The organism is Sporolituus thermophilus DSM 23256 (assembly GCF_900102435.1).
Taxonomy (GTDB): domain Bacteria; phylum Bacillota; class Negativicutes; order Sporomusales; family Thermosinaceae; genus Thermosinus; species Thermosinus thermophilus.
On the sequence record NZ_FNBU01000008.1, the window covers coordinates 65,001 to 115,048 of the forward strand.

The 50,048-nt window shown below is 50.8% G+C and carries 45 protein-coding genes, 1 rRNA gene and 3 other annotated features; of the genes, 33 read left to right on the forward strand and 13 right to left on the reverse strand.

The features are described from left to right. Nucleotides 1-171: 171 nt before the first annotated feature. Together BLQ99_RS06450 and BLQ99_RS06455 are read right to left on the reverse strand one after the other, a co-directional pair. Complete coding sequence (locus BLQ99_RS06450) at nt 172-657, reverse strand: spore coat protein (protein ID WP_093689274.1); 486 nt, start codon at nt 655-657, stop codon at nt 172-174. A 140-nt stretch (nt 658-797) separates the two neighbouring features. Beyond that, nucleotides 798-2,852, reverse strand: a complete 2,055-nt coding sequence (locus BLQ99_RS06455; RefSeq protein WP_216093637.1) for a sigma 54-interacting transcriptional regulator — start codon at nt 2,850-2,852, stop codon at nt 798-800. 108 nt (nt 2,853-2,960) lie between these two features. Between BLQ99_RS06455 and BLQ99_RS06460 the strand changes: the two genes are divergently transcribed. The 4 genes from BLQ99_RS06460 (at nt 2,961) to larA (ending at nt 6,785) form a co-directional block, all read left to right on the forward strand. Continuing rightward, nucleotides 2,961-4,124 (forward strand): UxaA family hydrolase, encoded by a 1,164-nt coding sequence (locus BLQ99_RS06460; protein ID WP_093689276.1) that lies wholly within the window; start codon nt 2,961-2,963, stop codon nt 4,122-4,124. An 18-nt stretch (nt 4,125-4,142) separates the two neighbouring features. After that, nucleotides 4,143-4,436 (forward strand): UxaA family hydrolase, encoded by a 294-nt coding sequence (locus BLQ99_RS06465; RefSeq protein ID WP_093689278.1) that lies wholly within the window; start codon nt 4,143-4,145, stop codon nt 4,434-4,436. An 82-nt stretch (nt 4,437-4,518) separates the two neighbouring features. Then, nucleotides 4,519-5,487 carry a 2-keto-3-deoxygluconate permease gene (locus BLQ99_RS06470; RefSeq protein ID WP_093689280.1) on the forward strand — a complete coding sequence of 323 codons (969 nt, stop codon included), beginning with the start codon at nt 4,519-4,521 and terminating at the stop codon, nt 5,485-5,487. 32 nt (nt 5,488-5,519) lie between these two features. Then, entirely contained in the window at nt 5,520-6,785 is a 1,266-nt protein-coding gene (gene larA / locus BLQ99_RS06475) for a nickel-dependent lactate racemase (RefSeq protein WP_093689282.1), read from the forward strand. A 22-nt stretch (nt 6,786-6,807) separates the two neighbouring features. On the opposite strand, the gene BLQ99_RS06480 is transcribed toward larA, so the two are convergent. The 3 genes from BLQ99_RS06480 to BLQ99_RS06490 all read right to left on the reverse strand — a co-directional run bounded on the left by BLQ99_RS06480 (nt 6,808) and on the right by BLQ99_RS06490 (nt 10,608). Beyond that, nucleotides 6,808-7,881: an AbrB family transcriptional regulator gene (locus tag BLQ99_RS06480; RefSeq protein WP_093689284.1), complete on the reverse strand. Its 1,074-nt coding sequence runs from the start codon at nt 7,879-7,881 to the stop codon at nt 6,808-6,810. A gap of 219 nt (nt 7,882-8,100) precedes the next feature. After that, a complete protein-coding gene (locus tag BLQ99_RS06485) occupies nt 8,101-9,411 on the reverse strand; it encodes a CitMHS family transporter (protein WP_093689286.1) in 1,311 nt (436 codons plus the stop codon). Nucleotides 9,412-9,717: 306 nt separating this feature from the next. Beyond that, nucleotides 9,718-10,608, reverse strand: a complete 891-nt coding sequence (locus BLQ99_RS06490) for a LysR family transcriptional regulator (protein ID WP_245690312.1) — start codon at nt 10,606-10,608, stop codon at nt 9,718-9,720. 230 nt (nt 10,609-10,838) lie between these two features. On the opposite strand from BLQ99_RS06490, the gene citD reads away from it, so the two are divergent. From citD to BLQ99_RS06515, 5 genes are all read left to right on the forward strand, one after another. Next, nucleotides 10,839-11,111 (forward strand): citrate lyase acyl carrier protein, encoded by a 273-nt coding sequence (citD, locus tag BLQ99_RS06495; protein ID WP_093689290.1) that lies wholly within the window; start codon nt 10,839-10,841, stop codon nt 11,109-11,111. A gap of 13 nt (nt 11,112-11,124) precedes the next feature. After that, the gene (locus BLQ99_RS06500) at nt 11,125-11,994 is read left to right on the forward strand and encodes an aldolase/citrate lyase family protein (protein ID WP_093689292.1); all 870 of its coding nucleotides are present in this window, start codon (nt 11,125-11,127) and stop codon (nt 11,992-11,994) included. A 17-nt stretch (nt 11,995-12,011) separates the two neighbouring features. Beyond that, on the forward strand, nt 12,012-13,547 hold the full coding sequence (gene citF / locus BLQ99_RS06505; RefSeq protein ID WP_093689294.1) for a citrate lyase subunit alpha: 1,536 nt from the start codon (nt 12,012-12,014) through the stop codon (nt 13,545-13,547). 296 nt (nt 13,548-13,843) lie between these two features. Continuing rightward, nucleotides 13,844-15,379: a hypothetical protein gene (locus BLQ99_RS06510; protein WP_093689296.1), complete on the forward strand. Its 1,536-nt coding sequence runs from the start codon at nt 13,844-13,846 to the stop codon at nt 15,377-15,379. A 77-nt stretch (nt 15,380-15,456) separates the two neighbouring features. Beyond that, nucleotides 15,457-15,804: a hypothetical protein gene (locus BLQ99_RS06515; protein ID WP_093689298.1), complete on the forward strand. Its 348-nt coding sequence runs from the start codon at nt 15,457-15,459 to the stop codon at nt 15,802-15,804. A 47-nt stretch (nt 15,805-15,851) separates the two neighbouring features. Here BLQ99_RS06515 and BLQ99_RS06520 read toward each other — a convergent pair whose 3' ends face one another. Both BLQ99_RS06520 and nadE read right to left on the reverse strand, forming a co-directional pair. Further along, nucleotides 15,852-16,751 (reverse strand): radical SAM protein, encoded by a 900-nt coding sequence (locus BLQ99_RS06520; protein ID WP_093689300.1) that lies wholly within the window; start codon nt 16,749-16,751, stop codon nt 15,852-15,854. A gap of 3 nt (nt 16,752-16,754) precedes the next feature. Next, the gene (gene nadE, locus BLQ99_RS06525) at nt 16,755-18,662 is read right to left on the reverse strand and encodes an NAD(+) synthase (RefSeq protein WP_171904616.1); all 1,908 of its coding nucleotides are present in this window, start codon (nt 18,660-18,662) and stop codon (nt 16,755-16,757) included. Nucleotides 18,663-18,850: 188 nt separating this feature from the next. Here nadE and BLQ99_RS06530 point away from each other — a divergent pair, with 188 nt between their 5' ends. The 21 genes from BLQ99_RS06530 (at nt 18,851) to pckA (ending at nt 40,320) form a co-directional block, all read left to right on the forward strand. Next, on the forward strand, nt 18,851-19,810 hold the full coding sequence (locus tag BLQ99_RS06530; RefSeq protein ID WP_093689304.1) for a threo-3-hydroxy-L-aspartate ammonia-lyase: 960 nt from the start codon (nt 18,851-18,853) through the stop codon (nt 19,808-19,810). 83 nt (nt 19,811-19,893) lie between these two features. Then, nucleotides 19,894-20,154 (forward strand) — a binding site (T-box leader). 187 nt (nt 20,155-20,341) lie between these two features. Then, nucleotides 20,342-21,370, forward strand: a complete 1,029-nt coding sequence (gene trpD, locus BLQ99_RS06535) for an anthranilate phosphoribosyltransferase (RefSeq protein ID WP_093689306.1) — start codon at nt 20,342-20,344, stop codon at nt 21,368-21,370. An 11-nt stretch (nt 21,371-21,381) separates the two neighbouring features. Beyond that, the gene (locus tag BLQ99_RS06540) at nt 21,382-22,002 is read left to right on the forward strand and encodes a phosphoribosylanthranilate isomerase (RefSeq protein WP_093689308.1); all 621 of its coding nucleotides are present in this window, start codon (nt 21,382-21,384) and stop codon (nt 22,000-22,002) included. Beyond that, nucleotides 21,980-22,774, forward strand: coding sequence for an indole-3-glycerol phosphate synthase TrpC (gene trpC / locus BLQ99_RS06545; protein WP_093689310.1), 795 nt, complete (start codon nt 21,980-21,982; stop codon nt 22,772-22,774). Before BLQ99_RS06540 ends, trpC begins: the two co-directional genes overlap by 23 nt. Further along, nucleotides 22,764-23,957 (forward strand): tryptophan synthase subunit beta, encoded by a 1,194-nt coding sequence (gene trpB, locus BLQ99_RS06550; protein ID WP_093689312.1) that lies wholly within the window; start codon nt 22,764-22,766, stop codon nt 23,955-23,957. Before trpC ends, trpB begins: the two co-directional genes overlap by 11 nt. After that, the gene (gene trpA, locus BLQ99_RS06555) at nt 23,945-24,760 is read left to right on the forward strand and encodes a tryptophan synthase subunit alpha (RefSeq protein ID WP_093689314.1); all 816 of its coding nucleotides are present in this window, start codon (nt 23,945-23,947) and stop codon (nt 24,758-24,760) included. The genes trpB and trpA overlap by 13 nt, the downstream gene beginning before the upstream one ends. Then, a complete protein-coding gene (gene trpE, locus BLQ99_RS06560; RefSeq protein ID WP_093689316.1) occupies nt 24,741-26,228 on the forward strand; it encodes an anthranilate synthase component I in 1,488 nt (495 codons plus the stop codon). Before trpA ends, trpE begins: the two co-directional genes overlap by 20 nt. Further along, nucleotides 26,212-26,781 carry an anthranilate synthase component II gene (locus BLQ99_RS06565; protein ID WP_093689318.1) on the forward strand — a complete coding sequence of 190 codons (570 nt, stop codon included), beginning with the start codon at nt 26,212-26,214 and terminating at the stop codon, nt 26,779-26,781. The genes trpE and BLQ99_RS06565 overlap by 17 nt, the downstream gene beginning before the upstream one ends. Before the next feature lie 61 nt (nt 26,782-26,842). Next, nucleotides 26,843-27,098: a binding site (T-box leader), on the forward strand. A gap of 46 nt (nt 27,099-27,144) precedes the next feature. Beyond that, a complete protein-coding gene (pheA, locus tag BLQ99_RS06570) occupies nt 27,145-28,002 on the forward strand; it encodes a prephenate dehydratase (RefSeq protein ID WP_093689320.1) in 858 nt (285 codons plus the stop codon). A gap of 52 nt (nt 28,003-28,054) precedes the next feature. Beyond that, nucleotides 28,055-28,322: a binding site (T-box leader), on the forward strand. 55 nt (nt 28,323-28,377) lie between these two features. Beyond that, nucleotides 28,378-29,394: a 3-deoxy-7-phosphoheptulonate synthase gene (aroF, locus tag BLQ99_RS06575; protein WP_093689322.1), complete on the forward strand. Its 1,017-nt coding sequence runs from the start codon at nt 28,378-28,380 to the stop codon at nt 29,392-29,394. Beyond that, complete coding sequence (locus BLQ99_RS06580) at nt 29,391-30,326, forward strand: prephenate dehydrogenase (protein WP_093689324.1); 936 nt, start codon at nt 29,391-29,393, stop codon at nt 30,324-30,326. The genes aroF and BLQ99_RS06580 overlap by 4 nt, the downstream gene beginning before the upstream one ends. Next, complete coding sequence (locus tag BLQ99_RS06585; RefSeq protein WP_093689326.1) at nt 30,313-31,341, forward strand: ABC transporter substrate-binding protein; 1,029 nt, start codon at nt 30,313-30,315, stop codon at nt 31,339-31,341. Before BLQ99_RS06580 ends, BLQ99_RS06585 begins: the two co-directional genes overlap by 14 nt. Before the next feature lie 27 nt (nt 31,342-31,368). Continuing rightward, nucleotides 31,369-32,148, forward strand: a complete 780-nt coding sequence (locus BLQ99_RS06590; protein ID WP_093689328.1) for an ABC transporter ATP-binding protein — start codon at nt 31,369-31,371, stop codon at nt 32,146-32,148. A gap of 3 nt (nt 32,149-32,151) precedes the next feature. Further along, nucleotides 32,152-32,943, forward strand: coding sequence for an ABC transporter permease (locus BLQ99_RS06595; protein ID WP_093689330.1), 792 nt, complete (start codon nt 32,152-32,154; stop codon nt 32,941-32,943). A gap of 21 nt (nt 32,944-32,964) precedes the next feature. Next, on the forward strand, nt 32,965-34,302 hold the full coding sequence (gene aroA / locus BLQ99_RS06600) for a 3-phosphoshikimate 1-carboxyvinyltransferase (protein WP_093689332.1): 1,338 nt from the start codon (nt 32,965-32,967) through the stop codon (nt 34,300-34,302). 34 nt (nt 34,303-34,336) lie between these two features. Beyond that, nucleotides 34,337-34,600 carry a CPF_0552 family protein gene (locus BLQ99_RS06605; protein ID WP_093689370.1) on the forward strand — a complete coding sequence of 88 codons (264 nt, stop codon included), beginning with the start codon at nt 34,337-34,339 and terminating at the stop codon, nt 34,598-34,600. 114 nt (nt 34,601-34,714) lie between these two features. Further along, a complete protein-coding gene (locus BLQ99_RS06610) occupies nt 34,715-35,785 on the forward strand; it encodes a DUF362 domain-containing protein (protein WP_093689334.1) in 1,071 nt (356 codons plus the stop codon). A gap of 11 nt (nt 35,786-35,796) precedes the next feature. Next, a complete protein-coding gene (ybaK, locus tag BLQ99_RS06615) occupies nt 35,797-36,267 on the forward strand; it encodes a Cys-tRNA(Pro) deacylase (protein WP_093689336.1) in 471 nt (156 codons plus the stop codon). A gap of 68 nt (nt 36,268-36,335) precedes the next feature. After that, on the forward strand, nt 36,336-37,007 hold the full coding sequence (locus BLQ99_RS06620; protein WP_093689338.1) for a B3/B4 domain-containing protein: 672 nt from the start codon (nt 36,336-36,338) through the stop codon (nt 37,005-37,007). Between the two features lie 29 nt (nt 37,008-37,036). Further along, on the forward strand, nt 37,037-38,527 hold the full coding sequence (gene thrC, locus BLQ99_RS06625; RefSeq protein ID WP_093689340.1) for a threonine synthase: 1,491 nt from the start codon (nt 37,037-37,039) through the stop codon (nt 38,525-38,527). Between the two features lie 230 nt (nt 38,528-38,757). Further along, nucleotides 38,758-40,320 carry a phosphoenolpyruvate carboxykinase (ATP) gene (gene pckA, locus BLQ99_RS06630; RefSeq protein WP_093689342.1) on the forward strand — a complete coding sequence of 521 codons (1,563 nt, stop codon included), beginning with the start codon at nt 38,758-38,760 and terminating at the stop codon, nt 40,318-40,320. A gap of 57 nt (nt 40,321-40,377) precedes the next feature. On the opposite strand, the gene ligD (BLQ99_RS06635) is transcribed toward pckA, so the two are convergent. From ligD (BLQ99_RS06635) to BLQ99_RS06665, 6 genes are all read right to left on the reverse strand, one after another. Further along, nucleotides 40,378-41,298, reverse strand: a complete 921-nt coding sequence (gene ligD, locus BLQ99_RS06635; protein ID WP_093689344.1) for a non-homologous end-joining DNA ligase — start codon at nt 41,296-41,298, stop codon at nt 40,378-40,380. After that, a complete protein-coding gene (gene ku, locus BLQ99_RS06640) occupies nt 41,291-42,118 on the reverse strand; it encodes a non-homologous end joining protein Ku (protein ID WP_093689346.1) in 828 nt (275 codons plus the stop codon). Before ku ends, ligD (BLQ99_RS06635) begins: the two co-directional genes overlap by 8 nt. Before the next feature lie 18 nt (nt 42,119-42,136). Further along, nucleotides 42,137-43,123 (reverse strand): non-homologous end-joining DNA ligase, encoded by a 987-nt coding sequence (gene ligD / locus BLQ99_RS06645; protein WP_093689348.1) that lies wholly within the window; start codon nt 43,121-43,123, stop codon nt 42,137-42,139. Nucleotides 43,124-43,317: 194 nt separating this feature from the next. Next, a complete protein-coding gene (locus tag BLQ99_RS06655; protein ID WP_093689352.1) occupies nt 43,318-43,614 on the reverse strand; it encodes a zinc-ribbon domain containing protein in 297 nt (98 codons plus the stop codon). A 127-nt stretch (nt 43,615-43,741) separates the two neighbouring features. Further along, nucleotides 43,742-45,619 (reverse strand): oligoendopeptidase F, encoded by a 1,878-nt coding sequence (gene pepF / locus BLQ99_RS06660; RefSeq protein ID WP_171904617.1) that lies wholly within the window; start codon nt 45,617-45,619, stop codon nt 43,742-43,744. 132 nt (nt 45,620-45,751) lie between these two features. Then, nucleotides 45,752-46,534 (reverse strand): N-acetylmuramoyl-L-alanine amidase family protein, encoded by a 783-nt coding sequence (locus BLQ99_RS06665; RefSeq protein ID WP_093689354.1) that lies wholly within the window; start codon nt 46,532-46,534, stop codon nt 45,752-45,754. 146 nt (nt 46,535-46,680) lie between these two features. Between BLQ99_RS06665 and BLQ99_RS06670 the strand changes: the two genes are divergently transcribed. The 3 genes from BLQ99_RS06670 to BLQ99_RS15050 form a co-directional block, all read left to right on the forward strand. Continuing rightward, a complete protein-coding gene (locus tag BLQ99_RS06670; protein ID WP_093689356.1) occupies nt 46,681-48,420 on the forward strand; it encodes a B12-binding domain-containing radical SAM protein in 1,740 nt (579 codons plus the stop codon). A gap of 12 nt (nt 48,421-48,432) precedes the next feature. Further along, nucleotides 48,433-49,386, forward strand: a complete 954-nt coding sequence (gene mnmL / locus BLQ99_RS06675) for a tRNA modification radical SAM protein MnmL/YtqA (RefSeq protein WP_093689358.1) — start codon at nt 48,433-48,435, stop codon at nt 49,384-49,386. Between the two features lie 339 nt (nt 49,387-49,725). Continuing rightward, a 16S ribosomal RNA gene (locus BLQ99_RS15050) occupies nt 49,726-50,048 on the forward strand; the annotation flags it as partial.

The window sequence follows — 50,048 nt, forward strand, 5'->3', positions numbered from 1 at the left end:
TCCCAGAACGGGTTTCTTAATAGCCGGAGGCTGGGACCAAATTAAGGAAGTGGAAGTCAAAAGTATCGGTTTGTCCTTTAGGAAGTAAAGTTCTCTAGCTGTAACATAACAGACTTATCAGAAGAAGAGAACCATCGGGAAGGAGGTAGGATTCCCGATGGTTCCTCTTTGTTATTTCACATTATACATACCCTGGCTATTCATGTAGTTGAAAATTCCTTCCCCGTGCTGCTGCTCTTCCTTCTGTATATGGTTTAAGGCTTGCCGGACGCTCGCATCAGTGAATTCAAATATCGCCGTGTTGTAAGCGCCGGAAACATACTTTTCGGTCATTAACATATCGTTACAGAGCATTGCATCGGCTTGACTGGCGGCGGATGAAGCAGTAGGAGACTGCATTTGAGAATTGCCTTGTAGGTTAGATTGTTGCGGCTGCTGGCTTTGTTGTCCTTGGTTCATACTGGGAACATGGCCACTTAAAATCGAGTTGATAGTATTTAAATGTTGCTGCTCTTGCTGTGCGTAAGATTGGAATAACTGCTTCAATCGGGGATCGGTGGCCTGCTGAGCATACTTCTGATACTTTTGAATGCACACTTCTTCATGGGATTTTTGATCTTGCAGCAGCTGCTTTTCCTTTTGGGTCAGTTGTAGCATGAATATGCCCCCCTTTAGTTTTTTATATTTTCCCCCGTCACAACAAAGAACATACATGTATGGAAGATTGAAAGAAAATTCCCAGCATGTCTTAAAAACTCAGTCTGTTCCAGTTAATTGCAGAACCAGTTATTGTGCTTTTATTCTTGCTGGCGCAACAATCTGTCTAAGGTAGCTCTTGTTATGCCTAGCTGCTTTGCTGCCTTGCTCTTGTTTCCGCCACATGTCGCTAAGGCATAAACAGCTAGCTGCCGTTTCATATTTCTAATGTTTTGTGGCAATAAGAACTGTTCTGGTTTTACTGCCGGCATGCCGGTCTTAGCCAATTCCGGAGCGCTATAGCCTGGATTATTGCAATAATCGCTGTTATCGAGAAAGTCGCGCAATATAGCTGATACGTCTTGTGCTTCTTCATATACCAGGCTGATTCTTTCCATAATATTGCGCAATTCCCGGACGTTTCCTGGCCAAGAATATTGCAGCAAAATGTCTTTAGCTGCGGCTGTCAGTTCAATAGGACGCTGACCATACTTATTAGCAAATTCAGCTAAAAAATATTCTGCCAGCGGTATTATGTCTTTCCGTCTCAGACGCAAGGGGGGAATTGACAGACTCAAAACATTTAACCGGTGAAACAGATCCATCCTAAACTGTCCTCGTAAAACCCGCTGTTTTAGCGGCACATTGGTTGCGGCCACTATCCTAATATCTACCGGAAGCCATTTGTCAGCCCCCAGCCGCATAACCTGCCGTTCCTCCAAAACTCGCAGCAGACGGGCTTGCAAGGTAAGTTCCATATCGCCAATTTCGTCCAAAAAGAGGGTGCCCCCATGCGCAAGTTCGATTAGTCCCGGTTTGCCTTCTTTGCGGGCTCCCGTAAAAGCTCCTTCAACATACCCGAAAAGCTCGCTTTCCAAAAGCTGCGTCGGAAGTGCCGAACAGTTAATAGCAACAAACGGGCCCCGGCACCTGCTGCTGGCCTGGTGGATGCTTTGGGCAAACAACTCCTTGCCGCACCCGCTTTCAGCCTCAATCAGCACGGTGCCGTCTGTCCGCGCATAACGTTTGGCTCTTTCGATAACCCGGAGCATCTCCGGATCCCATGCCATAATGTTTTCAAATGAATACTTGGCATATAAACCTTGGGAATACAGCTTTGTACGTATCTTTTGTTCTGTCTGTTGAATGCGTCCAGCTTCCTTAAAAGTTGCTACTACGCCCATAATTTCGCCGTTTATCTCAATGGGAACACGGTTAGTCACTACCATTCCGGAAGGAGTATTTTGCAGTTGTTCGATTTCGGCCTTACCATGCTTTAGGACATCAAGCATCCTGGTATTAGGTATCACCTGTTTGATATTTTTACCAATCACCTGAGTGGTTTTTAGTTTAAAAATACTCTCGGCGCTGGGATTTATGACGGTAATTTTCCCGGTATTGTCTATCGCAATAACTCCATCGTGGATAAAACTTAAAATCGTGCGTAATTGCTCGGCTGACTTTTTCTCCTTGTCCTGGACTTTAATAATTCGCCGGGCTTCCTCGATGGCTTCACAAACAGCTTCATCACCTGACATGATGAGCCTGACCTCGCGAACTTCAAGACGGAGCTTGCTCACAACCAAGGCGTCTCCCACTACTACATCCACAGGTGCTTTCTCCAGTTGCATTTGCAACTGAGCCCGCATGACCTCCCAGTCAGGGCGTTCATTATTTAATGTTAGCATTTCACGTAAAGGTATCCCCAACATCTGGCTTACCGACCTGCAGCCCTCCACAACGTTGCGGTAACCGACGACCCCAATGGTTTTATTTGTACCTATAAACTCGCTGAAAGTCCGTAAAATATCGTAGCCCGTTACCCGCACTTCTACGACAGGAATGCCGATATGATTGCGGATTAAGTTGGCAGTTCCCCCTCTGCTAATGATTACTTGAAACCCTTCATTCAAGGCTTTTTGGGCGCAAACAAGCCCATTTTCCAGCAAACCATAGAATACCGCGACATCAGAATACTTTTCGCCACAGACCTTACGCGCCAATATTGCCAGTTCTGGATACGGTGCAATAAACGCGATTTTGGTCATCCCAATTTCCTCCTGAAATTTGACCTCTGCATTATTTTTGAACATTTTGTACATTTTTTTACAAGTGTTCAAAAATAATGCAGAGTTTTTTTGAAAAATATTCCGCATTTTCTGTTTTGATCCTGCTGGCACGGTTTATGCATATAAACAGTTTAGCGGCAAATTAAGCATTAATTTGCCGCTAAATAATCAATAAAAAAAGGGGGGGTTATCTAAATGAAATTCAATGGATACCGGCGCCCGGACGGAAAGGTAGGGATACGCAACCATGTGCTGGTTATTCCCTCAGTAGTATGTGCTAACCGGGTTGCCCGTGGAATTGCCCAGCAAGTAGCCGGAGCGACGTGGGTGGAACATCAACATGGCTGTACTCAGTTGGGGGCGGACGCTGAACTTACCTTCCGGGTGCTTGTAAGTCATGGCACGCATCCTAACGTATACGGCGTAGTTGTTGTCGGGTTAGGCTGTGAGACCATCCGCGCCCAAGACATTGCCGCAGCCATAAAAAAACAGTGTCCTTACAAACCGGTCCATCTGGTGATAATCCAGGATGAGGGCGGTTCGGTCAAAGCAACTGCCGCCGGTGTTAGCGCTGCACGCGCAATGATTAGCGAGGCGTCATGTTTAGAACGAGAGTTAATTGATGCCGCGGAACTAATTCTGGGTACAGAGTGCGGCGGTTCGGATGCTTGTTCCGGTATATCCGGCAATCCGGCGCTTGGCTATGCCAGCGACCTTTTAATTAACGCCGGAGGTACAGTAGTTCTCGCTGAAACAACTGAAATAATCGGCGCCGAACATATCATAGCATCCCGGGCGGTCAACCCCCAGGTGGCGAAAAAATGTTATGAAGTTATTAAACGTTGTGAAGATTTAGCCAAGAAAATGGGAGTTGATATGCGCGGCGGACAACCTACGCCAGGTAATATCGAAGGCGGTCTTTCTTCTATTGAAGAAAAATCGCTTGGCTGTATCTATAAGGCAGGCTCTAAACCCCTGCAAGAAGTAATCGGATATGCCGAACCAATAACCAAGAAAGGGTTAATTTGGATGGATACCCCTGGTCAGGATATAGAACAAATTACCGGGATGGTGGCTGGCGGCTGTCATCTTGTTGTGTTTACTACCGGAAGGGGTACTTGTTGCGGTTCGCCGATTGCGCCGACAATCAAAGTTTCTACTAATACCCAACTGTTTGAGCGAATGAGCGACAATATTGACTTAGATGCCGGCACCATCATTCTAGGCAGTGAAACAGTCCAAGAGGTAGGACAACGTATTTTCCTTGAGATGCTCAAAGTGGCTTCCGGCAAATTAACAAAGGCAGAAGTTTTAGGGTTCAATGATTTCGCCATCAATCGCATCGGTCCGACAATGTGAGTAAAAGGAGCGGATATTATGGCGCGCGCAATAATCATGAAAGCTATTGACAACGTCTGTACCGTAGTGGAGGCCATAGAACCGCCCACCGCAGTCACCGCTGAAATCGACGGCAAGACTATTACGGTATTGGCGACCGAGCGTATCCCCTTCGGTCACAAAATTGCACTCAAGAGCATCCCTAAGGGACAACCGATTATTAAATACGGCGAAACTATTGGTTTAGCCACGAAAGATATTCAACCCGGCCAACATGTCCATGTCCACAATCTCGAGAGCTGTCGGGGACGTGGCGATAAATTGACAAAATAAAAAACTGATCTAAGCTATAGAAATTATCGCCATCCGATAGGACGGCGGAAAAAGTAAAAGTAATTTAAAAAGGAGGAGCATTATGCAAATCAAAAAAACCATCGAACGGGTTCCTGGCGGCATGATGATTATTCCCCTTTTACTTGGAGCATTAATAAATACCTTTTTCCCCAATCTTGGTAAAACGCTCGGGTCTTTTACCAATGCCTGGATGACTGGGGCTTTACCGATCTTGTCGGTATTCTTTGTCTGCATCGGCGCTACTATTGACCTTAAGGCTACGCCGTATATCCTAAAAAAAGGCGGGGCTTTGCTTGGTGCCAAACTTGTCTGCGGAGCAGCATTAGGAATTTTGGCTGCCCAGTTTATTCCTCCCACCGGTATCCAGTCCGGTTTCTTTGCTGGGCTCTCCGTTCTGGCTATCGTCGCTGCTATGAATGACACCAACGGCGGTTTATATATGGCTCTGATCAGCCAGTTCGGCCGCAAAGAAGAAGCTGCCGCTTATTCTCTTATGAGTCTGGAATCAGGCCCGTTCTTTACCATGGTTACCCTTGGAGTTGCTGGTCTGGCCGACTTTCCCCTGCCTGCTTTCATAGGAACGATTTTACCGCTTGTTATCGGCATGGTTCTCGGCAATCTAGACCGTGATATGCGCGAGTTTCTTTCCAGAGCTGTTCCGGTCATGATCCCCTTTTTCGCGTTTGCCCTTGGCAATACCCTGAACTTTATGAATGTTTGGAAGGCTGGCCTGCTTGGAATACTAATGGGCGTTGCTGTCGTTGTTATTACCGGCACCGTACTGATTTTGGCCGACAAGCTCACAGGCGGCAACGGAATTGCCGGTATTGCGGCCGCTTCCACTGCCGGTAACGCAGCCGCTGTACCAGCCGCCATTGCGGCAATCGACAAGTCTTATGCTCCGGTGGCCCCTGCTGCAACCATGCTTGTCGCTACATGCGTCATCGTAACCGCAATCCTAGTGCCAATTGCTACAGCTTGGTGGGCTAAACGGGTAAAAAATTACGAAAACCAAACGGTTGCTGGCTAATTCTCGGTAAGTATAGATAAGGGGGAATAGTTGTGAAGACTGTTAATTTGGCGTACGGTCGTACCGATTTGGTCATACGCGTGCCTGATCAGGCGGTTGTAATTGAGCCCCGTCATCTCGCGGGATTGGCCGACGAAAAGGCGGCTGTTTTAGCTGCTATCCGCAACCCCATTGGCACACCGCCGTTGAAAGACATGGTGAAGCCAACTGATACGGTAGCGATTGTTATTTCTGATATAACCCGGCCGACTCCCAACCATAAGCTGGTGCCATGGCTAATTGAAGAACTCAGTCATGTGCCGCGAGAAAACTTTGTGATTATTAACGGTCTCGGCAGCCATCGCGCCAATACTCGGGAAGAACTCATCAGCATGCTAGGCCGCGAAGTAGTGGAGAATTACCGGGTTATCAACCACAATGCCTTTGACGATGCGGAGCTGACATTTGTTGGCATGAATGGCTATGGGTCCAAGGTATATTTGAACAAGACCTATGTGGAAGCGTCCTTTAAAATTGTTACCGGGTTTATTGAACCCCACTTTTTTGCAGGGTTTTCCGGCGGACCGAAAGGGATTTCGCCGGGAGTAGCCGGGATCAGCACTATCCTCGATTTTCACAATGCCCAAATGATTGGCCACCCTAACAGTACCTGGGGAATAATTGAGGGCAATATTTTGCAGGATGCAGCCACTCAGAATTGCCTAATGGCGAAGCCGGACTTCATGCTAAATGTGACGCTCAATGGCAAAAAAGAGATAACTAACGTTTTTGCCGGCGACGTTATCAAAGCGCATCGCCTTGGCTGTGAGTTCGTCAAGGAACATGCCATGTATGCTGTAGACAGCCCGTTTGATATTGTCATTACCACTAATTCCGGATATCCGTTGGATCAAAACCTGTATCAGACAGTAAAAGGCATGAGCGCGGCAGCCCAAATTGTCAAGCAAGGCGGCAGTATTATCAGCGCCTCTGAATGTTCTGACGGCGTTCCCAATCATGGTAATTATGCCAAGATTTTGCAGATGCGGTCCACCCCGCAGGAACTTTTGGATATGATCAATGACCCGTCTTTTTTGATGTTTGATCAGTGGCAGGTGCAGGTTCAGGCAATGATTCAGCTAAAAGCGGAGTGTTACTTGTACTCGTCCTTAGATGACGATACCGTCCGCCGGGCCATGTTCACTCCGATTCACAGCATTGAAGACACGCTCTATGAGCTCCTGAAAAAATATGGTCCAAACGCAACAGTAGCCGTGTTGCCGCTTGGACCGTTGACCATACCATATGTGAAAAAATAAAGGCGCTGATTTGGTTGTTCGCTTATTTTTGGATGCCGGTGCTGCTGCATAAATTGTGCTCATTTCTTGTGAGCCACCATCTGGCGGTTGGTATGGCAACAACCAAAATGAACAGCAGGCGGAACAGCTGATAGGCGACAACGGTAGATAAATCGGCATTGGCGATCATGGCCGTCAACGCCATTTCGGACATTCCCCCGGGCGCCATGCTGATAAAAACGGTTATTAGCGGGATTGATGATAATAGTGAAAGCAGATAGGCTGCGCCCAAAAGCAAGAAAATGGCCGTAATAACACTCGCGAAGCTGGATAAGGCAATTGTTCGCCAGTTGCTCAGCCTGGTAACTTCCAGGTCGAGTCCCATTTTGATACCGACAAATATTTGCGCTGCCGCTATAACCGGCGGGGGCAGTACGGGTGCATGTATCCCGGCCAAGGTCAGGGCGGCGGTGCCTAAGACTGGCCCGATGACATACGGACTGGGAAATCTTATATATTTGATGAAACTGATTGCGCAAATTATGGCCACGAAAAATACACAAAGTAGCGGGATATCCTGTATCGTAATTGGTGCAGCCTGAGGCTTGACGGCGCTGGTTTTGCCGGCTATTCCGTGCAAAGCCACAAAAGGTACGGTGAATACGACCGTAAGCAGGCGAATGGTTTGCATAATCGTTACCACGGAAACGTCAGTACCTTTTGTTTCCTCGCAGATCATGGCCATTTGCGACAGTCCGCCCGGCATACCGCCAATCAGGCTGTTCGCCAGCCCGATGCCGGTCGCCCGGCCGGCAAGATAACTTGTGGTCAGACAGACGGCGATAATTAACAGGGTAACGGCAAGCATTGCCGGGAGCTGCCCGATAATCTGGCGTCCGGTCTCAGGTGTAAACGGACTTCCCATGACATACCCCAGAACAAGCATACCGATATTCCGCATTTTTTTCGGCCAGTAAACAGGTTTTTTAAGCCAAGTTTTCCACAAAACGGCGGCAACCATCGGTCCCAGTGTCCAGGGAAGCGGAATATGGCTAAGACTGAACAATGAGCCGCCGGCACAAGCAACAAAAAACACAGGGAGAGACTTGAGTAGCATAAATTATCACCTTTTAAAAAATATAACTGATTTCGCCGTTTTTTTAAAGTGAACGGTGACAATGCGCGAATAAAGCAAAAGGCGCTTTTGAAGACAGAAAGCGCCAGACGGGTAATAGGCGCCGGAAATAAAAAATATTACAAAGAAGCGAAAGTACGACAGAACTTTTAACAATAGTTCTGTCGTACTTTCATGATCAGGAAGCTACAGCAAATAAGACTAGAAAGGAATGACTCCCAGGAGGAGAGCAACGATCAGCATTACTATCGACGTACCGATTGACCAGAGCAACGTGAATTTTTGGAATTCGCCAAAATCCACGCCGGACATGCCTACCAGGAGGTAAGTCGATGCTACCAGCGGGCTTAAGAGGTGGGTTCCCTGGCCGATAAGCGACGCCCGGGCTATTTCGGCGGGGCTGATGCCATAAGAGGCAGCTGTTTTGACCAAGATTGGCACAATGCCGAAATAAAAAGCATCGTTAGTAAGGAAGAAAGTGAATGGCAGACTGGCGAAAGCGGTAATCAGCGCCAAGTGGGGACCCATGGAAGGCGGTATAACGGATACTAGCGACTTGGCCATGGCGTCAACCATTTTGGTGCCGGACATGATCCCCATGAAAATACCGGCGGCAAAAATCATAGTGATGACCGGAAGGGCATTGGCCGCGTGCGTTTTTATGCGTTCTTGCTGATCGCTCAGTTTCGGGTAGTTGATGATTAATGCGAGTGAGGTTCCGAGCATAAACAGGACGTTAAGCGGCAGCATTTCCATAACCAGCGCCGTCATTAGGGCGGCAGTCATAGCAAGGTTTACCCAGAACAGCTTGGGACGTTTAAGGTTGTCGGCATCGGCGTCAACCGAAGCAGTAGCCGCCATCTCGCTGGCTACGGCGTGGTCTAGCTTAATGATGCCCAGTCTGGCGCGCTCCTTCAGGCCCAGTCGGTAGGCCACAAACAGTACCCACAACGTGCCGGCGATCATTCCGGGGATTAGGGGCACAAACACTTGGGATGCATCAAGATTTAATGCACTCATAACCCGGCCGGTAGGTCCGCCCCAGGGAAGAATATTCATGACGCCGTTTTGCATGATGGCCATGGCCGGCAGGATAAGGGGATGGATACCCAGACGCCGATGTACGGCATACATTGAGGAAACGGTAATCATATAAGTGGTCGAGCCGTCGCCGTCCAGCGAAACAATGCCGGCGAGCAGCGCGGTCCCGACAATGACTTTTAGCGGGTCGCCTTTAACGGCTTTTAGAATCCGGTTAATCAGCGGATCGAACAGACCGGCGTCGATCATTACGCCAAAGTAGAGAATGGCAAAACAAATCATTATTGCAGTCGGAGCGACTTTTTTGATGCCGTCTAGCGCCATAGACCCGATTTTGGGACCAAAACCCAAGGCAATGGCGAAGGCAACAGGAACAAGCATCAGGGCAGTCATTGCCGATAGCCGTTTAGACATGATCAAATACATGAAGACAATGACCATGAGAAAACCCATTATAGCCAACGTTGACATTGCGTGTCCTCCCAACTAAATAAATGATGTTATTATTACATACACTCATGCCGGTCCACCAAAGATCTGAACGTCCCACCCCCCTGGAGCAACTCTTCGCGAAAAATAGCATTACTTTACGTAAATTTCACGCAATTGCGCATTTATGAGTATAGATTATGATGACCTGGATGTAAAATTTAAACTCCTGATGACTAGCTATCAGATATATCTATTTTGTATTATGTAAACGAACGTCTTTTCACAATACAATTACTAAGCCCTAGCGCGTAAAATTGGGAAGCGCCAGGGCTTAGTCATTTCTTTTTACTTAATCTGATCAAGTATGACTTTTTTAAAATCTATGCTTTCCACAAAACTGACAAAGGCTTTGACAATATTCATCTCCAGCAATTCTTCGTGGTACAGCATCCAGGCGTGGCGCAATAGCGGTTGTCCTTCTTTATCAGTTAAAATAACCTTGTGCAAGTCTTTGGCGGCTTTTACGATAATGCTTGGCATTATGGCATAGCCAAGGCCGTTTATAACCATCTCTTTACAGGTGGCTAGTTTATCGACTTCCATACTTATTAACGGGGGTTCGGAAAAGTTTTCCCGCCACCACTTGTCAATGACCGCTTTTATTAAGGCGTCGGTCTGATAGCTTATTCGCGGCAGCTTGGGAAGGTCCTTTATGTTTATTTCATCCTTAGACGCGATGCAAATCGGTTCCTCAAACAGCAGGTAGCGCCGGTCCTGCCAACCATAGTCCGAGCTGACAAAGCCGACGTGTATCTCCTGGTTATGAACCAGATTAAACACTTCCCGGCTCCAGGTAGTAACGACCTTAAACTCAACATTCGGATACTGCTCTTTAAAAAGTTTTAACAGGCGGGGGAGCATATACATGGTGAAATAGTTTGAAGCCCCCAAGCGGAGCGTACCGGAAACAGTACTGTCCATATTCGTTATATTTTCTTTTATTTGGCGGAGTTTCAGCAGCATTTCCGCCGAAGATTTAGCCAGATATTCTCCTTGCGGTGTAAAGTGAACCCCCTTGCTCGTGCGGTATGCGATTTTTATGCCGAACTCTTCTTCAATATGCCGTAGCCGGGCGGTTAGCGCCGGCTGGGAAATGAACAAGGCCTGGGCGGTCTTGGTTATGTTTTTTTGCTCATAAAGGACTTGTAATATAAGCCAGTCCCGGTCTTCCATCATGTAGTCCTCCTGATAGTCTGGGATATAGCTAACTAATGCTATTTCGGAACGGCGGCTGAATTTCCTGTTTGTACCGCCGTGCCGCGTTGATATCCAAATTTTTTATCGGCGCCTATCATGGAAATGTATTGTTATTATTTCTGAAAATTAGCTATAATTACGTTTGGTGTACGACCCGGAGAGCATTTCGGTCTGCCTTTTATATGTAACCGAACACGGGAGGAATTATTATGAGCAAATTGATTAAGCCAGCCCAAGCCGGAACGGTGGAATCGAGCGACATCCTTATCGTGCTGGCCCCGGCCGAACCGGGAACGGGGATAACAATTGAGCTGGTCAGTCCGGTAATTAAACAGTATGGCGAACATATCAGAAGCATGATTGTCAAGACGCTTAACGCTCATGGCATAGTGGACGCGCACGTCCATGCCAACGATAAGGGCGCGCTGGACTATACAATTGAAGCCCGGGTAACGGCAGCGGTTAAACGGGCCCTTAACTAAGGGGGGATAAATAATGGAAAGATTGCGTAGATCCATGATGTTTATGCCTGGCAATAACCCTGCCATGCTGCAGAATGCCGGGATTTACGGCGCCGACACGGTGATTTTTGACCTTGAGGACGCCGTGGCTGTCAGTGAGAAAGATGCAGCCCGCCATTTGGTTCACAACGCGATTAAATACTTGAAATATCCTTGCGAAGTCGCCGTGCGGATAAACCACATTCAGACCCCGTACGGCTTGGAAGACCTTAAAGTTGTTTTGCCGGCCAAACCCGACCTTATTCGTTTGCCCAAAGCCGAGTCGGCCCGCGATATTGAAGAAGTCGACGCCATTATTACGGAAGCAGAGCAGACTTACGGCTTTGCGGTTGGTTCCATCAAAATGATGGCTGCTATTGAAACGGCCAAAGGCTTGATGAATGCCTATCAAATTGCGACGGCCAGCCCCAGAATGGTTGCGCTTGCCATTGGCGGCGAAGATTTCATTGCCGATCTCCGGACAACACGTAGCAAAGAAGGCCGGGAGCTGTTCGTTGCCCGTTCCCAATTATTGCTTGCCGCCCGTGCCGCGGGAGTTATGGCCATTGACTCGGTGTTTACTGATGTAAATGACGAAGAAGGGTTTGTCGCGGAGACTAAGCTAATTAAAGAATTAGGATTTGACGGGAAATCGGTAATTAATCCCCGGCAGATCCGCCTGGTGCACCAGATTTTTACACCGACCGAAAAAGAGATTGAACACGCAAAGCGCATATTGGCGGCGTACAACGAGGCCCTGGCGAAGGGCTTAGGGGTAGTCGCCGTTAACGGCAAGATGATTGATACACCCATTGTGCAGCGGGCCGAACGTGTTCTTGCCTACGCTGCGGCTGTCAAGAGATAAGACGGAGGAGGTACCTTATGATAAACGCAGCCGGTCGAGAGATTCCGGAAACAATAAAGGGATTCGGGAAAGTGCGGCCTTACGCCGGGCCTTTTGCCACTATACCCGAGGGGCGGATGGCTGGCCCCAAAATCCGGGTGAACAAACCTAAATCGGAAAAACTGCTTAAATCCATCGATCAGGCGATCGAAGCTTCGGGGTTGAAAGATGGCATGACCATATCCTTCCACCATCACTTCCGCAACGGCGACTATGTTCTCAACCTGGTGGTGGAGGCAATTGCCCGCAAAAATATAAAGGGGCTTACGCTGGCGCCCAGTTCACTTAATGATATTAATGACGCTATTATTCCGTATATCGAGCAAGGTGTCATTACCGCCATTGAAACTAGCGGCGCCCGGGGCAAGCTTGGCAAGCTGCTGACTTTCGGCAATTTGGCTAAGCCGACCATCATCCGTTCCCACGGCGGCCGGGCCAGAGCCATTGAAAGCGGTGAATTGCATATTGACGTTGCCTTTATCGGGGCGCCGTGCTGCGACAGTTACGGTAATATCAACGGCGTTGACGGACCTTCAGCCTGCGGTTCCATGGGGTACGCCATGGTTGATGCCGCTTATGCCGATACAGTGGTGGCCATAACCGATAACCTGGTGCCCCACCCGGTTTATCCCATCAGTATTCCCCAGACGCAGGTAGACTATATCGTGCAGCTCCCGAGTATCGGCGATCCCAAGGGAATAGCTTCGGGGGCGCTGCGTATCAGCCGCAATCCGCGTGAACTCTTGATTGCCGAGTATGCCGCCGGCGTTATTGAATACTCAGGGTATTTTAAAGACGGCTTTTCGTTGCAGCTGGGCGGCGGCGCTTCATTAGCGGCCGCGAAGTTTATTAAAGAGAAAATGTTTGCGAAAGGGATTACGGCCAGTTTTGGCGTTGGCGGCGTTACGGCGCCGTTTGTGGAAATGCTGGAAGCGGGACTGATCAAAACGCTGTTCGACGTCCAGGACTTTGACATCCCTTCTATACAGTCCCTCAAAAACAATCCCAGACACTTGGAGATGTCCGCGTCCTACTACGCCAATCCTCATAACGGCGGTCCGATTGTCAACAATCTCGACGTGGTCATTTTGAGCGCTACGGAAGTAGACGTTGATTTTAACGTTAACGTCATTACCGATTCCAACGGGATAATTATGGGGGCATCCGGTGGCCACTCCGATACGGCGGCCGGCGCCAACCTGGCCATCGTCGTTGCGCCGCTACTTCGGGGCCGGTTGCCGATGGTGCTTGACAGGGTAAACACTATCGTCACCCCGGGGGAAACTGTCGACGTAATTGTCACCGAGCGTGGCATCGCCGTCAACCCGCGGCGTACCGACCTGCTCGATAACCTTAAAGATTCCGGACTGCCTATCATGAGCATTCACGACTTGCAGCGGATTGCTTATGACTTGGCCGGTGAGCCCCAGCCTGTTGCTGTAAGCGATGAAGTTGTTGCCGTTATTGAATATCGCGACGGCACGATTATTGACGTCGTCCGCAGGCCGTTATAACGTGAACAATTGCAGATTTAAACCCAGCTTTCAGTCTGGCCCGGAATTTTCCGGGCTTTTTTACATGTTAGAAAACCCGAATTTGTAACTTCGCTAAATCTGTTCTTTTTGAACAAGATTTTTTCGTGCCACAGTTGGTAAACCGTCAAGCCAAACTGCCGGTAGAGATGGTGTCAGTCAGATGCAAGAAGCGGGCTAAACTCGTAGATGGCCTGGTATCACTCTGGTTAAAAGCGAAGAAAAATGATATAATGAAAGGAAACTATCGTGTTGCAAAGGAGATCATTAATTTATAGATGATGAATGTTTACGAACTGGTTCGTTCCTTTTACGAAGAGAATATCGAGTGGCAGCCTGTCATCAAGCGCGAGTGGGTGGAAGGATATCTCCGGCAGAAGGCTTGGCAGGGAGTCAGTGATGACGAATTGCAAAAGACATGGCGCTACCTGCAGATGTTTGAGACCTATCTGGCCCATGCGGAAACGGATTACAGCGAGTTTTTGGATGCCATGCCTGATTGGGAGTATGCCGAGGCCATAAAATGGATGGATCACCATTTCACCGGTTTTAAAAAATCTTTGAAACCGGTGCGCTGTTTTTTTGGTATTCTCATGGACTTTTATAAGTATTTGGCGAATAGGCGAATTATTCTCAATACCGAGCAGCTGGAACGGGCAGCCGAGATTATCGCCGGCGGCCGCAAGGTTAACCTGGACGCCCTCCAGCCTCCGGCCCGGGAACAGGCGGCGCTCTTTGACGAGATGCTGGAAGAAGGCGTGTTGCCTGAACTAGCGCCGATGATCGGTGAAGTGGTAGAACGCCTGATGAACAAATTGGGAAGCTTTTTCCAACAAAAAGAATTTCGCGATGATTTTCACCGGGCGCTCATGCTTTATGCGGGTCCGATGATTACCATCCCGGGTGAGGAGCAGGACGAATTTTGGTTGGGGTTTTGGGATTATTTTCTGTTCGACTATCATCTTATTGCCAATGACCGTACACCACTACAGTATTTTCATGAACTTCACGGCCAGAAACTGGCGCCCGAGGAACGACTCATTCTCAGTGATTTCATAAATGCCAAATTTTGCGTTTTCTATGTAAACCGTATTGTTAGCCAGGAATGGGTAGAATGCGTCAATCTTTTTACCGAGGAGAAGTTTGAACTTCCTTATCCTGATATGGATTACCGCCTTCTTAAACGGCTTATCTTCACCGGCCATATCTTTCAGCGGGAACGTACTATGATTAACTACGTTACCAGTGTGGAAGTAAGTCCCAAATTGCGCCGGCGTCTGCGCGAAGAGGTTATCCACCAAAAACAGATTTATGAGCTGCAGCGGCCGGGGGCTTCATGGACGGAGTTTCTGGCGCGCCATAGCGCGGCCGTGCGTCACACTATCAACATTCTCACCACCTTGGCCAAAGTCAATGTGACGCCCCGCCATCTCACCGACAGGCATTTTCCGCCGATCGTTTCCGTGCGGGAACCAAATCAGGACGTTGGCGGGATCATTGCCCGGATTATGCCGGCGTACGGTTTTTCCTGCCATGATATAAAACTGGCGCAACAACTTTGGCACGATTACTGTCAGCTTACCACGGCAACAGTACGCAAGCCTGAAGCGTGGGCGGCCGCCGTTATTTATACTTTCGCCCAGATTAATCTGCCGGTTGGCATTCCGGCGGAACCACTGGCCCAGGAGCTGGGGATATCGGCCGGAAGCATTTATACCAACCGCGGCAAGTTGTGTGATTTGCTTCAATTGGAAAAACATGATCCCCGTTATTTGAACGAAGAAGGTTTTGTCTTTTCCCTTTTTTCATCTTAAAATTATTATCCCGAGGATGGTACATTGCCCAGGGCCGGGCCGCAGCGTCCGGCTAGATTCCTGAGTGGAGGGAGTTTATGCGTTGCAGTATATGCGGCGCCGAAACGGGCGACGCGCTGAGGGTGTGTGACCGCTGTCGTCAGGCCCAAGCCGAGGTACAGGTACTGACTCCTGACGAGCGGGACCGGTTTACCGGTATTACCATCGATGCCGGAGAAAAGCAGCGGGATTATAATCAGAGCCACCACGCGGGCCGTGGTGTGTTTATCCGTCATATAACCCTGGGCTGGCGAGGGGGTTGGCTGACCAAGCTGGCTATTGCCGCGGTACTGGCCGCGATTGTTTTTGTCGTACTGCCCCTCGGCCTCATGTTGGCCGGTGCTTTCGCCCTTGGGTGGCTGTTGTTTCGCTTTCTTCGCCGTTAAGCCGAAAATATCCCGGACCTGAGTATAACAGGTTCCGGGATATTTTTTCAGAACGGACCTTCATCATTGAAAGTAGGAGTTCGCTTATCCTGGAAGTGGGCGAGTACTTCGTCAATGTCGGCAAGCAGCTGCTCTTTATCCTGCGGCAGCGTACCGGCCAACGGCAACAGGTTGGAGACATGATTGCTGCGGAATAGGCAGGGTTCGCTGAGGGTGATATGTTTTAACATTTGGCGCAGTTCAACCAAAAACTCATAAGGAGAAAGGGGCTGAAACTCGCCTTGCTCGGCGGCCTGGCGCAGCGGGGTGCCTTTGTGGAGCATTAGGGTGAGAGCGCTGAGCATGGTCGGATTTATAGCACTGACTACTTCCGCGGTGTGGAGGGCATGCTCCTCTGTCCGTTCGCGGCCGCCCAGGCCGAGGATGACCATGGTAGACAGCTTAATGCCTGCATCCAGGACCTTACGGCCGGCGGCAACCATTTCAGCGGCGGTAACGCCTTTGTTTACTTTTGCCAGCACTACGTCGTCGCCACTTTCAATACCGAGATAAATAATGGCTAGGCCGGCGCGCCGCAGGGCGGCAAGTTCCTCCGGCGTCTTACGGAGGATGTCGCGGGGACCGCCGTAAATGGTGATGCGGCTCAGCTTGGGGAAGGCGTTTTTTAGCATGTCCATGATGGCCAGCAGTTTGTCCGTTGCCAATACCAGGGCGTTGCCGTCAGCAAGAAAGACGCGCCGGAGGTCCGGGTAGTAACGGGCCGCCTTGCCGATAATGGCGGCTATCTCATCGAGCGGACGGGCGCGGAACCGGACATCGCGGTACATGGAGCAAAAGGTGCAGGCATTGTGGGAACAACCGATGGTCACCCGCAAAATAAGGCTTTTCGCTTCGCTGGGCGGGCGGAAGACCATGCCTTCGGCATTATCGAAAGCGTCAAAAAACATGAATCAACAACCTTCCTTCAACAATTCTGCCCGGAGCTGGCGGTAGCGGGCCGTGAAATAGGGTCCGTTCTGGGCTTCACGGTAATCAAAGCCGTAGGCGCGGCGGCTGACGGCGAGGACGGGCGGCGCCTGGATGCGCTTAGCTACGGCCATACCGGTGAACAGCGTCCACCAACGTTCCAGGTCGGCGATAAACGCTTGCGGCGTCGCAAACAGGCGGTCGACAAGACCGGGCTGGCAGCCAAGCCTTTCTTCCAGTACGCCTGCCTGGTACCATTCCAAAATGTCCTCAGGGGCGGCCCGGTGCCAGTGCTCAATAAAGGCGCGGAAAAGGTAATCGTGATACGGGTAAATAAGCGGGTCGCCTTTGCCTTCGTCAACTGCTTGTTCGGCTGATAGCTCGGCGCTTGGCACAAGTTCGAAGGTTTTACGGGGAATGATGTCCTGGTGATATACCTCATCGTTAAGGTATTGACCCAAAGCATATACCTGGTGTTTCCAGAGGTCGGCCAGGGCTGCGAGAAACCCCGCTTGGTCGCCGTATAGTGTGGAATAGCCGACCGTCAGTTCGCTTTTATTGGCATTGCAGGTAAACCCGCCGCCAAACGCCGCGGCCAGGCCGGCAAGGACGCGGGCAGAGCGGTCGCGGGCCTGGATGTTTTCCGTCATAAACGGCGTAACCTCCAGGGTCTGTTCGCCGCCGGCGCTCATATTCACGATGGGTGTACGGCTGATTTGCTCTACCGTGTGGTCTACCGACTGCTGAATGGGTACAACGGTGTATAAGCAGCCCAGATTGCGGGCCAGGTCAGCGGCCAAACCTTTGGTTGTCGGCGAGTTATACCGGCTGGGCATGTTGACGAGCAACACCCGGTCCGGGCCAAGCACCTGCGTGTACAGGGCGGCGGTAACGGCCGAGTCGATGCCGCCGGATACGCCGATAACGACTCGCTTCATGCCAATTGCGGCCAGAAATTTTTCCACACCATAACGTAAAGCTTGGTAGATACTGTCGATGCCGCTGTCGTCCGGTACGGCAAGTGACGGCTGCCGTAGCCCGCCGTTTTCAAGGTCCAGGTCAAAACAGTGGAGCGCCTCTTGGAACGGCGGACAATAGGCAATGATTTCGCCCCGGCAATTATAGGCGGTGCTGAACCCGTCGAAAGTATAAACCGTCTTGCCGTTGTTCTGAAGGCCTACGTTGTTTACATAGATTAAGGGGATGCGGCTATCGGCAGCTTGCTTGGAGAATACCCGGTTGCGCTTGTTGTTTTTGCCAAGTGTGAAAGGTGAGCTGGAAATATTAATAAGTATGTCCAGTCGGTCTTTTTGCCGCAAGATTTCAATAGGTTTGGTAAAATAATCGTCACTCCAGCCGTCCTCGCAAAGCAGGCATCCCAGACGCAGGGTGCGCCCGTTCACCCAAGCGGTCACGGGCTGCAAAAGGTCTTCAGCCGTAACACCTAGTTCCAGGGCCAGCTTGCGTAGGCTGAAAAAATGGCGGGTGTCATCAAACTCGCGATAATTGGGGTGTAACGTCTTGATGCGGAAGGGATAGGGAAAGTTTTCGCCACCGAGCAGTGCGCCGTTCTGCGCCACGAAAAAAGCATTGTATTTACGGACCCGCCCATCGTCGCCCCGCTTGTCCCAATCGACGGCGACATTGCCAAAAAGGACGCAGATGCCCTCTGAGGCGGCTATGATTGTGCGTCCGTAATGGTCGCAGTCACGCAGGAATGACGGCTGTTCCCAGGTATCGCCGAGTAGGTAACCGGGAATAGCCATTTCCGGGAATATTACCAGGTCGGCCCGTTTTTGACGTGCCTCGTTTATCATCCGTAGCATGGTTTTAGTATTGATGTCCGGTCTTCCGGGAATGACCTCCATTTGGGCCATTGCAATTCGTAGCAACGTTTTCACCTCACGGGCCGTTTTAGGCTGCCCGGTCGGGGGCAGCTTAACCGATTATTTCTAATAATTCTGAACGGGTTGCGTCAATTTAAACAGGAAAATTCCGTCAGACAGGGAAAAAGAACTATATACCAATTCGCTGTTTTCCTTCAATGTCCTCTATCAATACCCAAAGGAGGAACTGTTCTATGTATGAACAAATTGCGGCTGCCGCCAGCCGGTTGGCCGGTGTCGCTCACAAAACCCCGGTGCTGACTTCCCGTTTGCTGGACGAACGGACAGGCAACATGGTTTTTTTAAAGTGTGAAAATTTTCAGCGTATGGGCGCGTTCAAATTTCGCGGGGCCTACAACGCTATCAGCTGTTTGTCGGCGGCGCAGCGGGAAAAAGGGGTGATTGCCTATTCGTCCGGTAACCATGCCCAGGCAGTAGCGCTGGCCAGCAAACTTCTGGGTGTGAAAGCTACCGTCATCGTGCCTGCCGACGCGCCGGCCGTAAAACTGGCGGCTGCCAAAGACTATGGCGCTGACATCATTACTTATGATCGTGCTACCGTTTCGCGCGAAGAAGTGGCCGCGAAGCTCATTCGTGAACACGGTTATACGCTTATTCCCCCGTTTGACCATTACGATGTTATTGCCGGGCAGGGTACGGCGGCCAAAGAACTCATTGAAGAAGTGTTGAGTCTGGATTACCTTTTTGTGCAGGTTGGCGGCGGGGGTTTACTTAGCGGCTGCGCCGTGGCGGCTAAACATTTGCTTCCGCACTGTCAGGTTATTGGGGTTGAGCCTGCTTTGGCTGATGATGCCACTCGGTCGTTTAAATCCGGCGAACTGCAAAGCGTGCATAATCCGCCTACCATCGCCGACGGGCTGCGGACGGCCAGTCTGGGGAAACTTACTTTCCCTCTTATCCGGCAATATGTCGACGATATGGTGACAGTGAGCGAGGAAGAAATTATTAGAACAATGGAATTTTTGTGGACGCGCCTTAAAATCGTCGTCGAGCCTTCGGGTGCCGTAAGTCTCGCGCCGTTAATGCACCGTAAATTCCCGATCGAGGGCAAGCGGGTAGGTGTCATTCTCAGCGGCGGCAATGTCGATATCCGTCAGGCGGGCGAGCTGTTTGCCACAATTCAAAACGCTTGACACCGTAATACTGTAGAATAAGTTTTTTAAAAACTCTTGACAATATGAGCGGCCCGTTTTAAGATTTAATTAAAATCGCATTGTTAAAAGCTGTGAACGGGAAGAGTAGGCATGTAAGCTTTGGCGCAGCGAGCCGGTGACCGGGTAACCGGAGGTGTGATGACCGGCCCAAAGCCCATGTTGAATGGACCCGCGAGCTGCCCCCCGAACGCGCAGGCAAGTAGGCCGGGCCGGCTGCCACCGTTAACAGGCTAGGGTATCGGACTTTGTTCCCGTACCTGAAAAAAGGGAAAACATTATGTTTTCCGAACAAGGGTGGTACCGCGAACCATTTCGCCCCTTACGGGTGAAATGGTTTTTTATTTCCGGAGGCTAGGCGGTTACCACCGCTTGCAGGCTGGGGACTGGACTTTGTTCCCGTGCCTGAAAAAAGGGAGAACATTGTGTTTTCCGAATAAGGGTGGTACCGCGAACCATTTCGCCCCTTACGGGTGAAATGGTTTTTATTTTTATACAGTGAGGAGGATGGCAATGCTAAAAGATTTTCTCGCCCAGGTAGTCAGCGGCCAAAATCTTGGCCGGGAGGAAGCTAAACAGGCAATGCACATTATCATGTCCGGCCAGGCGAGTGAAGCCCAGATCGGTGCCTTTTTGACCGCTTTGCGGATCAAAGGCGAAACAAGCATTGAGGTGACCGGTTTTGCCGAAACGATGCGAAAGCAGGCCATCAGGATCCAGTGCAGCAGTAAACAAGTTATCGATACTTGTGGTACTGGGGGAGACAAGAAAGGGACTTTTAACATATCAACAACCGTTGCTTTTGTCTTGGCCGGCGCCGGTCTGACGGTTGCCAAGCACGGCAACCGCGGCGTTTCCAGCTCCTGTGGTAGTGCTGATGTGCTTACCGCTTTAGGTGTTAACGTCAATTTGCCAGCGCAAGCGGTTGCCAGAGCCCTTGATGAAGTTAAAGTTGGCTTCTTGTATGCCCCGCTGTTTCATCAGGCCATGAAATATGCCGCCAAGCCGCGCCAGGATTTAGGGTTCCGAACGGTCTTTAACCTGCTGGGACCGCTGACTAATCCGGCTAACGCTACCTGCCAGCTGGTTGGCGTCTATGAGCGGTCGCTCACGGAAAAGGTCGCCGAGGCCCTGGTTGGGCTGGGCGTACAGCGGGCAATGGTGGTGCACAGCTTTGACGGCATGGACGAAATATCAACGGCGGCGCCTACCCAGATAACGGAGGTAAACCACGGCGCGATAAGGTCATATGTCATTGACCCTCTCGAGTATGGTTTTACTCCTGCTAGTTCACAGGCGTATCAAGGAGGTTCGCCGGAAAAAAATGCGGCCATTACCCTGGCGATTCTTCAGGGTCAGCGCGGTCCGAAACGGGATATTGTCCTTCTTAATGCGGCAGCAGCTTTGCTGGTTGCCGATATGGCGCCAAACTTAAAAGAGGGCTTAGCTATTGCCGCCGCCAGCATTGACAGCGGCGCCGCCTTAGCCAAGCTGGAAGAGTTAAAAGAATTTAGTCAACGGGAGGAGTTATTATTATCATAAAAATCTGTGGAATAACGTCGCTTGCGGCTGCTCAGGCCGCCAAAGAAGGCGGTGCCGATTTACTAGGGTTCGTTTTTGCTGACAGCCGGCGCCGGATTGAGCTGCAAGCAGCGCAAAAAATAACCAGGACAGTTAAGGGAATCGGAAAGGTCGGGGTATTTGTCAATGCACCGCTGGCGGAGGTGCAAGCGATTGCCAGCCAGTGCCGGTTAGATTTTATCCAGCTCCATGGTGACGAAACGCCAGCGTATTGTCGGGCGGTAAAACATCCAGTCATTAAAGCGGTAAGGATCAGGGGCGGCTTTAACATTACCGCTATAGAGGCTTATGACGTTGAGTGGGTGCTGTTCGACAGTTTGGTTCCGGGCCAGTACGGCGGAACGGGAGTGGCTTTTGCCTGGCACGAGGCACAACCTCTACGCTGGCAGCTGAAAAAGCGCGTGATGGTGGCTGGCGGCCTTACGCCGGAAAATGTAGGGGAAGCCATTCGCATACTGAGGCCGGACGGTGTTGATGTATCCGGTGGGGTTGAAACAGGCGGAAACAAGGATAGCGAAAAAATTTACCGGTTTATTCAAACCGTCCGGGCGGCGCAAAGGGGTGGAGGCAATGCTGAAAACCATTTTAGCTAAAAAATATCAGGAAGTAAAAACGGCTAAACAAAGACGGCCGTTACCAAGCTTGATTCAGGATATAAAACCGGGCAGTTTCGCTTTGCGCAAAGCTATAAAACAGTCTGAGTGGTCGCTTATTGCCGAATGTAAATTAGCGTCGCCGGCAACGGGACGGTTATGTACCCGATATTCCGTACCCGAACTTGCCCAAATCTATACCGCTCATGGCGCAACTGGGCTCTCAGTACTTACGGACAGTCATTTCGGCGGCACTTTAGCGAATATACAAGCGGTGCGGGCTGTCACGGAGCTGCCAATTCTCCGCAAGGATTTCATCGTTGACGCGTACCAGATTTATGAAGCCAGGGCCGTCGGGGCCGATGCCGTGCTATTAATTGCCGGGATTCTATCAGATAGCGAGCTCAAGGAGTTTATGGCGGTGGCGCATGGGCTCGGCATGGATTGTCTGGTAGAAGTGCATAACGCGGTTGAACTAAACCGGGTCCAGCAGACGCCGGCGTTGTTAGTAGGCATTAATAATCGCAATCTGAAAACCTTTACCGTTGACCTTACGACGACCTTTTCCCTTTTGCCCCATTGTGACAAGCACCGGATCATTATCAGTGAAAGCGGCGTGAAGACAGGAGAAGACGCCTTACGCCTAAAAGCGGCCGGAGTCCGGGGCACATTGGTCGGCGAAGGGTTGGTCACAGCGGAGAATATTGCCGGGAAAACACGCGAGTTAGCGTTAGTAAATACCAAGAATGGAGGAGAATATCATGCCGGATAAAAATGGGCGCTATGGTCAATATGGCGGCCGGTTTGTACCTGAGACCGTCATGCCGGCCTTAATCGAACTTGAGGACTACTACTTAAAGTTAAAAGACGACGCTGCCTTTCAGCAGGAACTGGCGTTTTATCTCGGCCAATATGCCGGGAGGCCGACACGGTTGTATTTTGCGGAAAACCTTACGGCCTACTATGGTCGCGGCAAAATTTATTTAAAGCGGGAAGACTTGCTGCATACCGGGGCGCACAAAATTAATAATGCGATCGGTCAGGCTTTGCTGGCGCGGCGTATGGGCAAAGGACGGATTGTCGCTGAAACCGGCGCCGGCCAGCACGGTGTGGCAACCGCGACGGTTGCCGCCCTGTTGGGATTAAAGTGCCGGGTGTATATGGGCGAGGAAGATATGCAGCGCCAGGCTCTTAACGTGTTTCGCATGCGGCTGTTAGGAGCTGAGGTCGTGCCGGTGACCAGCGGTACGGGCACGTTAAAAGATGCCACCAGCGAAGCCATTCGCGATTGGGTGACTAATGTGCGGGACACCCATTACATCATCGGCTCGGTTGTCGGTCCCCACCCTTACCCGATGCTTGTCCGGGATTTTCAGGCCGTTATTGGCCAAGAAGTCAAGGAACAACTGCCCCAAATGACGGGGCGTCAGCCAAACTTTCTGATCGCCTGCGTAGGCGGCGGTAGCAACGCGATGGGAATTTTTTATCCCTTCCGTAACCAGCCGGAGGTTAAAAAAATCGGTGTTGAAGCGGCAGGCAAAGGGCTGGCTACCGGGCAGCACGCCGCCTCGCTTACGCAAGGCCGGCCGGGCGTACTGCATGGCGCCTTGAGCTACCTGCTGCAGGATGATGACGGGCAGGTTATTCCGGCCTACTCCGTGTCTGCCGGACTTGACTATCCTGGGGTCGGTCCGGAACATGCCTTTTTTAAAGACGAGGGGATAGTTACCTATACTGCCGTTACTGATGAAGCGGCCTTAGCCGCCTTTCAGCGTCTGGCAAAGCTGGAAGGCATCATTCCCGCTCTGGAAAGTGCCCATGCCCTGGCCTATTTAGATGAGCTGATGCCGGCGACAAGTCCGGATGATACCGTGGTCGTTTGCTTGTCAGGCCGCGGGGATAAAGATGTCCAGATGGCAGCAAATATACTGGAGGGATTGGGATGTCACGTTTGAACGAAGAGTTTTGCCGGCTGAGAGCCCACAGGCGTAAAGGACTAATTGTCTATTTAACCGCCGGCTGTCCAGATTTCGCAACTACTCTAGAGGCCGTCCAGACAGTGGAAGCGGCCGGCGCCAATATCATTGAAATCGGGCTCCCCTTTTCCGATCCAATGGCTGACGGCCCCGTAATTCAAAGGGCAGCGGCCCTGGCTCTCCAAGGCGGAGCGACTACCGGCAAAGTTCTGGAGCTGGTCAGGCAGATCCGGCAAAAGTCGGCCATTCCCTTGGTGGCTATGACCTATATTAACACGGTACTGCAGTTTGGCGTGGGAAAATTTGTTCGTTCGTTTGCTCAGGCGGGGTTGGACGGTCTTATCGTACCCGATTTGCCGGTTGAAGAGTCGGCACTGTTAGAAAACCATTGCCGGGAAGCCGGGCTTGATCTGATTCAGTTTATTGCCCCTACTACCACCCCGGAGCGGGCCGTCACCATTTGCCGTAAGGCAAGCGGGTTTCTGTACTGCATTTCCGCTACCGGTGTCACCGGCGTACGCCAGGTAGATTACAGCCAAATCGGTTCCCTGATTAATAATGTGCGCCAGTATACTTCATTGCCGCTGGCGATCGGCTTTGGCATTGGTAGTCCCCAGGCCGCGCGTGAAGCCGCCATTTATGCTGATGCGGTAATTGTCGGCAGTGCCGTGATGGAACGGCTTATGGACAAGGGCGTGGATGCGGCCAGAGCGTTGACTGAGTCTATCCGGATGGCCCTCGATCAAAGGGGGGAGCAGCCTGATGCTGGTGTTTCCCGCTAAAGCTGAATTTTGTCACTTGGCGCAAAGCCATAATATAGTGCCTGTTTTTACTAAGTTGGCAACCGATATGGAGACGCCGGTTTCGCTGTACTATAAAATTTTGGGAGATGACATAGGGTTTATCCTAGAAAGTGCTGAGAATGGAAAAACATTTGGCCGCTATTCTTTTATTGGTGCTTTGCCTTTCGCTCATTTTCTGGCCCGGCGTCTGTACTGCGAAATTACGATAGAACAAGAAACATTTCAGATTAAAGACCGGCCATTGACAGCGCTGCGTAATTTTCTTAACAGTTTTTCTTACCCGGCTTTACCGGGTTTACCGCCTTTTACCGGCGGCGCCGTCGGCTACTTTGCTTACGAAATTGCCGCAACCTGGGAGCGGATACGGGGGCAAACCATCCCGGAAGATATGATATTGGCCGAGCTTTTATTATGCCAGGTGTTAGCCATTGTGGACCACCTTACCCATTGTACTACCCTGGTCTACTTAGTTCGGCTTGATTCTTCCGCCGATGTTGGTCGTAAATACGACCAGGCTGTAGACCAATTGCGCGACCTGCGGAGCAGAATACAGCCGCAAGTGAAAGTTTCAGAGCCGGCCGGTAAGTGTGACGCTGAACCGGTCAAGGTGGATATTAGCGAAGAAGTAAAACAGCAGTTTATGGCCGGAGTACGAAAGGCCAAAGAGTATATCGCCGCCGGTGAGATTTTTCAGGTAGTCCTGTCTCAGTCCTTCCGCGTAAAACTCGGTACGCATCCTTTTACACTGTATCGCCGACTACGTCAAGTTAACCCGTCCCCTTATATGTTTTTCATTAATTTTGGGAAACGCCAGCTTATCGGTGCTTCACCGGAAAGGCTTGTCAAGCTGGAAGGTAGTCAGGTGCTGACTTGTCCTATCGCCGGTACGCGGCCGCGGGGAAAAGACGCTGCTGAGGACGATTGGCTTGCCGCTGACCTGTTAGCCGATATAAAAGAACGGGCCGAGCATGCCATGTTAGTTGACCTTGGACGTAACGATGTCGGGCGCATCAGTTTGCCGGGAACAGTGAAGGTTGAGCGCTTGATGCAAGTGGAACAGTTTTCCCATGTCATGCACTTGGTTTCTGAAATTTCCGGCCGCCTTGACCCGCAGTTTTCGGCACTGGATGTTTTAGCTGCCTGTTTCCCGGCGGGGACGGTGAGCGGCGCGCCGAAAGTACGGGCAATGGAGATTAGCAACGAACTAGAAACCAATAGGCGTGGTGTCTACGCGGGCGCTGTAGGCTACTTGGATTTTCGCGGCAATATGGATACGTGCATTGCGATCCGGACGATGACGATTGACGGTGATGAAATCGTCATTCAGACCGGGGCCGGCATAGTGGCCGATTCGGTTCCGGAAAAAGAATTTCAAGAATTGCTGCATAAGGCGCAAGCTTTATTTCAAGTAATAGCGGAGGCTGGGCATCATGGTGCTGATTATTGATAATTATGATTCCTTTACTTATAACCTTTATCAATATGTAGCTGATTTAGGGTATAAGGTGCGCGTTGTCCGCAATGACCAGACCACATTAGATGAAATCGCGGCCGCCGATTATAAGGCTATCATAATATCGCCCGGACCTGGCACACCGGCTGACGCTGGCATCAGTAAAGCCGTTGTTGCCCGCTTTGCGGAAAAAATACCTATTTTAGGCGTATGTCTGGGGCATCAGGTAATCGGTGAGGTCTTCGGCGGGCGGGTGGTCCGGGCGCCGGAACCGGTACATGGCAAGATTTCACTTATTCGGCATTCCGGTTCAGGTATTTATCAAGGCCTGTCCAATCCCTTTAGTGCCGGACGTTATCATTCATTAGTGGTTGACCACCAAGAATTACCCTCGTGCCTGGAAGTGACGGCTACTACTCATGATGGTCTCATCATGGGTCTAAGACACCGGCATTTTCCGGTTGAAGGGCTGCAATTTCATCCCGAGTCGATATTAACGCCGGAAGGAATAAAACTTTTAGAAAATTTTTTATCAACAAAAAAGTGAATATGGTACTCTTGATTGTGACTGAGGCATATGCTATAGTAATGGCAATAAACTTAATATCTTAAAAACGATGAAGAGGAAGAGTAAGCATAGTGCCTTTGTTACAGAGAGCCGGGAAGGATGAGAGCCGGTACAGGGAATATGCCGAAGTTCGCCTCGGAGTTGCGTGCTGAAATCCTAAAGGGATGGTAGGTGGCGCCGGAGACCTTCGCCGTTAATGGAAGGGGGGTATCGGCCTAGTGCCCGTACTCTGCAAAGTGATTCGCCATTAGGCGAATAACAAAGGTGGTACCGCGAGAACAGCTCTCGTCCTTTACGGATGAGAGCTTTTTATTTTATCTATCAAAAACGGGAGGGAATTCAATGGCTCAGGTCAGTACCCAGTTTATGGCGGAACGTATTGTAGGCTATCTTGGCCCGCGTGGCACGCACAGTGAAGAAGTGGCGCTTTGCCTTTACAGAGGGGAAAGAGGACGATTTATACCTTTTGCCAGTATTGATGCAGCCATCAGAGCCGTAGAAACCGGCGAAGTTATGGAATGCTTGGTACCGGTTGAGAATTCGCTTGAAGGATCTGTTAATATTACGCTGGATACGCTGGCCCACGAGGTTAATCTTTTTATTACAAAAGAAATGGTATGGCCTGTCAGACATAACTTGCTGGTTAAAGCCGGTACCAAGCACATCAACGTAGTCGTTTCGCACCCGCAGGCGCTGGCCCAGTGCCGGTACTATCTTGCCCGTTTTTTTCCGGGGGCGGAGTTGAAGTCTGTGGAGAGCACGGCGGAGGCTGCCTATCTTGTCGCCAGCGGGGCGAAAAACCACGCCGCCGTAGCCAGCCTCCGGGCCGGCGAAATTTACGGATTGGAAACAGTAGCAGCAGATATTCAGGATAATCCTAATAATTATACACGTTTCATCGTGCTTGGCCGGCAACAGGCAGAAGGGCGAAGCGGGCGCCGCAAAACATCGGTAGTATGCCAAATTAATGGCGAGCGTCCAGGCAGCCTGTGTGATATTTTGCAAGAGTTTGCCCGGAGAAATGTCAACCTCACCAAGATCGAGTCTCGTCCTGCCCGTACTGGTTTAGGTGTTTATATCTTCTTCCTTGACATTGATGGCGATATGGAGGATGACAACATTCACGCCGCGGTTAGTGCGGTGAAACTTAAAAGCCTGTGGTTTAAAAACCTAGGTTCTTATCCTGTGTATGCCGTATAAAAATCGATTGACAAAAATATTTCGGCCCTGGTATGATAATTTAAAAATACCAGTAAAGACGATGATAAGGAAAAGTAGCTGCATAGTGTCGCCCAGAGAGCCGGTGGCAGGTGGAAACCGGAGGATGCGTGCAGTGAAAATACACCTTTGAGTCGCAGGCCGAAATTAGGGGCGAGTAGTTACCCCGCTAAAGTAGGCTGTGCCGGCTGCCGCCGTTAACCGGATAGGATATCGGAAGCGAATAGCGTGTCTTCCCGTATCTGATGAGAGGTAGCAATACAAGCAGGGTGGTACCGCGGGAGTAAAATCTCGTCCCTAAGGGGGCGGGATTTTTTGTATTTTATCAGTTAACGATATTTTTAGGAGGATGGTAGTATGGTAATCGTTATGAACCCTGAGGCAACCGAGGAACAATTGCAGCGTGTGCTTGACCGCATTCATGATGCGGGACTTAAAACGCACCTTTCCAAGGGCCAGTATCGAACTATTATTGGCATTATCGGCGACAAAAAGAAAATTGCTTCGTTGCCGGTTGAGGCCTTTGACGGCGTGGAAAAGGCGGTGCCTATCACCGCCAGTTATAAATTGGTCAGTCGGGAGTTTAAGCCCGAAGCTACGATCATTGATATCAACGGAGTCAAGATCGGTGACGGCTCACTGGTTGTAATGGCCGGACCCTGTGCCGTTGAGAGCCGGGAGCAGCTTTTGGAAGCGGCAGAAATTGTCCGCGCCGCCGGCGGGCAATTTTTACGAGGCGGGGCTTTTAAACCCCGTACATCGCCCTATGCCTTTCAGGGTTTGGAAGAACAAGGGCTGCAATATTTGGCGGAAGCCCGTGAGGTAACCGGCCTGAAAATTGTCACCGAAGTAATGGATGCAGCATCGGTGGAGCTGGTGGCGGCCTATGCCGATATTCTCCAAATTGGCGCCCGCAACATGCAGAATTTTCATCTGCTAAAAGCAGTAGGGCGATGCGGCAAGCCCGTACTTCTCAAAAGGGGTATTGCCGCTACTATCGCCGAGTGGCTCCATGCCGCCGAGTATATTTTAAACGAGGGCAATTACAATGTCATACTGTGTGAGCGCGGTATTCGCACTTTTGAGGAATACACCCGCAACACCTTGGATCTCAGTGCCGTTGGCGCTATTAAATACTTAAGCCACTTGCCGGTCATTGTTGATCCCAGCCACGGTACCGGGAAATGGCGCTTAGTGCGGCCGATGGCCATGGCGGCCGTAGCGGCGGGAGCGGACGGTCTCCTCATTGAGGTGCATCCCAATCCGGCCGAAGCGCTGTGTGACGGGCTGCAGTCGTTAAATCCGGCGAATTTTGCCGTCCTTATGGAAGATGTGCAGCAGCTGGCGGCCTTTTTACGGAGACGGTCAGCATGAGGGGCAGATTAGTTATCGCCGTTGTTGGGCTAGGGTTGATTGGCGGTTCTTTGGCGCTGGCCCTGAAAAAGTATACAGAGCATACGGTATGGGGCTGCGATATTTCGCCTGATACGTTAAAGCAGGCCCTTGAGGCAGGCGCGGTTGACCGGGCGGGAACCCAAATTCACGAGGTAGTAAATGGCGCCGACGTCGTAATTTTCTGCTTGCCGGTCAGCCGTATTTCGGCCGCGGTGGCGGAGGCGGCACCTTATTTTAAGCCAGGGACGGTCATTACGGACGTTGCCAGCGCCAAAGGCTGCCTATTAGCCACGGTACCTGGTCTGGTACCGCGGGAAGTTACTTATATCGGCGGTCACCCCATGGCCGGTTCGGAACAAAGCGGTTTTACTGCCGCTCACGCCGAACTTTTTGCTGGCAGACCCTATATCCTTACCCAACCAGAAAGGGTAAATGATGAGGCCATGGCCAGATTACGGCAAATTATTACCGCCATAGGCGCCATACCGGTTGTGATGGACGGGGAAATACACGACATGGTGGTCGCGCAAATCAGCCATCTCCCGCATATTATGGCTGCCGCACTGGTAAATTTGGCGGGCAGTGGCAAACACTCCCAATTAAGTTTGTCACTGGCGGCCGGTGGCTTTCGCGATATGACCCGCATTGCGGCATCCAATCCCTCGTTATGGGTTGATATTTGCCTTGCGAACCGAACACAGATTATTAGCTCATTAAAACAGTTGCAGGAAGTGTTACAGCAGGTTGCGCGCAATCTTGAAGAAAATGATGCGGCCGGATTAGCAGCATTTCTTACCCAAGCCAGAAAGATGCGCGAGGCTTTTGTTTATAGACAATTCCAGGCTGTGAAAGACAGCGGACGAGTAATTTCACAGGCTAGCATAGGGAGGAGAAACGATGAAAAAGAATAAAGTGCTGGTTTTTCTCTTACTGATACTGAGTATATCTTTATTGTTAACAGGCTGCAGCCAGGCTCCTGCCAAGAAAAAAGTGAGCATTGCTGCGCTTAAGCTGACGAGTTCGGCTCCGATTTTTATCGGAATTGAGAAAGGATTTTTCAAAGACGAAGGCATTGAACTGGAAGTTCAGTGGTTTGACGCCGCCCAGCCTATTGCCGTGGCTACGGCTTCTAACAAAGTCGATATTGGCGCGACAGGTATTACCGCCAGCCTGTTTAATATGGTAGCCGGCGGGCAGCAGTTATCACTGGTAGCCGATAAAGGCCGGGAACAAAAAGGGTATTCATCGTCGGCCGTAGTTGTTACGACTGAACTCTGGGAACAGGGTGCACGAAACATAACGGACCTGAAGGGAAAACGTATCGGGATTACCCAAGCAGGGTCTACTTTCCATTACATGATCGGTCGTCTGCTTGAAGCTAACGGATTAACGCTCAATGACGTGCAGATCGTTCCGTTGGCCAAGGTCAGCGCCCTGATGGCTGCTTTACAGAGTAAACAGGTAGATGCCGTAATATTAAATGAACCTAATATTGGCAAAGTGGTTTCCGCCGGTTACGGTAAGGTCTTGGTCTCTGTCGGGGATGTGATGGACTATCAAACGTCAGCCATCTTTTTTTCACCCGACTTTGTAAAAGATAAAGACACGGCTATTCGCTTTTTAAAGGGATATATCAAGGCAACCAGGTATTATTACGACGCCGTATTAGCGCGCAAAGAGGGCAACCCGCCTGGCGGCGGCAATTATGATGAAGTTATCAATATTATTGCGAAATATACGGGGGCGCCTGCGGCCGATATCAAAGCCGGTCTGCCTTATATTGACCGTGATGGTAAATTATTGGTCGATGATATTCAAACGCAAATTACTTGGTATGTAAATCATCAGATGATAGATAAACCCATCGTTTCCTCGCAAATAGTAAATACCGCTTTGTGGGAAGAAGCCGTGCGGCAGGTCAAATAGCGGGAGGCTGAGCGAGGAGGACAAGATATGAAAGTAGTTATTGAGCAGGTAAGCAAGGCGTACCCGGGACGTTACGGCAGGCAGCTTTGTGCGCTTAAGGATATTAATCTTACCGTTCATGATGAAGAGTTCATCGTGCTGGTAGGGCCGAGCGGCTGTGGCAAATCAACGCTGTTAAATATGGTTGGCGGCTTGCTAAGCCCTACTAGCGGCAAGATTTACGTTGAGGGACTTAAAGATAACCGCGATCCGGTGATCGGCATAGTGTTTCAGGACGTGGGGCTGTTCCCCTGGCGTACCGTTAGCCAGAATATAGCCTTCGGTTTGGAGGAATGCGGGCTATCCAAGCAGGAGCAAAGGGAAAGAATCGAGTATTATGTTTCGTTGGTTGGGCTGGAAGGCTTCGAAAATGCTTTTCCGCACCAGTTATCCGGCGGAATGCGCCAACGGGTAGGAATAGCGCGGGCATTAGCGATCCAACCCGACCTGTTATTGATGGATGAGCCCTTTTCGGCTCTGGATGCCCAATCAAGAATGCTAATGCAGGAAGAACTGCTAAGAATTTGGGGAGAGCGGCGGCTGAGCACCCTCTATGTAACGCATAATATTCAGGAAGCAGTATATTTGGCTGACCGGGTCGTAGTTTTATCGCGACGGCCCGGTCGCGTAATCAGTATTATTTCGATTGACTTGCCGAAATTTGGTCGGGATAAAAATGAATACATTACCCGGTTTAATGGCTATGTCGAACAAATCTGGCGGCTGATTCGCAAAGACGCTGAGGATGCGCTACGGGAGGGGGAATAAAGAGTGACATACCGGCGCGAAATCACGAACCGCTTGGCGTTCATGGAACAGCAAATGCCGCGTTGGGTAGCTGGAGCAGCCATTCTAGCGGCCTTGGTTCTATGGGAGCTAATCAGCCGAAGCGGTTTAATCTCGCAGTTGTATCTTCCCGCTCCGACCGTTATCTTGAGCACCGGATGGGATATGATTATTAGCGGTGAACTGCCGGATAACGGCCAGGCAAGTTTAAGCCGCATCATTCTTGGCTTTCTGCTCGGCAGTACGCTTGGAATTTTGGTGGGGCTGGCAACAGGCTTTTCAAAATTGGCCGAAGCAATAGGTATTCCGCTTATTTATGCCGTGTATCCCGTCCCGAAAATAGCTCTCCTGCCCCTCATTATTCTCTGGCTTGGCATCGGGGAATTATCAAAAGTGACAATCATAAGCCTGGGGGTCTTTTTTCCGGTAGTTATCAACACTTATTCCGGCGTTAAAAATGTTGATCCCTTGTTAATTAAGGTAGCCATCAGCTTTAAGGCCACCCGGCTTAGCCTCATTGTAAAAGTAATCTTACCTGCGGCCTTGCCGGCCATTTTTGCCGGGCTAAAAATGGCTGCCGGAACGTCGCTGTTATTGCTGGTTGCTGCCGAGATGATTGCCGCCAAGGAAGGCATCGGGGCACTAATTTTGCGCTACGGTGACCTCATGCTGACAACTAAGCTCATGGTAGGAGTGCTGACATTATCGCTGCTGGGTGTTATTTTTAGTTGTTTACTTGAATGGATAGAGCGGCGGATTATTACCTGGAAAAACTAAGTTATCAGGAGTATGAGAGAAATGTTTGTCACGAAGTGTAATAAAGGGCTCCGGGGAACCGTCACGGTACCTGGCGATAAATCAATTTCCCACCGGGCAGTTATGCTCGGCGCTCTGGCAAAAGGCGTCACAACAATCGACGGTTTTTTGCCGGGGAAGGATTGCCTCGCGACAATTGACTGCTTCCGTAAGCTGGGGGTTAACATCTGCCAGACGGGAAGCCGGGTAGAAGTGGAAGGAGTTGGCCTACGGGGACTACGGGCGCCGCAGGAGGCATTATATGTAGGCAATTCCGGTACGACCATCCGGCTTTTGCTGGGTATTCTCGCCGCCCAGCCGTTTAAAGCCGTTGTAACCGGGGACGAATCTATCCGCCGCCGGCCCATGGGGCGGGTGGTTGCCCCGCTGCGGGCTATGGGGGCGCGCATTGACGGGGAAGGGGACGGAAACTTTGCCCCTTTATCCGTATACCCGGTCAACGGATTATCTGGTATCGCCTACTCTACGCCTGTAGCCAGCGCCCAGGTCAAATCGGCCCTGCTGCTCGCCGGTTTATACGCCCAAAGTGCGACGACAGTCACGGAACCAGCCGCTTCCCGTGACCATACGGAACGCATGCTGGCCTATTTTGGCGTCGACATCCGGCGTGAAGGGCTGTCGGTTCAGGTCAGGCCGGCGTCTGGTTTAGCCGCGCGGCATGTGGTTGTTCCCGGCGACATTTCGTCAGCGGCTTTTCTTATGGCAGCCGCGTTAATTGTTCCCGGGTCGGAAGTAATTATCCGCGATGTAGGCGTCAATCCTACCCGAACGGGGATCATTGATGTCTTTAAGGACATGGGCGGCGATATTAACCTCGAGAACTTACGGGACGACTGCGGCGAGCCTGTGGCTGATGTGCGGGTTCGCCATAGCCGCCTGCGCGGCACCAATATTGCCGGGTCGATAATTCCCCGCCTGATTGACGAGATCCCGGTCATCGCCGTCGTTGCCGCTTTTGCCGAGGGAACCACCACCATCCGTGACGCTGCGGAGCTAAAGGTTAAGGAGTCGGATCGCATTGCGGCCATTGTCAACGGGTTGCGGCAAATGGGCGGAGACGCAACGGCTTTACCTGATGGCCTTAGGGTTCAGGGCGGCCGGCCGCTTAAGGGGGCAGTCATTGACAGCCAGGGCGATCATCGGATCGCTATGGCCTTTGCTATTGCCGGCCTGATGGCCAACGGTGATACCGTAATCGGTAACGCTGAATGCATCGATGTCTCGTTTCCCGGTTTTGCCGCCCGTATCTCCGCCCTGGGCGCGTGCATCGCCTGGACAGGAGAAAGCGACAAATACATAGAATACAAAAATTATGGCTAACATAGAAAAGATAATCCAGAAAGGGGGGCTTGGCATGCTCAGCAATTGTTCTGTCATTATGGCCATTCTGCAGGAAAACCGGACCGAAACCGCGCCTAAGGTACAGGATATTCTGACCCGTTATGGCTGCTACATCCGCGTGCGCCTCGGACTGCACGACGCGGCTTTGGAAGGCTGTACCAATACCGGTCTGATTTTGCTGCAGCTATGCGGCGACGACGTTCCCGTCAGCGAATTGGAAAAAGAGTTGACCGGCGTGCCGCACGTCAAAGTTAAGAGCATGCGATTGGACTTTTAGAGGGCCGGGTGCCCTCTTTCTATTTAAAGGAGACGCCGTTGACAAATCTAGGAAACAATTATATACTGTGGAAAAATGATGAAAAATTTATGGCGACCATAAGGGAGTGATACCATGAGCGCAAAAGTATATTTTTTGCCGCTGCCTGACGGCGTTTCGGTGGCTGAGCAGGCCGCGGCGATGCGGAAGATTTACGAAGCTTCCGGCGCCGATGAGGTTTTTGGCGCAAGAGATTTTGTGGCGATTAAACTGCATGTCGGGGAGAAAAAGAATACAACCCATGTTAAGCCCGAACTGGTGCGGGAACTGGTGGAAAAAGTCAAGGCGAAAGGGGCACTGCCCTTTTTGACCGAGACTTCAACTTTATATAAGGGCGAGCGGGAAAATGCCGTGAAACACCTTCTCCATGCCCATCGCCACGGGTTCGGTATCGATAATGTCGGCGCCCCCTTCATCATGGCTGATGGCCTGACAGGAAATACGGAATACGAAGTTACTATTAACGGTGAACTGCACAAGACGGTGAAAGTGGCGCGCGAAATCATGAGCGCCGACGCCATGCTGGTTGTTTCGCACCCAACCGGCCATCCGGCCGCGGGGCTAGGGGCATGCATCAAAAATCTGGGGATGGGACTAGCCAGCCGGATGGGCAAGATGCGCCAGCACTCGGCCATGCTCCCGGAAGTTCTCACCGATAAATGCCGCTTTTGCCAAAAATGTTTAAAGTGGTGTCCGCAGGAAGCAATCATTGAAAAAACCGGCAAAGCGTATATCATGACCGAAAAATGTATCGGCTGCGGCGAGTGCCTGGCTGTTTGCCGTTTCGATGCCGTGAAGTATGACTGGGGCGCCGAATCGGGCTTTATGCAGCGCAGTATGGCGGAACATGCTTACGGTGTTGTTAAGGAGAAACAGGGCAAATGCTTTTTCTTCAATGTCATGATTAATATGACCAAAGACTGTGACTGCTTTAATGTAAATCAACAAAAATTTATTCCCGATATCGGCATTCTTGCATCGGCTGACCCGGTTGCGATTGATGTGGCCACGCTGGATTTGACGGCCAAGGCCAACGGACAGACGTTAGCCGAGCTGGCCTATAAACACCATAATGCCCGGATCCAAATCGAGCATGCCGCCAAAATTGGTATGGGATCATTGGACTATGAGCTGATTACGCTATAGGGGCGAGGAAATTGAAAACAAATGCGGCACGTATATTGGAAACGCTTAAGATCAGTTATGAATTACGGGAGTACGAAATAGATGAAGCCGATTTAAGCGCCGAGGCGGTGGCGGCGAAGCTGGGCCTGCCGCCCCAGCAGGTGTTTAAAACCCTGGTGGCGCGGGGCGATAAGACCGGCGTGCTCCTCGCCTGCGTACCCGGCGCCGCCGAACTGGACCTTAAGGCCTTAGCCGCCGTCAGCGGCAACAAGCGGGTTGAGCTCGTCCCCCTCAAAGAAGTGCAGCCGCTCACCGGTTATATCCGGGGCGGTGTGTCGCCCTTGGGAACAAAGAAGAAATACCCGGTATTTGTAGACGAAAGTGCCCGGCAGTGGGAACGAATTTCGCTCAGCGCCGGCGTGCGGGGCTGCCAGATTATCCTTGCTCCCCACGATTTGGCCAAAGCGGTACAAGCCACGTTCTGCGCCATAGCGCGCTGGTAGCGCGGCCGCCTACATTGGCGGTTAAATACGGTAATAATTTGAAATACTTCGGGGGAGGGGGGGCTAGCGTGAATATTTCCATCCACGAAAACATCCGCCAAGTGATGCCCGGCTGCCGGCTGGGTTGTATTATTATTGAAAACGTTGCCGTGCGGGGAACGCCGCCGGCGTTAGCGCAAGAGTTCAACGAACTGCAGGCCCAGGTTGCCAAGGCTTATAAACTCGATATTCTACCAACCATGCCGCGGATTATGGCGGTACGCAGTATGTATAAAAAACTGCATTTCGACCCGCAGCGCTATCGTCCGGCTTCCGAGGCGCTGGTACGCCGGGTGCTTCAGAACAAAGGGGTCTATTTTGTTAACAGCGCCGTTGATGTGAACAATTACTGTTCCATTAAATTTATGCTGCCCTTTGGCATTTACGATTTAGACTGCATCCAGGGAAATGTCGTTTTTCGCATTGCCGATGCGGGAACTTATGTTAACATTTCGGGCAACACTATTTCGACTGAAGGAAAACCTTTTCTTACCGACGACGCCGGCGTTTTTGGCAACCCCACAGCCGATGCGCGACGCACGGCCGTTACGCTGACGACGCGCAATTTGCTATGTGTCATTTACGCTGACGAAGAGGTGCCTGATAAAGAATTAACCGAAATTCTTGATTTCACCGCCGATATGCTTACGCGCTATAACGGTGGTGTTGTTACTTATAAGACGATTGTCCGTCCAGCTTAAAGAGTGGAATTTTGGAAAGGAGCGTCCTTATGTATCTAAGTACGCGGGGAGGGCACGCCGGCCTATTGGCGGCAGAGGCTATTAAGGCCGGACTGGCCGACGATGGCGGCTTGTTTGTACCATCTCGCATCCCGCAGGTAAGCCAGGAAACGCTGGCCAAGTTCGGCACGATGCCTTATAGGGAACGGGCCGCCGTCGTTTTGGCCCCCTACCTGCCAGACTACAGCGACGAAGAAATCTTAGCCGCGCTCAACGCTGCCTATAATCGGGAAAAATTTGACGATCCGGAAGTTGCGCCGGTACGGTCGATTACCGCCGATACTGCCGTTTTGGAACTTTGGCACGGTCCGACAAGCGCTTTTAAAGACATGGCTCTACAACTAATGCCGCGTCTTTTGTCCCAGGCTCTGCGTAAAACAGGGGAGAAGGCTGAAATCGTCATTCTTGTCGCTACCTCGGGCGATACGGGCAAAGCGGCGCTGGAAGGGTTTAAGGATGTTGCCCAGACTCGAATCATCGTTTTCTTTCCCCACGGCGGCGTTAGTGAAATGCAGCGCCTGCAGATGGTAACGCAGGAGGGCGGCAACGTGGCTGTGGTTGCTGTCAAAGGCAATTTTGACGATGCCCAAAACGGGGTAAAGGAAATTTTCAATGACCGCGCCTTTAATACTGCGCTGGCCGCGCACGGTTTTCGTTTATCTTCAGCCAATTCGATCAACTGGGGAAGGCTGGCGCCGCAAATCGTCTATTATTTTAGCGCCTACGCCGACATGGCAAGGCTTGGCAATATCGCTGTCGGACAACCGGTAAACTTTGTTGTGCCAACCGGTAATTTCGGGAATATTCTCGCCGCCTATTATGCTAAGGAGATGGGACTGCCAATAAACCGGCTGATATGTGCTTCCAATAGCAATAATGTTCTTACCCATTTTTTACGTTACGGTGTATACGATCGCAACCGGCCGTTCCATACTACTTTGTCACCGTCTATGGACATTCTTATCTCGAGCAACCTTGAACGTTTGCTTTATCATATTACGGGTGGTGACTGTGCTCAGGTTAAGCAGTGGATGGAACAGCTCCGTTTTGACGGCCATTATCGCGTTCGGGACGAGGATCTTGCGCGGATTCAGGAAATATTTTGGGCAGGCTGGGCTGATGATGCCATGACGCTTACTACTATTAAGGAAGTATACAAAGAGCACCGCTACTTGCTTGATCCTCACACCGCTGTTGCCTGGCAGGTCCTCCGCGAGTACCGGGAAAAGACGAATGACGCTACGCCGACGGTTGTCGTATCGACGGCCAGTCCCTTTAAATTTAATGCCAGCGTACTGTCCGCCCTTACCGACGGCAAGCAGGCGGACGGTGACGAATTCGCGATGCTACGCCAATTATCCGAGCTCACTGGGTGGCCTATTCCACCTGCATTAGCCGCTCTCGCCCAAAAACCCGTCCGGCACCGCCGTTTATGTGATCGGGGAGAAATGAAAACGACAGTACAAGACATATTATGTTAAAGCATTAAGATAGCCGTTGGTGGCTATCTTTTTTTATCTCACGGCAGTGATAAGGAAAAATTTGTCATGCGATTAAGTTAGCAGCATAAATTAATTATAAAATATGTTATGCTGTTTGGCGCGAATTTACGGAATGTGTCAAAATAATGCTTTTACATATGAAATAAGTATGCTATAATTGGCATCGGTTGACCATAAATATAAGTGAAACAGATGAAAGGGGAATGACGATGGTCGCCATCAATGGACTTGAGATGGCAAGACAGGTTTATTACAACCTGACTCCGGCGCAGTTAGTAGAACTAGCCTTTGGGCGCGGTGAGGCGATCTTGACTGATAGTGGCGCACTGCGGGTAACGACAGGCAAGTATACGGGTAGGTCACCCAACGACAAGTTTATTGTCGATTCACCTGCCGTCCATAATGACATTGCCTGGGGAACCAACAAGCCCTTTGACAGCGAAAAATTTGAGCGTCTCTACCATCGGATGCTGGCTTATTTACAGAATCGCGAAGTCTTTGTATTCGACGGTTTTGCCGGCGCAGATGAACAGCATCGCATCGCCGTCCGTTTTATCAATGAATTTGCCTGGCAGAATCTTTTTGTTCACCAATTGTTTGTCCGTCCCCAAGGCCCGGTAAGCGGTTTTACCCCCGATTTTCAGGTTATCTGCCTGCCTGGATTTAAGGCCGTGCCGGAAATTGACGGCACCAACTCCGAAGCATTCGTCATTCTCAATTTTGAGCGCCGCATGGTGCTTATTGGCGGCACGCATTACGCCGGTGAAATGAAAAAATCGATTTTTACGGTCATGAACTACCTGCTTCCTAAAAAAGGTGTTCTGTCCATGCACTGCTCGGCCAATGTTGGCGTCAAAGGCGATGCGGCCCTGTTTTTTGGTCTTAGTGGCACCGGAAAGACCACTCTTTCCGCCGACCCTAACCGCCGGCTAATTGGCGATGACGAGCACGGCTGGAACGACGACGGTATCTTCAATATTGAAGGCGGTTGCTACGCAAAGTGCATTAGGCTAAGCCGGGAAAATGAGCCGCAAATCTGGGAGGCCATCCGTTTCGGCGCCGTGCTGGAGAATGTGGTGATTGACCATGCTACCCGCAAACCAGACTATGACAGTGATGCAATAACCGAGAACACACGGGCCGCCTATCCCATCGATTACATCCCCAACGCCCTTATTCCGGGTATTGCCGGTCACCCCAAGACGGTTATTTTTTTGACGGCTGATGCTTTCGGTGTTTTACCGCCGGTAGCGAAGCTTACCAAAGAACAGGCCATGTATCATTTCCTTTCCGGCTACACCAGTAAACTGGCCGGAACGGAGCGGGGCATAACCGAACCGGAGGCAACCTTCTCGGCCTGTTTCGGAGCGCCGTTTTTGCCTTTGTCGCCTTTGGTCTATGCCAAGCTGCTGGGAGAAAAACTGGAAAAGCACAATACCAGTGTATTTCTCATTAATACTGGCTGGTCAGGCGGTCCCTACGGGACCGGCAAGCGCATGAACATCCCCTATACCCGCGCTATGGTGACTGCGGCTATCGAAGGGTTATTGGACAAAGTACCTTATGAACTTGATCCGGTCTTTAACGTCTACGTACCTACCGAATGTCCGGGCGTGCCGTCTGATCTGTTAAAACCCCGCAATACCTGGGCCGATAAGGATGCTTATGACCGGCAGGCGCAAGAACTGGCCCGGCTGTTCGCCAAAAACTTTACCAAATTCAGTGACAATATTCCGGTAGAGATTGCCGCCGCCGGTCCGCGCACCGTGTAGGCGCCATACTATCCCAAAATGAAGGCTGACCCGTGTGGTCGGCCTTTTTACATCTCTTTACGTTATTGCGGCCAGGGGAAGGCTTTGTTTTAGCGTTGTTACCGGGGCAAAAAGGTCGCCATGGCGGTCGACGCGTGCCAAGACTTTATCGGGGGCAAAAGTCAACAGCCGAGGGTCTTTTTTTTGCCAGGCCTCGTCTACCTCTTCCCAGGCAACAGGCGTGGAAGCAGTAGGGTATTCCCGCGCCCGAAGCGAATATACGCATACCGTTGTTTTGTGTTCGTCGTTCTGGCTCCAGTCTACCAGCACTTTGCCTTTGCGCAGGCTTTTGGTCATTTTTGAGACCACCTGCCCGGGATGCTCCCGTTCCAGCAGTTTGGCCAGGGCGTGGGCGAAGTTTTTGGTAGTGTCGTAGTCAGTTGGGGTGTTGAGCGGAACGTAGACTTGGAGACCTTTGGCGCCTGATGTCTTAGGGAAGGCTAAAAGCCCTTGGCGGTCAAAAAAATCTCTTAACCATAGGGCAACCTGGGCGCATTCAATGATGGTTGCCGGTGGACCGGGATCCAGGTCAAAAACCATCATGGTTGGGCAGGCCACGTTGGTGGCTAATGACAGAGATGTATGCAGTTCCAGGGTGGCCAGATTGACGGCCCACACCAGAGAGGGCAGGTCATCGACAAGGCAAAAATTAATATGATCGTTATTGTGCTCGCTCCACACCGGCGCCGTTTTTAACCATTTTGGTCGGTGCTTTGGACATTGTTTCTGATAAAAAAAGGCGGCATGGGCTCCGTCTGGGTAGCGTTTCAGCGTGAGGGGTCTATTGGCAAGGTGGGGAAGCAGGACAGGGGCGATCCGTACATAGTAGTCAATTACCTGGCCTTTGGTAAAGCCGGTGCGAGGGTAAAAGATTTTTTCCAGATTGGATAGTCTGAGCTCAACTCCCTCAATGGTTACATCGGTGTATTGGCTAGGCACGGGCTTTTCGTCTCCTGTTTTTAGCATCTTTAGCCTGTTGTTTTTTCTTAATGGCGGCCAGGCTGGCTTCAAGCGCGACCATGAGGTCTACTACTTTGCCACCTTCCGGTGTCGCCGGCTGAATAACCACCGTCTCGCCTTCCGCTTTCTTTTCAATCATTTCTAGCACCTTTTCCCGGTATTCATCGCGGTATTTGGCAGGATTAAAATCTGCGGCCAAAGATTCAATCAGCTTTTCGGCCATGGTAAGTTCCCGCTGGTCTGGTGCTGTATCAGTATTAGGCAGTCCTTCCAATTCTTCCGGCGATACTATTTCATCGGCATAGTGCATGGTAGCTAAAGAGAGAGCTTTACCGGCAGGCCGGATGGTAACCAGGTACTGTTTGTTGCGCAGTACCACCCGGGCAATGGCGACTTTTCCCGCCTGCTTCATAGCGTATAGCAGCAGGGTATAGGCTTTACCGGCCCCTTTGTCCGGCACCAGATAATACGATTGTTCGAAGTAGATCGGGTCAATTTGGTCAAGATTAACAAAATCTTCAATCTCAATCGTGCGGGTTGCCTTCGGGTTGAGCGCTTCCAGCTCCTCGGCGGTTACGATAACATAGCGCTGTGGTGAAATTTCATAGCCCTTTACGATTTGTTCGTTTGACACTTCTTGGCCGTCACGGGCGCATACCCGTTTAAGCCGAATTTTGCAACCGTCACCGGCGCGAAGCTGATGGAAATGGAGCGTCTTTTTCCGCACGGAATTATACATTTTAACAGGAATATTAACGAGACCAAAACTGATCGAACCGTTCCACATCGGCCGCGGCATAAGGGCACCTCCTTTAGCTTAGTCCTTGTTTTCGCGTTGAATATCGCGAGGGTCTTTATCATTCCGGAGGCCTTTAAAGGATGGATGACGAAGAGTGCCGCCGGGTGTCCATTCGGTAAATTCGATTTCGCCCACTAATGCGGGCTGCACGAAAATTGCCCCCTTGAGCGGCGGTGGGTTGGCAAACGGTGGTTCGACCTGCTCGAGCGGTTTTAAAAGATGCTGGAGCTTTTTTAGTGTCGTATGGTTAAAGCCTGTTCCCACCGCGCCGGCAAACAGCAGCCGCTGTGGTTGGCCGGCTTTTGCCGCTTCTCCCGGTGTCCGGTCATAATAGCCCAGGAGCAGGGCGCCGATCATTCCGGTTCGCGTCCCTTGACCAGGCAGCCAGCCACCGATGACGAATTCCTGGCGGTGCACATTTTTGATCTTCAGCCAGGTGCCGGGCCGCTTGCCGGGCAGATAAACGCTGTCCAGTTTTTTGGCGACAATGCCTTCCAGCCCAAAGCGTCGGCTGGCGAGCAGCAGTTCCCGGCCTTGTCCAACCTTGTAGGCCGGAGTCTGCCAGCTAGGGCCGTTAAGGTCCAGTTCTTCCAGCAATCGGCGCCGCTCGGTGTAAGGAAGGGAGAGAGTTGATTGGCCGTCTATGTACAGCAGGTCAAAGATAATATAAGTTGCAGGGATTTCAGCGCTTTTGCGGGCGATTGTCCGGTCTGAAGCCAGGCCCATGCGGTTTTGCAAGCGGGCGAAGGAAGGGCGTCCATTTATGTCAAACGCCACAATTTCTCCATCCAGGATAACGGAATGTCCTGCCAAGGCTTGGGGTAGCGGTATCAGCTCAGGATACTGGCGCGTAATGTCTTTTAAATTGCGGCTAAGTATGCGCAGGTTATCGCCAGCGAGATATATCAGGGCGCGGATACCGTCCCATTTAATTTCAAAGCCATAGTCTTTTTCATCAGCGGGAAGAGTGGCGGGTTTGGCCAACATCGGCGGGATAATTTGCATAACATTCCCCCTAGGCTTTATTATTTTAAACTATGGCTTAAATATGAAGGGCGTCGCCTTGAAAAAAATGGAACCAAGCGTTTCTAAACGCTTGGTTCAAGAAGGGATGGCAGCGCCGTCGCGGGCTCCTAGCGGGGCAAACGGCGGCATATTTCATTGCAAACCAAATAAGGCCGGAATATCCGGCCTTATTTTTAGTATTTTTTATTGACTTGGAAGCAATCGCGGCAATATACCGGTTTGCCAGCCGTAGGCTTAAAGGGAACCTGAGTGGTTACACCGCAAGCACTGCACACGGCCGCAAACAATTCACGCTGCGGACGAGCGGCAGGGCCACGACCGGTCGCCTGTTTGCGGGCACTACGGCACTCAGGGCAACGGGCAGGTTCATTCCGAAAGCCTTTTTCGGCGTAAAAAGCTTGCTCGGCTGCCGTAAAAGCAAAGCCAGTACCACATTCTTTGCAGGTTAGCGCCTTGTCTTGGTAGGTCATCGCTCACCAACCTCCTTTAGACTTGATATTACGCAAAACAATTGCCGGTCGGTTGGTTGAGTCGTAAACTACGCAAGCGAACCAAGACGCAATTATTTCCGCGGTTAATTTATAATAACGCGCCGGATTAGGCGTTGTCAATAGCCGTTAATAACTTTTCCAGTTCATCCAGCCGTTTGCCAAACTTGGCCAGCGTGACGGCGACTGGCTGCGGTGAAGACATATCAACACCGGCCCGTTTAAGAATATTGATCGAGTAATCGCAGCCGCCGCTCTTGAGAAATTCAATATACCGTTTTTGCGCGGGTTCTCCTTCGCGCTGGATTTGTTCAGCCAGTGCGGTTGCCGCCGAATAGCCGGTAACATACTGGTAAACGTAGAAATGCCAATAGAAATGGGGAATACGGGCCCACTCCACGGCGATTTCCTCATCAACTACGATATCGGGGCCATAGTACTTGCGGTTAAGCTCCCGCCACAAGTCATCCAGCATGTCAGCCGTGATCGTTTCGCCGTCTTCCGCTTTTTCATATAAATGTTTCTCAAATTCGGCGAACATAGTTTGCCGGTAAACGGTGCCCCGGACGGCTTCGAGGTATTGATTGAGGAAATACAGCTTTTGCCGCTTGTCATGCGTTACCTTCAGCATATGGTCGATAAGCAGAATTTCGTTGGTTGTAGAGGCGACTTCGGCGGTAAAGGTGGTATAGGAGGCGGTGGCATAGGGTTGGTTGGCCTGACTATAGTAGCTATGAATGGCATGCCCCATTTCATGGGCGAGGGTGGAAACATCGTCATACCGGTCGTTGTAGTTGAGAAGGACGAAAGGGTGAACGCCATAAGTTCCCCACGAATAGGCGCCGGTCTGTTTTCCTTGGTTTTCGTAAACATCAATCCATCCGGATGTGAGACCTTTATTCAGAATTTCACCGTATTCCGCGCCAAGGGGCTTAAGACCTTCCTGCACCATTCGCAGAGCTTCGTCATACGATACGGTAATTCTAACGTCCCTGACGAGCGGGACATATAGGTCGTACATATGAATTTCGTCCAGCTTTAGGGCTTGCTTTTTTAAGGCGACATAGCGGTGCAGGAGCGGTAGGTGCTCGTGTACGGTAGCGATAAGGTTATTGTATACCGCTAGCGGCACGTTATCAGGTTCAAGCGCCGCTTCCAGCGCGGAATTATATTTACGGGTACGGCTATAAAAAATATTCTTTTTCACGCTGCCGCCCAAGGTGGCGGCAAAGGTATTACGGAATTGTTTATACGTATTGAATAGCCCGGTGAAGGCCGCCTGGCGGACCCGGCGATCAGGCGACATGATAAAAGAGCGGAAGCGGCCCTCGCTAAGTGTGACGGTCTGACCGCTTTCATCCTGGATCTGCGGGAATCGCAGATCGGCATGGGCAAGCATGTTGAAAATGTTTTCCGCCGCCTGGGTAACTTCACTGGCGCGCGAGAGAATTTCTTCTTCCGCCGGAGACAAGACGTGCTTTTTCTGGCGCATTAAATTGTCAAAGTAAAAGCTGTATTCGGCCAGTCCTTTTTCTTGCTGGCGGAACTCGTTCAGCTTCTCCTCCGGCATGGCGATAATTTCCGGTTCAATGAAAGCTGTTGCCGCTCCTACTTCGGCCAGCAGTGCCTCGGTCTTGCCGGTCAAAGCCTGATATTTAGCGTTGGCTGAGTTTTCGTCCCGGCGCATTCTGGCATAGGCGTATAGTTTGCCGGCGGTTATGCCGGCTTCATCCCTGGCTTTCAGGCACTTAAGCAGGTTTTGGGCCGAGTGGGCCAATTGTCCTTTATAAGCGGCCAATTGCGGTAAGCTGTTTTTTAGTTTTGCATAGTCCTGTTCCCAGAGCTCTTCAGAGGTATAAATATCTTCGAGGCGCCACTTATATTTATCCGGGATTTCTTCCCTCGCCGGCAGACCGGCTGTGCCGGACGTTTCTGCGGCTCTTGGGAAGAACACGGCGTCGGCTAAGAAAGGAATTAGCTTTGTCATTGTTTAAGTCAACACGCTCCTTTTTTGGATTCAACTGTTACCATGTATAATATTGGCAATTAAGGCGGCAACTCCTGTATAGCTTACCCGCGAAATATTCTTTTTTATACCGGCAGCTTTATACCGGCAGCGTCAGACTTTAAAATACTTAACAATTCCTTGGAAAATACTTTCGGCCGCTTTACACCGTCCGTCAATACTAGCCAGAACGACTTCTTCTTCAGGGTTGGTGATAAACGCCACTTCGACCAGCACTGCTGGCATCTTGGTATAGCGGATGACGAAAAAGCTGGCAAACCGCACGCCACGATCGCGGGTCCCGAGTCCTTCTACCAGGCTTTTTTGGATACAGTTGGCCAGCCGGATGGATTCGGGGTGGCCATAATGGAATGTGGTCGTGCCTGCTGCCGTTGGATTGGTAAAGGAGTCGTTATGGATGCTGATAAAGATGTCGGCGTCGGCGCCATTGGCAATATCGACGCGGGCCCCCAGTTCCACTTCCACTGACGCGTCCGGCGTGCTGACATCGCGGTCAGTTTCTCGGGTCATAATGACTGTTGCGCCGTTTTTTTCCAATTTATCGCAAAGCAAAAGGGCGATAGCCAGGGTATTATCTTTTTCCATTGTGCCCGTTGGACCAATAGCACCTGGATCGCTGCCGCCGTGGCCCGGGTCGATGCAGATGGTTTTGCCGGCCAGACGGTTGCTTTCTGTCTCCGCGGGGGAAGGCGCGGGACGCTCATGGGGCGGTGCCGGCACACTGGTGCTTTTGGTATTGATGTACACAATCTCGCGGTTAGTATCGTATAGAATTCCCCAATGAAGGCTTCTTGCAATGCTCTTCAGGGTAATTAGGAGGTCTTTTGAAACGCGGGGGTTTACGGGGACTTTATGGCCATCTATGATAATCTGCATGTCCTCCCCTTCCTTTCCAGTCCTTTTAGTCATTCTATTTTATGCACTGGCATCCGACACGGTGCGTCGGCTTCCTTAAAGGATATTTCCTAGGAGGCGCGGAAACTACTATGTACGACTATACTTTGACACTGGGAGGACTAGCGGTGAAGGTCCTTTTACTAACGCTTAACGCAAAATACATACATTCATCTCTGGCCTTACGGTATTTAAGGGAATATTGCCGCCCGGTATGCGCCGACATAGTGGTAAAGGAATATTCCATAAACAACGGCCTGCTCGATATTCTCGGTGATATCTACCGGGAAAAGCCGGGCGTTATCGGTATGGCCTGCTATATCTGGAACATCGAAATGACGCTTACGCTTGCGGGTCTCATTAAGAAAGTACTCCCTGATACGGCGATCGTTCTGGGAGGACCGGAAGTTTCTTACGACCCCGCCGAGGTGATGGTTAGTCATGCGGCGGTTGATTATATCGTACAAGGCGAGGGCGAAGAAACGCTCTACCGTCTGCTTTGTTCTTTGCAAAGCGGCAAAGGCGTGGCACAAATCGAGGGGCTTGCCTATCGCCATGAGGGGCGGGTAGTGGTCAATGGTGGTCCGCAGATTGTGCACGATCTTTCATGTATTCCCTTTCCGTATAGCGATGAAGATATGGCGCAGCTCGCGGATAAAATTATCTATTACGAAAGTTCCCGCGGCTGTCCTTTTTCCTGCCAATATTGTTTGTCAAGCGCTACCACAGGGGTACGGTTTTTCCCTTTAGAGCGCGTCTATCGTGATATGGAATTTTTTATTCGTCACGATGTGAAACAAGTGAAATTTGTCGACCGCACCTTTAATGCCAAAAAGGAACATTACTTTCCCTTGTGGCAGTTTTTGGCCCGTCAGAACTGCCGGACTAATTTTCATTTTGAAATTGCGGCCGATATTTTGGATGATGAGGTACTGGCGTTTCTGGCGCAGGTACCGCCCGGCCGCTTTCAGTTTGAAATTGGCGTTCAGTCAACTTATGAACCTACACTTGCGGAAATAAAGCGGCGCAATGATTGGTCCCGGATTGCCCGCAATGTGCTTAAACTGCGCTCTTACGCTAATATTCACCTGCATCTTGATCTTATTGTCGGTCTGCCTTATGAAACATACGAACGTTTTGGCCGGTCGTTTAACGATCTCTATGCCCTACAGCCTCATATGCTCCAAATCGGGTTCCTCAAGCTGCTGAAAGGTTCAGGCATTCGCCAGCGGGCCGGACAGCATGGTTATGTATTTATGGACACGGCGCCCTATCAGGTGCTAGCCAACAATTATCTGACTTATGGCGAAGTGCGCAAGCTCCAAATCCTCGAGGAAGTGTTCAATCAAACGTACAATAGCGGTCGTTTTCCGGCGACGCTGCGCTGGTTGGTTGATTGCTACAGCGGTGATGCTTTTCGTTTGTACGGCGATTTGGCGTCTTATTGGGAAGAGCGGGGCTTGAATAGCTTTTCGCACAGCGCCAAATCTGTATTTGGATATGTGGCCGAATTTTGCCGTTATCACCGGTTGAATGATGCTATTTGCCTTCAATTGCTTAAGTTCGACGCCCTGGCGGGTGAAGGCGGTGTGCGCCCTGAATTTTTACCTTGGAACGGCGATGAATGGGAACAGGTAAAGACAAGGTTTTGGCGGGACGAAGCTACCGTCCGTCGATATCTGCCTGACTATTGTTTCACCAGTTGGCGGGAAATTAAGCGAAACTACCATATCGAGGTTTTTGAGATCAATATACCGCACTACCTTGCCGGCGGCGAGCTGAGGGAAGAAAGGACAGTCATTCTATTTTGCTATGCGCAAGATAGAATAAACTATCAGATTGTGCAGCCTCATGACTTTGGGATGTAGGGGGATAAAGTCATGCGTTACCGGGTTTATTCGGACTATTTACGCCGGCGTTACGGGACGAAAGTATATAAGCTGCCGGTTGGCTTGCCTGTTACTTGTCCCAACCGGGACGGAACGTGCGGGACGGGAGGGTGTGTATTTTGCGGCGAAATTGGCGCCGGCTATGAAAACCTGCCGGCATCCATGACGGTCAGTGAGCAAATCGCGGCCAATAAAGCTCATATTGCGCCAAAGTACAAGGCTAATAAGTTTATTGCCTACTTTCAAAACTTTAGCAACACCTATTTGCCGATAAAAGATTTTGCCGCTTATCTGGAGGAGGCATGCCAGCCTGATATCGTGGGCATTGCTATTGCCACCCGGCCTGACTGTATTAGCGACGCCTATTTGGAGGCAATGGCCAGAGTGAAAGCTGACCGGGGCGTAGACATTACAGTGGAACTAGGTTTGCAGACGGTGAACTACCATTCGCTGGCCAAAATTAACCGGGGGCATACTCTGGCTGAATTTATCGATGCGGTGCTTCGCCTCAAGCAGTACCGCTTCGACGTCTGCGCCCACCTCATTTTGAACCTTCCCTGGGATGAAATGGCCGACGTGGTGGAAAATGCCAAAGTCCTGTCGGCGCTGGGGGTCCAGCAAGTAAAACTTCACGCCCTATATATCGTTAAAGGGACGCCCATGGCCAAATGGTATGAGCAGGGGGAGCTGACACTGGTCAGTAAAGAGGAGTATATTGAGCGGGTTATAACTTTTTTGGAGTATCTCCATCCAGATATTGTCGTGCAGCGGCTGATTGGCCGCGCCCCCGAGACTAATACGCTGTTTACAAACTGGCAGACAGGCTGGTGGAAAATCAAAGAGCAGATTGAACAGCTCCTTGAAGAGCGCGATACTTATCAAGGTAAGCGGTGCACTTATTTAAACGGGCCGGCGGTGCGAAAATTCGTCGAGGAAGGCGTTTAGTTTTTGTTTTAATGAAATTAGCGGTTATGGCTGTCTTCGCTAACGCGCCAACCGGCTATTTTTATTGTTCAGCGTGATGTTGACATTCAACTTTTGTTGTGCTATTATAAAAAAGTCGTCGCTGCGGCGAACGACAAAAATTAACAAGAAAAAAGATGTTGACACGGCACACAAGTTGTGTTAACATAATCAACGGCGTCGCTGATAAGTGGCGCGCCGTGTTCCTTGAAAACTGAACAATGTAAGAATAAACGCCAGATGTGCGGCGCTTCTTAAAAAAGAAGCGCAAATAATTCCGGTTTATATCAATGAGCCTAGACAGGCTCCAATAGATAAATTTTATTGGAGAGTTTGATCCTGGCTCAGGACGAACGCTGGCGGCGTGCCTAACACATGCAAGTCGAACGGACTGATGTTCAACACCGAGCATTTTAGGGTGTTAAAGACGACGGCAGCGCATAAGCTGCGAAGCAGCTTTACGCGTTAAAAAAGTGCCAACACAACACCTTAGAGTCATCGGTGTTGAACATCAGTCAGTGGCGAACGGGTGAGTAACGCGTAGACAACCTGCCTTCTAGATGGGGATAACACCGCGAAAGTGGTGCTAATACCGAATGTGTCAACCTGGGCGCATGCCCGGGTTGAGAAAGGTGGCCTCTTGG

Coding starts and splice junctions, on each gene's coding strand:
- BLQ99_RS06450 (WP_093689274.1), bottom strand. CDS start 657: ATGCTACAACTGACCCAAAAGGAAAAGCAGCTGCTGCAAGATCAAAAA.
- BLQ99_RS06455 (WP_216093637.1), bottom strand. CDS start 2,852: ATGCGGAATATTTTTCAAAAAAACTCTGCATTATTTTTGAACACTTGT.
- BLQ99_RS06460 (WP_093689276.1), top strand. CDS start 2,961: ATGAAATTCAATGGATACCGGCGCCCGGACGGAAAGGTAGGGATACGC.
- BLQ99_RS06465 (WP_093689278.1), top strand. CDS start 4,143: ATGGCGCGCGCAATAATCATGAAAGCTATTGACAACGTCTGTACCGTA.
- BLQ99_RS06470 (WP_093689280.1), top strand. CDS start 4,519: ATGCAAATCAAAAAAACCATCGAACGGGTTCCTGGCGGCATGATGATT.
- BLQ99_RS06480 (WP_093689284.1), bottom strand. CDS start 7,881: ATGCTACTCAAGTCTCTCCCTGTGTTTTTTGTTGCTTGTGCCGGCGGC.
- BLQ99_RS06485 (WP_093689286.1), bottom strand. CDS start 9,411: ATGTCAACGTTGGCTATAATGGGTTTTCTCATGGTCATTGTCTTCATG.
- BLQ99_RS06490 (WP_245690312.1), bottom strand. CDS start 10,608: ATGATGGAAGACCGGGACTGGCTTATATTACAAGTCCTTTATGAGCAA.
- citD (WP_093689290.1), top strand. CDS start 10,839: ATGAGCAAATTGATTAAGCCAGCCCAAGCCGGAACGGTGGAATCGAGC.
- BLQ99_RS06500 (WP_093689292.1), top strand. CDS start 11,125: ATGGAAAGATTGCGTAGATCCATGATGTTTATGCCTGGCAATAACCCT.
- citF (WP_093689294.1), top strand. CDS start 12,012: ATGATAAACGCAGCCGGTCGAGAGATTCCGGAAACAATAAAGGGATTC.
- BLQ99_RS06510 (WP_093689296.1), top strand. CDS start 13,844: ATGATGAATGTTTACGAACTGGTTCGTTCCTTTTACGAAGAGAATATC.
- BLQ99_RS06515 (WP_093689298.1), top strand. CDS start 15,457: ATGCGTTGCAGTATATGCGGCGCCGAAACGGGCGACGCGCTGAGGGTG.
- BLQ99_RS06520 (WP_093689300.1), bottom strand. CDS start 16,751: ATGTTTTTTGACGCTTTCGATAATGCCGAAGGCATGGTCTTCCGCCCG.
- BLQ99_RS06530 (WP_093689304.1), top strand. CDS start 18,851: ATGTATGAACAAATTGCGGCTGCCGCCAGCCGGTTGGCCGGTGTCGCT.
- trpD (WP_093689306.1), top strand. CDS start 20,342: ATGCTAAAAGATTTTCTCGCCCAGGTAGTCAGCGGCCAAAATCTTGGC.
- trpC (WP_093689310.1), top strand. CDS start 21,980: ATGCTGAAAACCATTTTAGCTAAAAAATATCAGGAAGTAAAAACGGCT.
- trpB (WP_093689312.1), top strand. CDS start 22,764: ATGCCGGATAAAAATGGGCGCTATGGTCAATATGGCGGCCGGTTTGTA.
- trpA (WP_093689314.1), top strand. CDS start 23,945: ATGTCACGTTTGAACGAAGAGTTTTGCCGGCTGAGAGCCCACAGGCGT.
- trpE (WP_093689316.1), top strand. CDS start 24,741: ATGCTGGTGTTTCCCGCTAAAGCTGAATTTTGTCACTTGGCGCAAAGC.
- BLQ99_RS06565 (WP_093689318.1), top strand. CDS start 26,212: ATGGTGCTGATTATTGATAATTATGATTCCTTTACTTATAACCTTTAT.
- pheA (WP_093689320.1), top strand. CDS start 27,145: ATGGCTCAGGTCAGTACCCAGTTTATGGCGGAACGTATTGTAGGCTAT.
- aroF (WP_093689322.1), top strand. CDS start 28,378: ATGGTAATCGTTATGAACCCTGAGGCAACCGAGGAACAATTGCAGCGT.
- BLQ99_RS06580 (WP_093689324.1), top strand. CDS start 29,391: ATGAGGGGCAGATTAGTTATCGCCGTTGTTGGGCTAGGGTTGATTGGC.
- BLQ99_RS06585 (WP_093689326.1), top strand. CDS start 30,313: ATGAAAAAGAATAAAGTGCTGGTTTTTCTCTTACTGATACTGAGTATA.
- BLQ99_RS06590 (WP_093689328.1), top strand. CDS start 31,369: ATGAAAGTAGTTATTGAGCAGGTAAGCAAGGCGTACCCGGGACGTTAC.
- aroA (WP_093689332.1), top strand. CDS start 32,965: ATGTTTGTCACGAAGTGTAATAAAGGGCTCCGGGGAACCGTCACGGTA.
- BLQ99_RS06605 (WP_093689370.1), top strand. CDS start 34,337: ATGCTCAGCAATTGTTCTGTCATTATGGCCATTCTGCAGGAAAACCGG.
- BLQ99_RS06610 (WP_093689334.1), top strand. CDS start 34,715: ATGAGCGCAAAAGTATATTTTTTGCCGCTGCCTGACGGCGTTTCGGTG.
- thrC (WP_093689340.1), top strand. CDS start 37,037: ATGTATCTAAGTACGCGGGGAGGGCACGCCGGCCTATTGGCGGCAGAG.
- pckA (WP_093689342.1), top strand. CDS start 38,758: ATGGTCGCCATCAATGGACTTGAGATGGCAAGACAGGTTTATTACAAC.
- ku (WP_093689346.1), bottom strand. CDS start 42,118: ATGCCGCGGCCGATGTGGAACGGTTCGATCAGTTTTGGTCTCGTTAAT.
- ligD (WP_093689348.1), bottom strand. CDS start 43,123: ATGCAAATTATCCCGCCGATGTTGGCCAAACCCGCCACTCTTCCCGCT.
- BLQ99_RS06655 (WP_093689352.1), bottom strand. CDS start 43,614: ATGACCTACCAAGACAAGGCGCTAACCTGCAAAGAATGTGGTACTGGC.
- pepF (WP_171904617.1), bottom strand. CDS start 45,619: ATGACAAAGCTAATTCCTTTCTTAGCCGACGCCGTGTTCTTCCCAAGA.
- BLQ99_RS06665 (WP_093689354.1), bottom strand. CDS start 46,534: ATGCAGATTATCATAGATGGCCATAAAGTCCCCGTAAACCCCCGCGTT.
- mnmL (WP_093689358.1), top strand. CDS start 48,433: ATGCGTTACCGGGTTTATTCGGACTATTTACGCCGGCGTTACGGGACG.